We start from the raw sequence: 57,671 nt of genomic DNA, 5'->3' as shown, positions 1-57,671 counted from the left end.
ATTATGTTATTATTGCATATCCTTAAATTTGTTTTTTGCATAATAATACCAGAAAAAAATATTAAAAATATAATCTTTTTTACTTTGCAAAACTGACTCATCGATAAAACGATTATCAGGTTCAGTTTTTTCTAACCATTTTTTTACATTACCAATTCCCCAGCTATATGCTAATAATGTTGCAATAATTGCAAACTCACCAAACCCTTTCGCTGAAAAATAATTGTATAAGTTCATCAAATATAAAGTTCCTATTTCTAAATTAATAAATGGCTCAAATAGATCATCATATGTATATTTCATATTATATTTTTTCTTAATATCCTCTAAAGCTATTTTTGATACTTGCATTAATCCTCTGGCATACCCACTATCTGCTTTTGTGTTTCCAGAACTTTCTGTCATAACTACTGCAAAAATTAGAAATTTATCAAAACTTAATTCATCAGCTACAAATTTACATATTTCAAATATTTTTTCTTTCGAAAGTTTCATACTTTCAACCTCCAAAAAACTTCCCAGCAAGAAATCCTATAATCCCTGTGCTCAACGAACTTCCAATTGCTGCAAGCAACCACTTACCAACTCTTCTTTCTAAAGCTTCATCTACTTTTTTCTTTATTAATCCATTGTGTAATTCTTCGCTCAACTTATCGAATTTTTTTGTCAAATTTTCTATATCTTCTTTTAATTGAAGTAATAAAATATTATGTTCTGTATTTTTAATCCTTAAATCTGAAATTTCTTTTTCATAATCCATTCTTATCACCTCATTACAACTTTAATATTTTTCTTATATCCATTGAAAAGTTTTATTTTTATCAATCCATTAGCTGTAGGTTGTAACATTTTTTGTCGAGCGTATTTCTCATCACTCCACGCTGGTATCGTTATATGGTACGTTTCTTTTTTACTTATAACTTTATTTCTACTATCATATTCATGAATTGCTAATTTCAATATGTCGGGCACATGAGTATGACCTGTTATATAAATATCTACTCCTGATATAAAACTATGAAAATATCTTTGTTGCCTCGAACTACGTTCTGGAAAACGCCCACCTGAAGCTCCATGATGACATGCAATTGAATAATGCGTCCTGTTTTTCATCCCCCTTCCTCTTTTTCCTTTTATAGCAACATCAATAATTAATACGTCATCTGAATATGGAATATTTACTTCCGTACAGATTAAAGATAAAGGATCTATTCCCACACGCCGCCATGTTCTACGTTCATGATTTCCTCCAACAACACCTAAAATTCTATTCTTGTATTTCTTGAATAATTTCCTTATTTTTACTATAGCTTCATGTGGATTTTGTTTTTGAGAATATATGTCACCAAGACTGTTTATTATTGCATTGTCTATTAGATCACCCATGAAAATTAATTTACTATCTCTTTCTTCTTCAATTACTTTTAATACCTGATCAAAAGAACTCATTTCTGATCCTAAATGAATATCTCCAATAGCTAAGATTTCAACAAAATCTTGTTCGAATTCATACTTTGCCACGTCCAAGATCCCACCTCCAAATACAAATAAAAAAGAAGCTCTAAAAAGAGCTCCCATCAGCTTATATTAAATTGTTTCCAGACTCCACCCATATATATGTATAAATTTGTTCCTTCACGTACAATTTGTCCTTCCTGAGGTTCACTAACAGCATTTCTTCCTTTATCCGGTAATACTATTGTTCCATCTTTTACCATTTCCTGTATAGATCTTGAACCTATCATTCCTAAAAGTTCATCTGTTAATTTGAATTTGTATAGATCAAATCCTTTTCGTAAATATATATCCCATTCTAAAGGATAATTTGTTTCATAGGTTCGATCTAAAAACGAAATAAACCCCTCTATTTCATCAAGCTGACCTGAAGGTATATCTAAATCTTTTAATAACATACCATTTGCTAGGAAATTTAATTTATTATTTTTATAAAATAAATACCATTTATTATCCCAAGAATATACAATTTCTGCAATGTAACGACCAACGTCCATTGTAATTTTACTTTCTAATTTTAAATCTGGTGGATAAAATTTGTTTGACCCATAATATATAACTTTTTGCGAATAAACATATTGAATATATTCTAATGCTGGAGTAGAACTATAAATATTAAAACCTAAATCATTTAAAGTTATTTGAACTGTTCCTTTATCAATAGCTATATATGGAGATGGTCTAGATGAAAATAATACATATTCCCCTTCCGTTAAATGTTGTCCAGTATCATCTTTATAATAATTGAAACCTCTGAATGCTCTATCTATACTACCACCATATAAAGAACCTAAAAATACCAAACTTTTTAAATTTATATAGCTATCTAAAAGTCCTCGACCATAATCTGCATATTCCTGTGTTCCCGGTGGAAAAGTTGAATATTCCCATGTCATATTTCCATTATCAAATTTATAAAAATCTGTTCCATTATTAGAATCAATTGTCTGATTAATTTTAGAACAATAAAAAGCCATTTCACCGTCTCCATCAGTAAAAACACCGCTTAATTCACAATCTGTTGTATAATCAATTATTCTTTCTATTTGGTGTGGATTAATAGTATGTTTTGTTAATGTGTTTGTATATGCATTATAGCTATAAGCATTACCAAATATATTAATTCCTAATGTTCCACCATTAATACCAAATACATCAGGCATTTTTGAAAAAGCCTCTGATGGAGTAAAAACAAAAGGCGCACCTATTTCATATTCTAAAACATTTTCATGTTGTAAAATTGTTTTTGTAGCTGCATCAATTAAAAATAAATGTATATACCATGTACTTCCTGGGGTTTCCTCAGATAGAATAATTCCAAAAATTTTTTTATTATCGTATAACTCTAATTGCTCAAATCGTTCAACTTTACATAATGCTTCATTTTTATAAGTTGTATAATCTTTAATTTTCTCCCAAATATTAAATTCATAACTGATAATTGCATCTTTTAAATTTGCATCTAATTGTGCATAAAAATTGGAACTTGAAGGATCATAATTAAATAATTGTGTTGTATCTTGTTCTAAAATATATTTTGCATATCCTTCAAGGAATTCTATTTTCTTTTCTACAACTTTGAAATTTTTTATTCCGCCAATATTATAAGATACAATATCTCCAACATTATATTCGTCAAATATTCTTCCATTTATTATTATTTTTTCTTTTCCGGATAGTAGATAATAATCTACCAATTTTCCAGCCCAAGATTTTTTTTGGATTAAATTATCCGTTATTTTTAGTTTTCTTTTTATAAAAATTGATATATCTTTTTCAGAGGTTATTCTTTCTTCATCATAAATTCTTCCATAAATTTTAAATTTAATTTTTCGTTTTTCACCTGTAGAATTATTTATTTTCAACTTTAATTTATTTCCATATTTAAGTGTTCCATCTGAATTGAAATTTGAATTATATATTGTTGCATCTAAAGTTATGCCAGAAGAATCTCCTTCTATTACTATATCCTCTATTTTATCAAGGTCTTTACAAATAGCTTCTAGATTTGCAAACCATTCTTCATTAGGAAGAGAATTCCCTTCTTCGTCTTTGCCATCGGGTAAACCTTCAGGTGGAACTTCACCTTCATATCCCCACACTGGAATTTTCGCTACCTGTTCTGTATATTTCTTACCTTCAATGATTATGTCATTATATTTTTCTTCTTTGGTTTCTATTTTTATTTTATCTTCCATTAAATCATCTGTTAAGATAAATGTATTTGAATAAGTATTTTGGGCAATCCCAAATTTTATAATCAATTTATCTTCTGAATCAACAAAATAATCAAAAGCAAGTGACTTTTGCAGCCGTTCAAGTATTTTCCCGTAGGTATCTTCTTGTTGAAATTGTATATAAGCAATATCAAAGTCTGTTAAGTTTACATCAAGTTCATAAGTAAAGTCAGCCCAAATTGAAGAAATAGAAGAAAATAACCAATTAAAAATATCTGAAACATTTATATCGTAAAAAGTTTTTAATTCATTTATGGGTTTATCCTTCCAAAAAAACATACCGCTTTTTAAATTATATCTTCTTAATCCTCTATCATAAAAATCTTTTTTGTTTGAAATATATCCTGTATAAATTTTATTGTTTTCATCATTATAAATTTCAACTTTATCTCCTATGCTAAACTCTTCACCGTCTAATGTCGTATCAATTTGTGCTTCTGATATGCTATTAAATGTTGTTTTTATATATCCATTTAGAATAAGCAAATCTTTTTTATTATTGTTAATATATATTTCCATCAAACCACCTCAATCAAGGTCAATGTGGTAGAATAAATATTTCCATTTATAATAGAAATTTTTTTGAAGTTTAAGCTTCCTTTCATTATGGCATTAAATTTTTCTTTGTTATCAAGTTCTACTTCAAATTTTGTTCCATTTCTTTTTAGACTTTCCAAATAGTCTTTTTCTTCTTCTGATAATATATCTAATTTTACGTTTATTTCCCTATAGTCCCCAAAGTGAGTATAATAATTTAAACCGGTGCGGGATGTATTTACCCGCTCAACCGGTACAAGTTTTATATCAAGTTCAGTTTCTTTAAAACTTTTATTTCCAATTTTAAGCATTTGCAAACACTCCTTTTTCCCTGAAGTATTCTAATAGTTTATCTCCGAGCTCTTTGAGTTGTCTGTCATCCTCGCTAATAATGAAGTTTCTTTCAAAAGAAATATGGTTATTTATAGTAACATTTTTTGATCCAGTAGCTGCAAATTCCTGACCCATAGTACTACCAGAATTTTCATATTCGTCTTGAGAAGGATTCATATATTCTCCCATTCTTTGAGTTATTGTTTTTCTTTTTTCCGTTCTTTCACTATCGCTTAAAAATCCACCTACAAAAGGTAGAGAATCTACCCATAATATTACTTGGTCAAATGCCCAAATTACAGCATTGATAGCCCATACAACTGGTAATAAAGCTAGTTTCAATGCTGAAAATATAGGCAATAGCACAACACCTAAAAGCTGCCCTAAAGAACCCAAAATTGAAAAAATAGGTTTAAGTATAGAATTAATTACAGGAGATAAAACTTTAAATATACCTCCAAAAACCTTACCAACAGCTATTCCAATTGATATAACAGAACCAAAAGCTGCAACAAATGAACTACCAACACTTATTAAGATAGATGAAATAGCTTCTCCAGCTGTCATAAAGCCATTCATTACAGCAACAAATGAACTTGATATTACTTCGCCAAGTGCCGGTAAATCTTGTGAAAAACTTGAAAAAACATCTTTAGCTGGTCCCGTAAGATCTTTAGTTGCCTCATTTGCAATAGTTTCTTTTAATTTATTAAAAGCATCATTGCTATTTTCAATATTCTTTTTCATTTCTTCAAATTCATCATTTAATGCATCTTGACTTTCAGCATATTTTTGCAATTGAGTTATAGCTGCATCAAATTCTGGATTTGCTATTTTTAATTTTTCTAACAGTCCATTTAGAAAACTACTAAACGATGTATAATCTTCTTGCATTTGACTTAGAACATCTTCAAAAACTTTCTTAAATGTACTATCTTTTCCATCAGAGTTTGAAATAATTATTGAAGCATCGCCTTTGACATTTTCAGTTGCTGTAGCATATCTTGGCAAACTCATATTATTTATAGCTCTTAATAACGGTAAATATCTTCTTACAGCTTCAGCTCTAATTACTGCTTCTCCTGGAGATATCCATGCAAGTATATTGTCACTTGTATCTGATCCAGGCCCTTTTACAATTCCGTTTCGATCAAGATATGCAATGTTTCCACCTGCAAATCTTGGAATGTGTCCTATCGCCATATATTGTTGTTCTGTTCCAGAAATATGAATTGCTGATGGATCTGCAACAAAAGTTGCCTTTTCTTTTATCGTTGGTGTATATTTAGTTTTAGTTGTATTTTCAGAATTGGATCCAAAAACCCAATTGTAAATCTTTTTTATCCAATCAGGTATTAATGCATTGATATTTATTTTAAATTCAAATATTCCATCTTTCATCCACTCATAAATTGCCTTGAATGTATTCCAAAATGTCCCTAATATTTTTAATTCTATATTCCAATAAGTTTTTAGTATGTCCTTCAACCAGTCTGGGAGCATATTTGCAAAATTACCTAATAAAGTACTTGTTATATTCCAGGTTGTTTCGAATTTTTTTACGAACCATTTTGTAATATCATTAATGAGGTTTGAGGTAATATTCCATGCTGTACTTATTTCTTTTACAAACCACTGAGATAAATTATTCCAAAAATTGCCTATTGTATTTAAGGATATATCCCAAACTGTTTTGAACTTCTCTTTATTAAAATTTTCTTTTATCCAATTCCAGAAATCCCCAGCGATATTTATTGTCCAATCCCAACCTTGTTTTAGTTTTTCTTTTAATTTTTCTATCATATTTCCGAATTTTTCCCCAGAATCTTTTAACCAATTCCAACCATCACCGGTTATTCCTATTATCCAGTCCCATCCACTTTTTAAAAAGTCACCTGTTGCTTGAACCCACTCTTCAATAGTTTTTGAATTTAAATAATCCCAAAATTTACCTGCTGTTTTAACTACCCACTCCCAACCATTTTTTAAATAATCTTTAATTGGATCCATATATTTTCCTAAAGCACTTTGTTCAATCCAATCCCAAAGTTCTCCACCAACATGAACAACCCATTTCCAACCATTTTTCAAAGTTTCACCTAATGTTTCTAATAAACTTCCTAATTTTGTATCTTTTATCCAATCCCAAAATTCACCTGTAACTCCTACAACCCAATCCCAGCCACTTTTTAATGTTTCACCCATTTTATCAAGAACATCAGATAAAGTTTTCCCTTTTATCCAATCCCAGAAATTTCCTGAGGTTATTACAATCCATTCCCAACCTTGTTTTAGAAAGTTTCCAATATCTTCAACTTTTTGTTTTAATGACGTTGTTCTGATCCATTTCCAAGCATCTCCGGATGTTTTTATAACAAAGAAGAGGCCTTCTTTTAATAATTTACTCATTGCATCAAAAAGAGGTTTTAGTTTATTATTCCAAAGGTCTTCTGTAAATGTTCTTATACCCCCCCAATCTTTTTTCCAGGCTACTCTAAGAACATATAATCCAGCAACTATACTTGCAGCAATTAATGTCCATGGTGAAAAGATTGCTGAAAATACGCCTGTAATTATATCTTTTCCAATTGCAAATGAATATACTAATAATTTCCAACTCTTTGTTATTAATGTCATTCCTAATGCAGTGCCTATAAATAATATAAAGCCTTTTCCAAGAAGATTTAGTTGATTCCAAGCTTTATTAGCATAATAGCCTATAGCTCCAATTACACTTCCTGTTTCACCAGCTTTATTTGCAAATTCAAACATTATGTCAGCAAGTTTATTTAAGAATGGTGTAAAATGCGAACCAATCACTTCTCCAACATCACCTATTGATGCTTTTAATTTATCTAATGCGCTACCGGTGGTGTTTTTTAATGTATCTTCTAAAGAACCAAATTGTTCAATTATCAAATCAATTGCTTCACCAGATTTAAGCTGTTCTTGAGTTAGATTTCGAAGTTGAGGAATGTACCTTCCTAAAACTCCAACTTGACCTTCCATTGTCTGGGCAAAGCCTCTCATTAAAGTATTTGCATCTACACCTAGCGCTTTACTCAAAAGTATACTGGCTTTTGTTGCATTTTCTATTTTATCTGAAGTTATACCTACAGATAATCCTACTGAAGCAAGATTTTCTACATACTCATTCCCAACCCCTATATTTTTTTGAAGTTCATTTCCTAAATTTTGAAGAGATCTGAATAATTCTTTGTTTCCATTTGCAAACTGATTCACAGCAAAGTTGAGTTTTAATGTTGCTTTCTCCTGTTCGGCCCATAATCCTATTCCATTTTTTATTGTTGCAATTACTCCCGCACCACCAAAAACAGTTAATAATGTTGTACCTACTTTATTAATTGTTTGTTCGAAAGTTTTTGTGCGTTCTTCCATTTTTCTTAAACCACTTATATAATTATTTGCATTTAAGGATACATTAAAAGCAACTTCACTTAATAAACTCATGCTCTTACATCCTTGTTTGAGTTGTTATTCATCTTTTTTATTTCATTTTCTTCCTTTAAAGCTTTCATTGTATGATAATAAAGATATCTTTGTTTTTCTTTGTAAGATAAATTTTCCCACCACTCGTAATCTTTCCCGAATGATTCACAAATTTGCATTATTTTAAAAGCTAAGGGAGTGTGTTCGACATTTTTCTGAAATTCAGACCATTCGAACCACTCCCTTATTTCACGTTCTTGCTCTAATTTGGCAAGTAATCCAAGTTTTTTATATCCTCTCCTATTTTTTGAAGTTGATAAGTTGAGAAGCCTAGATCTTCTATAAATTCCTTGAATTCTCCTATTTTATCTTTTCCGAATTCTTCTACAACATCAAATACAATCATTAACTGCAAGGCAAAAATGTTTTCCTGATATTTTTCCATTTTAGTTTTGTACTCTTCATCAGTATAATCATACACATTAGCCCATTTCCAATCAGGATCATTTTTTATTTCTTCTATTGAAACATTTGCTTGATCTGGCGTTTGTCCTTTAGAATTTAATAATACTCTTATTACTGGCGGTTTTGGTTGTGGATTTTCTTTCATATATTTTTTTATTAGCGGATGATCACCAATTGGTCTTATTTCTATTTTTATTAATTCTTCTTTTTGTTCTCCGTTTTCGTCAATATAACTTTTTTTAATTATTGAATATCCATGAGATGCAAAAATCCCTTTGCTTTTTTCTTTGTTTTTAGCTAAATCCTTTATTCTTAAAATCTTAATTTCTTTGTTTTTACTCATTATTCTACCTCCTCTATTTTTGTTATTTCAATTAATGCTACTGTAGCTTTCCCTGTTTTAATATCACGCCTTATACAAAAGGCTAATCGTATAAGTCACTAGCCCTAATTTGAATATTTTCTGCTCTATTCAAATAATTTTTCGATTTCTGTTCAATTTCACATGGTGAAATGTATTCTTGTTCTCCGGAATTAAGATTTGTAACTATTAATCTGAATTTTTTATCTCTATATTTTTTAATGAAATTTTCATAATTCTCTATTAAATCTTTATTTAAAGTTACTGTGTAATCTTTGTATTTTACAATTCGTTTTTTAGTATTATCTGGATATTTTGCTTCAACAACTTCTTCATTTTCTGTAATACTTAGTTCTGTAAAATTAGTTATAGTTTCTTGCGTTCCAGAAGGTTCTAAGAGTGTTATTTCAGCAACTCCAAGAACATTATTTTCATGATTATATTCCACTTCTATAATTGCACCAACTTTAGGCGCAGTATTAAATGTGATAGACGTTGTTGTTTTAGTTACATTCGAAACTTCTTTACCACTTACTTTTACAATGTAACTAGTAGAATTTGCAGTTTTGGATAAATTGAAAGTTTTAGTTGCACCATCGCCAATAAATTTATCTTTATCAAATTGAGACAATAAAAAATAATTATGCCCATTTGTAAGGACATTTAGCATATTTGTTTCTTCAACCTCTTCCACGACAGGTGTCACGAGTTGGTAGATTATTTCGTATAGTCCATCTGGAATTGTATTTCCATTTATATCAGTTTCATATATATTTGTTCCACTAATCGTTGCAAAATAAATAAATCCATTATCTTTATTAATCAAAATAGCCGTTCCAGTTCCATTTGTAGAAGGTGCATTAAATGTTGTTGCTTTTGTTACTGTTTCTCTCCTCCACCTTCTCAGCGTCTTCCCGTCTCCGAGGTATTCGTCGAAAACTCCGTTGTATCCGAATAATTCAGTATCTAATTTGATTTTTTCATCAAGTGGGTTTGAAAATTCTAATTCTGAATTAGTATAATCTCCTTCCACAAGCATAATATTGTATATTGTTTGAACTGTCGAAGAAGCAAAACCAAACCATATTATACCACTTTCGTCAGTTGTAAATTTATATTTGTATTTTTGTATTGGAGTGGTTAAATTCAAAGTTGCCGTATTACCATTTCCAGGGTGTTTATAACCAAATCTTATATAAAATATTAATCTTGATATATCGCTTGAAAATATAAATGTATATGTTGTATTTGGTTTTAATTTTTGTTTCCAAAATATGCCTTGATATTGATTATATGAATTTCGTTGCCCGGTAAAAAACAATGTGGTTTCATTTTCAATAATCACTGTATTTATTCCAGCCCACCAATTTAATGTCGATATTCGTTCCATTGTTAAAGCATTAAATAAATTCTTTCCTCGATTAAGTAATTCAATCATAATCACTCACCCCATTTCCAACCGAGGGTTGCAACGCTATTTACGTAAGGTAATAATTCCGCCAACCAATCATTTCCTGTTTGTTCTCTACCATCAATTGCTGCTATATTACTTGATGTTACCAAATCTTCCCATTTTGCTACTGCATTTTGAAAATATGCTTTTATTCCAGAAGGCAATGCTCCCATTTCAGTTAAATCAACAAACATAACCTTGTCAATGTATGCATAACTACCATCTTCATTATAAATAGAAAATATTATTCTATTATAATCATATGGGGGATTATTCCAATCTGAATAATCGAATGAAAAAGAATCATATATTTTATCAAATTTTGTGCTTAAATAATGATGTCTGTAACCTGCATTATTTATCCTAACTGATACTACAGCAGTTAAAGTATCAGAACTTTTTGCTCCATAAAAAGATAAAAAATATTTATGATTTTCTTTTGGATGCCCTTTTAAAAAAAAAGCTATCGTTCCATAATAAAAACTTGTATTTCCATTAGAACATATTTGTTTTTGAGCTTTCCCGCCTAATGGAGAATCAACAATCTCATTGATATTATAGGAAGCATATAAATCAGTCCACCCATCACCTATCCCATTTCCATCTGAATCCACTTCAAAATCCCCATATTTCCCTAGCAAATTGACAATTGTGTATGGCTGAAGTTTTATGTCCTTTATTTCTGTTCTCCCTTTATACGTTCTATCTATATTAGCAATATTATTTACGATTTGAATATTTTTTTCAATCAATTCTTCGACTTTTAAATCGACATATCGTTTGTTCCAGAGTCGCATAAAGACACCTCCTATAAAAAAAAGAAAAGCGGCATTATTCTGCCGCTTCTTCAAGATTTTGTGTTTCTTCAGTTGCTTTTTCAAACGTTTTTTCTATAACCGGTTCGTATTCTCCTGTAATAGCATTTTCAGCAATACATTTTATTTCGATTATTTGATTCTTTTTTACACCATCGTTCGTTACTGTAAAAGTTTCTGCTTGAATTGAAGGTTTAACATCTTTGAATTCAAACAAAAGATTACCTTTTACATCTAGGATTTTTACATTAAATTTTTGATTTAAAATCATTATCTCACCTCACTATTTTAATGCAAGTGTATCATTTGCAGCACTCCAAACTTTTACAGTAAATGAAAACTTACCTCTTCCATCACCTGATTTAAACGATGATGAAATTATTTCAACTTGTGGAAAATCAAGACCAAACTTTTTTGTTCCATCAGAATGTCCAAATAATACAATCATTCCAAGCATATTTATATCAGAAGGAATGCTTATAGTAGTCAATGATTTATCACTTTTTCTTATTGATACTGTTCCTGAATTTGTTGAAACAAGAGAACTTCCAGCTGCATCTTTGAATTCCTGAAACCATTTTTTTAATTCATAATTATTTGAAGAAACTTGATCATCGACTACGTCAACTTCAAAAGTAACTTCTGGTATATCTACTGAATCTTCGCCATATTCAAATCCTTGAATAGCTCCTCTGTCTTTAAATTCCTTTACCTCTGCCTTCACTTGTGGTTCTTTCAACTCTGGTAATTCACCAAAATACTTCACTTCTATAGTTTTAGCTGTTTCGCTTCCATCATAAAACTGTACTTGAATATATCCTGAACCATTAGGTTTTGTTGTATAAGACAATGGCATATTTTTATACCTCCTTTATGTATAATTTATAAAATACACTCAATGACTTCACATAATGATTACTCTTTAATACACCTATATCAACAATTTCAACATTAGTAACTCTTAAATTATCGATTATTTCACCAGTTTGATTTACAAAATCTTTTATTGGTATATATGCATTTCTTAACCTATCAAGAAACTTAGCTACTATTTCATCCACATTATTTTTTGAATAAATATTTATTGTTGCATAATCACTAATAATTGCAAAATTAGGATCATCTAAAGTTTTAGACGAAGTCCTTATTTCTACAAACTCATCTTGAAAACTAACTTGTTGTTCATCTATATACATTTTTAATGTAGGGTCTATGTTATAAAAATAATCTCTCAAAGAATAAATGATGTTTAAATAATAATCACCTTTCATTTAGATCACCTAAATTCTTTTTTAAAGGAATTTATTAACTCTTCTCTAATTATAGATTTAGCTTTTTGACTCCATTCTTGTAATGTATCTCTTATGAATCCTTCAGTTTTCGTTTTTTTAGGTGTGTAAAAATATAAAACCATATTATCTTCTTTTTGTAATATTCCACTTGCGAAAAGGTACTTCAAAGAATTTCTTCTTTTTTCAGGATTTTCGCTCAACGGATGTCCTTTTATTCCGTATTCTAAGTAAATTAAATATTCTGTATCATTACTTATTCTATAACCGTATCCATTATCCACTGGATTAATATCCCATTTTCTTCTTGCCGTTCCAGTATCTATTGGTGTCTTTTTTACCAGATCTCTAAATATACCAAATGCAATTTTTTTAATTATTTTTTTTGCAACATCAGGCGAAATTGCTTCTAATCTTTTCAATGCTTTATTCAACTTATCTAAATTATGCTGAATTTCAACTTCTTTACTCATTTTTTCTCTACTCCCAATATTTTAAGATTTTGCTTGGTATTTAAATATAAAATTTGATATTCTTCTCCATCAATTACTACAATGTCTTCGGTGTTTATATCAATATCTTTTAATATCACCTTTTTACTCTCAATAGTTAATTTGTTATTAGAATGTTCAATCTCATTTTTTGAAAAACTTCCTATGTAAGCATATACATTTTGTTCTGAATAATTTCGAATAATTTTTCTTGTAATAGGATCTTGTGAAACTGATATTTGAGATCTAATTGTTATAGGATATTTGGGTAATCTATCAAAAAAATACATATTAACTATCTTATTATCAAACATAAAATCACATCCTAATAACTTTATACATATCTAAAATTTCAAATACATCATTTGGAATATCAAAATTAATATTCATTCCTTCAAAACTTTGACTTTTAATTCCTTCCGGTTTGTTATATAAATACTCACAATACCTCATAACTGCAAATTTAAGATCATCTGGTATAGAAGAATAACCACCAGTATATTTAACATCAAGATATCCCGTAAATTTAGTGTCCAAATAAATAGTCCCTTTAGATTCAATTCTGAATATATCATAATTTGTATCATATAAATCTTTAGCTTCAATAACATTTTCAAGGGGTGTTTCTTTTACTAAACCAACTCCATCTGAAAAATATACCGTTTCGGTAAATTCACCATATTCGAATTTTCTTTTACAGTATTTTTTTACTTTAACATCTACAGCATTTAAAATTTGATTTAATCTTGTATCCTCATTTGTGTCTTCAATTCTTAGATACGTCTTCAGTTCCGTTAGACTTATCAGCATTGTTTTCACCTTCTATTACTTCAACATATCTTTTACCTAATGCTTTAACTACATTTTCTGGTAAATTTGCAATATCACCTTTTTCAAATCTCTTCCCATGAAAAAAAGCATTTAATACTTTCACCTTAACAATTTTAGTTTTTGCCATTTTTATTTCCTCCTTTCAAAAATAATAAAGGGGCATTATGCCCCCAATTATTAATTATTAAGATGCTGCAGTCTTTAATATTGCAAATGCATTTGGCATTGCTACTCCTAAAGCTACTCTTTCAGTTACTTTTAAAGCTAACATATCCTGTTCAAATAAGTTTGTTGTTCCAATGGAAGCCTGATCAGCCAATTTAACTGAAATCTGTCTTTTATCTCCAAGATAAAGATAATTTATATCTCCAAAAATTACAAATGCTTTATCTACAGCTGTATCTGCCAGTGCTGGCATTGCATCGACAGTAATTACTGGATATCCCCAGATTGTTTTTGATGTTGGATCAAAAATGTAATTTCCGTTTCCATCTTTTAGAGTTTTTATCTTTGTTAATATTGTTCTATGCATTATAAATACACTATTCTTCTCAATTTTTGAAGGTACAGCTCCTATCAAATTCAATAAATCATCTGTTGTAATATCATTAAATGAGGTTTTTGTTGAAGGCATTGTTACCACATTTGTTCCTGTTTCATTTAAAATTCCTGTGAATACCGTTCCATCACCTACAAAACCTTGAACATCTTCCGCTTCAGCTATTGCCTCACCAAAAATCTTAGATAAAATATTTGTTATTTCTACAGCACTATCTTCCAACAATTCAGAAGTTACAGGTACTATTAACCCAGCTTTTTTAGCAGTTAGTGTAAATTTACCAAATGTTGGTTCTCCAGTAGAAATAGATGCACCTTCTCCAACCCATGTAACACTTGGTTTTGATGTAAGTTTTGGAAGACTTAGCGTATCTCTTTTCATTGGTAAAGTTGTAGCATATTTCCTTACATATCCGAAGTCGCCAGCAATATCTAAAACGGTATTTTTAAATTCTTCTGGAACTAAATAACCTCCTGCAGTATCTGTTCCTTCTGACAATGCTTTAGCGGCAATAGGGTCATTAGTAATTATAGCTTTGAAAAATTTCCCTATATCTTTCTTTTCTCCTTCGCTCATATTATCTTCAATATTTTTCATTTTTGATTTAATAAGCAATTTTTCTATTTCTTCTTTTGTGTATTCTTTAACTGAACTTATAACTTCATTTTTAAACTCACCCAACATAGTTTTTAATTCTTCTCTATCCATCTTTTAAACCTCCTCTTTCCATATTTTTATTAAATCTTTCAAAAGTTTTTTTCTTTCATCTTCCTCTTTTTGCTTTTCAATGTAATCTTCTAAATTTTTAATTCTTTCTTCTAATTCAAGAAGTTTATCTTCTTTCTTTTCCTCGTTTGAATCCATTTTTTTCTCACCTTCTTTGTTTTTATTATCTTTATTCATAAGACTTTTATATGTGAGTATTAAAGCTTCTTGATTTGCCGGAACAGTGACCGCACTTATTTCTAAAAGTTCGCTTTTCTTGTAGGTATATCCACCAAACTCATTAGGTTGATATTCCTTTGGAATAAAACCAACAGAAAAGGCATTCAAAATACCTTCTTTATAAAGTTCGAAAACTATATCAGCTAGTTCATACGTACCTTTTTTAGGAAATTGTGCTTTAAAATAAAGCTTTCCATCAACAACTTTCAATTCAGCAACTTTGGCTATAGCAGGTTGTGAATAATTATGCCCCCATGGAATAACAGGATTTTTTAAAAAATTATCGAATTCCCATCCGTTTTGTTCTACTATATCTCCATATCTATCAACTGTTTCTGTACTTGCTACAGCCCAAAATGAACGTTCAATCTCGTTTACCTCTTTTATTTGGATAGGTAGATCTTTCTCTATTTTCACAATGTAATCACCTCCTACAATACTGGTATAACTGTACAACGACAATTAATAATGTTTCCTGGACTTCCTGCAGGGTCCAAAGGATACATTAAATGCTCTCCGCCAACTATAAACGGTTCATTAACGTTAACTATTTGCCCATCTGCATTTTCATGTTCCGTTCGAACCCTTTCATCCCTAGCCGTTAACCACTCTTTTTTTTCTATTCCGTTTTCCAGCAAAGTCAAATGATGTGAGTTATTTACTGCTCCATATATTTCGGTTCTGGCAATAGTTGCTGCCCTCTGACGTTTGGCCAAACTCATTACATCTTCAACTCTTTTAGCTAACTTTTTCTCACCTTCTCCCTTTAAAAATCCTTCAACTAATGTTTGTTTTAACTGTTTATAAGTAGTTTCATTTACTTTTTGAGCGAATTTTTGACTTCTTTTTTCAAGAAGTTCTTCCACAATATCCATATGATCGCTCAAGCTTATAAAAAGATTAAATTGTTCCATATAATTTTCTGATGCAGATACAACAACGTCTTCCATCTTCTTTTCATAAAAATCCATCCATATCCATTGTTCATCATCATATAAAAAACTTAAAATTTCATCTGCATATCTTTCAGCTAATATTTCATTCATATCTTTAAAACTTTTCTTGTTTTTTAATAGCTCTATTATCTTTTTTTCTTGTTTTGAGAACCTATTAATAATCCATCCTTTAAAAAAATTCTCACTTCTCTCTTGTTTCTGAACAAATTTTTCCCAGTATTTATCTCTATCAAAATTCAAATTTTTCTTCTCAGCTGAAAAAATCACAGGGGTTGTTGGTTCATCTCCCCATTTAACAGGTTTTAATCCAAGTTCATTTCTAACTTCGTTTATTGTCATAATATTTCCCCTAGTGTATTGAGTATGTTTATATACTAAAAATTCTTCGTCTTTTGGAATTACACTGTCAAAACCAAATGTTAAATTATCTCCAAAATGAGGTAAATAATATTTATTCAATGCTTCTTTTATAAGAGTTAGCTTAGGTGTAATTGTATTTTTAGCAAAAGTATAATCATTTACATATGCTGTAGCTTTATTAACTTCCTCTGAAATCCCTAATTTCGATAACGGAACACCGAACACGGCAGCAATTTCTGTTCTGGTAAAACGCCTTAATTCTAAAAATTCCATATCTTTATGAGATATCTGAATAGGTTTAAAATCAATACCTTCTTCAAGTAAAACAACTTTATGTGCATTCTTTAATCCTTTATACATTTGATCAATTTGTAGTTTCAATCTTTGAAATTGTTCATCTGATAACCTATGTTCTGATTTAATAACTCCTGAAGGTGCTGCAGCATTATAGAAAAAATTCCTATTCCATTCCGCTGAATAAAGATCAGTATCTCCAGCAATAGCCGCAGCTTTCAAAGGAGATAATCCTCTATATGGATTAGCCGGATTAGGATATTTAAAAAACACAACATCTTCCAGTTCCAATCTAATTTTCTTACTTCCATATTCCCAATATTCAGGAATTCCTGCATCCATCCTCAAAGTCATTTTAGTTGGGTTTAAAATAGAAATTCCTATTATTTTATTTCTAAAATCTTTTATTAATAACCAACACGCCTCACCAATAAGTTCTAAATGTTGCGAAGTTAAAAGAAATAATTCTGTTCTTGTAGTATATGGATTAGGATTATTAAAAAATTTTAAGGCTTCATGATCCTCTATTTCATTTCTTTCTTTGTTTTTAACCTCATATAATCTCCAATTAGCAGCTGCAATTGTCTGAGAAATAACTCTTATAGCAGAATAAATCCAGGATACCTGTTCCATAGCGTGTAAATAATCTTCACCTTTTCTTTCTGGTGGAATATTAGGAATATTAAAATCAGAAATAAACGAAGGTGTTTTAGGTTGTAATTTTTTTTCAGTTTTCTTTTTCTTTTTAAAAAATTTGTCAAAAATCATTGTTTCACCTCACAATGTTCTTATACTTGGGGATTGATTATCTAAAAATTCCATAATGTAAGAAACAGCATCTACTATGTCATCATGTTTTCCATTGGGAAAACTTATTAATTGTTCTTCTAATAAAGGTAGTTGGTTTAAATGTCTTAAAATATATATTTTCCCATTTTCAAAATGTGGTGTGATTTTTAGAGCTCTTGTAACTTTATCCGAGACAGGTTTAAAATCTTTTACAGGAATATATGTTGTGGATTTGAGATACTGAAATAATGCTGCCTGATATTGTACAGTTTCAATCCCTATCTGAATTGGCTTCCATTTGTCATAATAGTATTGGATCATTTCTATCTGTTTTGGGAATTCAATATGATCAGCATAAAGATCTATGATATAAATATTTTTTTCAGAATCTAATCCAAAAGTCAAAATAACAAAAAAATCAGCTGTATCTTTTTTAGATACAGCTAAGTCTATAGTTTGATATATTCGAATATTCTTAGGATAATTATCCGTATATTTAAACCAGTTTCTCTTAAAAATATTTCCTTCAAGAGCAGTTGGTTTTTGTTGATATAACGCTAACCATTCAAATGTTCCAATATCTTTTTTTATTTTCATCAATTCTTTTAAAGAATATCTTTCTGGCCAAAGCGGTTCTCCTTCTTTTCTTCCTATTGCATCATTTTTTTCAGCTACAGCTGGTAATTCTATAATTTCCCATTCATCTTTTTGTTCTTTAAGTAACCTACCAACTAAATCATCTTCATGCCATCTTGTTAAAACTAAAATAATGGAAGCATCAGGATAAGCACGAGTTCTAAATGTCGATCTATACCACTCCCATATTTTATTTCTTATCGTTTCTGAATTAGCCTCTTCTCTGTTTTTTATTGGATCATCTATGATTCCAACATGAAAACCTCTACCTGTTATAGGACCCCCAACACCAGCTGCCATTAATCCACCACGAGTATTTTCAATTCCCCAGTGTTGTACTGCTTGTGTTCTTTTATCTAAACTTACACCGAATAATTTTTCATGTCTTCTCAACGTTTCTCTTGCAATTCTTGAAAAATCATATGCAAGTTCCGCACTATATGCAGTAATGATTATTTCTTTATCTGGATATTTGCCTAAAAACCATGCAGGGAATTTCTTTGATATTAATTCAGATTTCCCATGTCTTGGTGGCATAAACACCATTAATTTTTTTATCTTTCCTTCAGCAACTTCTTCTAATTTTCTAGCCAAAAATTTTAAATGTTTCCCATCTTTCCAATATCCAGAGCCATCGTATCTGAGAAACTCATAAAAGTTATTTTTAAAATACTTACTTAAAATCTTTTCTTTCCTGATGTAATATTTTTTGCGCAATTTTATTCACCGCCTCTGGCGATAACATTTCCGGATCTATTTCTATTAATTCTGTATTATTGTTTTCATTTTTTGTTATTTCTGTAGGTTGCCCTTGCAATAATTGAATCTTATCAATCAATGTGGCCATACCTACTATTAAATCTTTATAACTAGTCCTTTCAGCTTTCTCCTTTAATAAATCTAAACCATAAAAGATTTGATCCCAAGCTTTGTTTATAAATTCTTCTTTTTTAAGTGTGCGTATGTGGGTAATATCTTCTTTGTTTTTTTCTTTCCACCACTTTTGAAGTGTTTTTCTTGATATTTTTAACTTTTTCGATACTTTAGTCCAGTTAGGATTTCCAGTTTGATGATTTATATTATTCTCTAACATTACTAATGCTTTCATTTTATCTTTGTCTGTATATTTAGTCATCTTACCTCACCTCTCTCATCTCCTTTTTGAAGTGTAAAAGCAGGGGCGCCCGTCAAACCCCTGCACTTGAAGCGACCTCCTCTCTATTCTGGAATTATGCCAATCGGTATTATACTGGTTGGCATACTAATTTAAATTAGTATAATTGTAATTAGTAATAAAAAATCCGGCATATAAAATGCCGGAAAAGTGCCGGAAGCTGCCGGATTAATGCCGGAGTGCCGGTATATTTATTTCAAGGAGGGAAGAGCTGGTCAGGATAGCAGGACTCGAACCTGCACCTCCACATCCCAAGTGTGGAATGCTACCATTAACACCATATCCTGATTTGTCACAACATTCTACAAAAATTCTACAGTTGTCACATAGTCACAAATGTTGTCGAACCTGTCGAAATCTGTCGATGTTTGTCGGAATAATAAAAAAAGGAGCCTTAACAGGCTCCTTCTAAGTATAGTATTCCATTCTACTTAATTATACCATATTTTGCGAACCTTGTCAATGATATACTACATATAGTGCAATATTTTCTTAAAAGCTGATGTTTCATACTTTCTTATTTGAGTTTCTGCAACATTTAATCTTTTGGCCAATTGGTATCTACTTTCACCTTTCCAAATACCATTTATTTTTTCTAAATCAATATATCTATAAAAGATCACACTTCTTTCCATTGCGGTTAATACTTCCCAAAACTCATTTACTTTGTCTATTATATATTTTTCCTTTTTATACTTCTCTAAAGCGCCAAGTTCAATTTGTTTAAAAAAATCTCTTACTGGAAAAGAAGTTGCATAAGTTTTTGTAGGGGATAACGCTACTCCTGGAAATCCAACTTCAACACATATTTCAAAATAACTATCTAAATACAAATGTATTTTTCTTTCATAAAAAAGAGTTATTGCTCTTTTGTATCCCATAAGTAGAAATTTGATATCATTAAAAGTAAGCGAGGAATTTTTTAATACATCTTGCATTCTGTTACCCTCCTATGATATAATTTAGAGGGTAGTATTTGGGCATTAGGGGCTTAATTGCCCCAATTTTTTTATATTACTGCTCTATTAGTTTTCTTTTCTGCTTTTTTCAATATTTTAGTCTTAGCTTTAAATTCAATATATACCATTGCATCTTCAACATTAGAAAGTTGTACAACATTTCCACTCTCATCAGTTAAAACTGGGCAAGATGTTTTTAATGCTGAAATTAAATAATAAGCTTCTTCTAAACTTTCAACATAAATTCTCTTAATATGTTTTGAATTAAAGAAATTATAAGCTTTTTTCATTTTTCTTCCTCCCCTCATTTCTGAAATATAACGACTGTTCTTTCTTCACCATCAACAAATGAAAAAGTTGAAACATCAATATTTTTATCATTCTCAAAAACTATCCCTTCAAATGAATCTATAAGAACCTTTAATAAATTGTTTGGATCTGGATGCTTACGATTTTTAAAATGAAAATGAATTTCCATCCGATAAAAATTTTCATCCCTTGGAATTTTTGTCCATTTTTGTTTTTTCATTGCTTGATAAGCTACATAACTTGCATATTCTTTAAACTCTTTTGCTGTTTTAGACATAAACATTCCATAACCTTTTCCACGTTTCTTGTATGCATGATTGACAGAAGGAGGAATCCCTTCTAATTCAATTAGCAAAGTCATTTCTCTATCTCCCCGATAGTTTTTACTTTTCCTCTTCTTAATTTCATATTTTCCGTAAATAACTTTGCTCTTTCTTTGGCCAAATCATTAATTCTTCTTCTTAAAGATTCATTTTCAGCTTCTAAATCAACAATTTTTATTTTTAACCGCATTGCTTCAGAATAAGCATCGGATTCATGTGCTGAAGCTAAAATTGCGGAGATTGAAAATCCAACAAATACACCTACAACAAACACTATAATCGTCATCCTATCTCACCCTTTCCTTATAAATTGAAGAAGCCTCAAATAACAATGAATCAAAATGTTTAGAAGCAAATCGTCTATAAACCTTTTGTTTAGAATATACTCTTAAAATATACTCATCATCTATCTTTCTTAATTCAATTTTGTCAAATCTTTCTGCCAAATTACCTAAAATTTGTTCATATTGTTTATGCAAAGAAGAAGGTTTAACTCCATAAAAGTAAGGTCCCGTATGTTCAAAAGTATTTGACATTCTTCGAGTCCAAAAATCACTTTTTACTCCTCTGTTCATTATTTCACCTCCTAAAACTTAGGCGGAATATCATTTGTGGTATCAGAGTCATCGATCGGGAAAAAGTTCGGAAAGTCATCATTTCCTATATCAATGTCATTAATCTCTGCATTTTCATCGTTTATAATGTTTTCACTTTTCTTATTAGGCAAAAATACAAAGTTAGAAACAATAATTTCTGTTAAGTTATGCCATTCATTCTTTTCATCTTGCCATGAATTTGAACTTAATTTTCCTTCTATGAGCACCAGATCTCCTTTTTTAAGATATTTTTCAAAAACATTAGCCCTTTGGCCAAAAATCTTTAATCTAAAAAAATCTGCTTCATGATCACCATTTTCATTCTTTTTCCCATTATCTACCGCAATAGTAGCAACTGTATAACCTTTCCCATTTGCAGAAATTTTAATTTCCGGATCCTTACTTAACCGTCCTATCAATATTGCCTTATTGTAGGAATATGCCATTATTTCACCCCTTTAAATAATCCAGAACTTCCTCTTTTTCATACAAATCCACACCGTGTAAAAAGCTTTCTAAAAACTTTTCAGTTGTGGAAGTATCTACGTTTAATTTAAATTTCTTAGTTAAGCTTCTTATTAACTTTGCTTCATCCTTACTGCGTTTCAAAATATATTGGAGTTCTGCAGTATAGTATCTGTGCATATATTTATTGCAAATAACCTTACGAGTTATTAACCTTCCTTCATAAGTCTCAAGATAAATTTTTGCATAATCCTTACAGTTTAAACTGATTAAATGACAGCTTTTGCATTTCTTTTCTTTAAGTAAATATTCCTTTAATTCAAGCATGTCAAGATATGTTAATTTTTTCAAAGAACCATTTACAAGGTTATTCACATATCCAAAAATTCGTTTATCTTCAATTTCTTGTTGTAAATATTTTTCAGCTTCTAATCTCGGCAATTGCTGTAAATATTCTTCAAGTCTATTTACCTTTGCAATAATTTCATCAATAAAACTTGCATAAGTTACAGCCATACACTCATCTCCCTAACAGACTTTTAATTTCTTCGTCTATAGTTCCTACATACCCCCTATTTTTATATTTTCCTTCAATTACCTTGGCGAAATTATTCGGTCGCATTAACCATTCAAGATCAGCAATAAATGGATTCCTATTCCCATAATTAGCACGTCCTGTTAAAAAATCACTTTCCTCAACACTCTTAAAATAGTTTTCCCAAAATTTTAAATCAGGATGTTCTTTCCAACGTGCTCTAATATATTTCTTTCTTGTTTCATTCAAAACTCTAACTTTTGGTAGTGAGGGACAATAAGTGTGATAGAGTTCAATAATTTTCTGATAAGGAGTCTGCGGTGGTCCTTCAACTTGTTGAGGGACTATATATTCTCTTTTATTTTCTTTATTCTCTTCTCTATATTCTATATTCTTATAACGTGTCTCAGAAACCGTCTCAGGAAGTGTAACAGAAACCGTCTCAGAAACCGTTACATTTTCCGTCTCATATTGAGACACTTTATTAACCGTCTCACTTTCTATATCAATATGAGACACTTTTTTGAATTCATCGCCAAGGAAATAAGTAGCATACTTTTTCTTACCTTTTCCACTAACAAAATCAATCAACCCATATTGTTTTAATCTGTTTCTTGCTCTATATACTTCAGCTCGTGACATGCCAGCTAATAATTCCAGCTTGGGAGTCCCGATTGAGATCTTGGATTCCAAGAGGTTGTTATTCTCTCCCCTTGTCCTGTTAATTTCGGCCAAAATGGCAAAGAATAAAGCAACCTCAGAATCGCTAAGTTCCCAATTCAGACGGTCTCGCCAAAACCGGCTAAACACTGTGGCAATTTGCATGTATTTCACCTCTTTAGTTCAGATAACAACATTTATTATAAAAAAGGGGCGGGGGAGGCCCCAAAAGTATCAATCAAATACTTTTTTTACCAAATCAGTTTTTTCTAAATTATTTTGAAGATCAAATAATGTTGTAGCAGGTTCAGAATTTTTTTCATTTTCTGATTGTTCTTCCGGAAGAGCTGTAACTACATCATCGTTATTTGTATCTGTATCTTTATTTGTTTCCTCTTTCACAGTTGGTATGTTGTGTATTTCCGGTATAGAAGGTATAGAAGTTTCTTCATTTTCAATATATGCCTCTTCATACATTGCCCCAATGGGATAAAGTCTTCTTAATGCACGTCTTAAAGCTTTTGTTCTGCTACGTTCTTCTGGATCATCCATCTTATTTCCAGTTGCTTTTACTGTTGCATATCCTTTTTGGGTTTTTCCGTCATTTGTTATTACAGTACATATAGTTTTAAATAATCCAGGCTTAATTTCGGAAGTTTCGTAATCAATAGTTTTTATATTACCTTTTGTTTGTGCATAATATAAAAAGCCTTCAGCAGTTATATAAATCTTTTTAGCAATAGGAATTGTATGCAATAAAGGTTTTAACCCATATTCAATTTCATAACGAGCCATTTCTAATAAAATCATTTTTACTTCATTTAAAGAGGTATGTGCATCTTGTTGTTTCATTATTTTTGTAATATTGTCAAAAATACCAAATCTAAAATACTCAAATAATTTTTGAATTACCAAGCCTTCATAAACGTTTAATTCAACCTCACCATATTCAGTCTGTTTTTTCATTTTCTTTTTAGCTTCTTCTAGTGCTTTAAAATCTATTGAATATCCTGTATTTTTACTAAATTCTTCTATTGAATCTATTTCCCATAAATTCTTTTTTTCAATAGTAGCCATTTATTTCACCTCCTCTAAAACAAAATTCTTTCTTTTTGAAATAGTGAAATAGTCTTTTAATACACCTTCTATTATCAAAGGTTCTAGTTTCTTGTTATCAAGGTCAAAATAAGTTAAAGGATCCAAATTATTTTTTTCTGCAAATTCCCATACAAACTTTTTCAACTCTTCTTTTTTTACACCTCTTTTTTTGGTAATTGTTTCGGAGTAAGATATTTTATAAACTTTATTTTCATCAACTTTAATATATCCTTCCGGCTTTGACTTAATATATTCTTTTAAAGCTTTTTCTCTATTTTTAGCTAATTCTTTTAAAACAATAACTTCTTTATAAATTTTTGCCGCTTCTTCGTCAGATAAAATTGTAGGAATGTCTTTAGCTTCAATTTGCTTTACCAATGGACACATACTTACATATGAACAGAAAGCGCAATGTTTTCCGGGTTTAGGTTCGAATTTAGAATCTGTTTCTATTGAATTGATCAACTTGTATAATTTATTAACAGTTATTTCTAAATCTTCAGAAGTTATATCAAAAACTAAAATGTCATTTGAATTAAGCATTATATATCCTACACGGGTAACTGGTCGTTTAAGAGCTATACTTATTGCCCAAGCGTATAAAAAAACTTGAAATTTCGTTGGAGTACTGTGACCAGTTTTCCAATCCCAAACTTCTAAAGTTTTTCCATCTTGGGTAGTAATCAAATCAGCTACACCTCTCAACCATACATCATCTGAAAAGAAATCTGTCATCTCACCTTTTTTAGTTATTCCAAATTTAGTTTCAATACCTAAAATTTTTCCAAGATTTTTACTATGTTTGACAGCTCTTTCAACCATATTTTCAGCATCTTTTATATCGTCAAATGCTATTTCAGATAATATTTCTTTATACTCCTTTCCTCTCAATGCATTTGCTATAGCTTCATGGATTTTAATACCTTTAAATCCCTCATCTCCCATTAATTCTGGAAGCTTATCAATATATTTAAATTGAAATCTTTTTGGACATCTTTCATACTCTGTTAATCTACTCATTGAATAAGGTGCTAATTTATTCATTTCATTCCCTCCTCTTCAAATTTTAAAAAAATATGATATAATAATATTGGCAGAAATATGGAATTTTTCCCTATCTTCCGCGCTCACACTGCCCCAGCGGTGTGGGCGTTTTTTATCGGAAGTTTCATTAACCTTGCTTGTTCTTCTTTGTACCTTCTTATACCTGCTCTAATTAACCACTTATGGTATGGTCCTTTAGTATCATAAATCTGAAGATATCCATTAGACTTCCTGTTCTCAGTCTTAATTTGAATGGATCTGAATTGAACCTTTATAATGATTTCATCTTGTTTGCTATCTATAAACTTTAATATTGCTAAAACTTTTTGTACTACATTAATAATTTGGTACTTGCTATATTTCTCATGATTTTTTGCAATATCATTTAACATTTCAAATGCTTCATCTTCTTTTTCTTCCAAATCATTGTATTTTTGAAGATCAAATAATATAAAATCACTGTTGGCAATACTGTTGCTGTTTTCTTGTATCAGATAAGCAACTGGAACTCTCGGAATTGCTACTTTTCTTAATTTTCCCATTTTTTCCCTCCTTTCTTTTCGAGTATCTCTCAACAATTTCCGGATGTTCTAATAGGTACAAAATACCATTAATTACCGCTGCTTCTTTATCTGTTACTTTGAAATCCATTGAACCACCTCCGTTTTAATTTTGTTTTTTTTAAAAAATGTATTAAAATATTAATGATATGTATAGAGAAAAGGAGAATTTTTATGGAATTTACATTACCTGAAATTATAGCTACAACAGAAAAATTAGATTTATCTTATCGAACTGTCTTTGCATCAGGTTCTGACAGTGGTGTAGTAAATTCATTAATTGCATTATTCCAGTTATTAGATGAAGATAAAATTTTAAGTTATATAACTAAATTAATTACATCAAATGTAAATTTAGATTTATCAAAATGGATTGATGAAGAATTTTCATCAAGAGGTTTTAACTTAGGAAAAAATAAATCTGAACGGTTTTTAGTAACAAAATTTTTGCTCGAAAATTTTATTAAAGATCCTTCATTGCCTATAGGGTTAGGTCATAGCTGGTATCCTAGAAACAATCTTCAAAATTTTCTTAATGATTTTTTTAATACATTTTATAGAGAATTGAAATTTATGCTTATAGACTTGAGAGTTAAAGCAGAACTAAATGAATCAAAAAATATTTCAGAACAAATTATTACAAATATTGTTTTAGGTGGAACTGTTCAAAATGTTCAAGCAAAAAATATTGATAAGTCTGAATTTACTCAAAACGAATAATTGTTTTAGAATTTTTAATTTCTATTTTTTCTACTTTATATCCATGTGATTCAACAAAAACTTTAATAATTTCTTTTGTCTTTTCTATTGGAAATTTATCTGTAGCTTCATCAATAATAGCTGTAAATTTTAAATTCACATTTTTGGGAACAGAATCTTTAAAAACTGTTTCATACAAACTATTAAAAACTTTTTCCAAGGATTCTTCTAAAGATGATTCCGGATCTGACACTTTAAAAGAACGAATTATCATAATAACACCTCCAAAGGAGTGATTTCATGGAACAAAAAATAAATAATTTCGGCAATAATAACAACATTCAAAACATTCAAGCTGAAAAAATAGAGAATTCTAACATAATTCAAAATTCATCAGATACTCTTGAAAATATATTTGAACAACTAAAAAAAGAAATAGCAAATATAAATGATCCAGATTTAAAAGATGATGTTGAAACAAGAATAGAGTTATTAGAAAAACAACTTGAAAAACCAAATAAAAACACATTAGAACGTTTAAAAAAATGGTTTAACGAACATAAAAGTGAGATATTCAATATATCTTCTTTAGCTCTTCAAGCAATTGGAATGTTGCTTAATAATAGTTAATTTTTAATGGGTTGCCTTGCGCAACCTTTTTTTATTCACTTTCCAAAGAGCTTGCATCACACTACCTTCTTTCTGCTACACTTAAATTAAACAAATTTTCAACATTTACTTCTAAAACTTTCGCTATTTTTTGTGCTGTATCAATTTTTGGGATAATAATTCCATTTTCAATTCTCCAAATAGTTGCTTGATTTAAACCTGTCATTTTTGCAAGTTGATTTAAAGTTAGATTCTTTTTAGTTCTTAATTCTTTTAAATTGTTTTTCATTTATTCACCTCCTCGCACATTTACTTTTATGCTCTTGCGTATTCGCACATTATTATTTTACTGCAAATACGCACAAAATTCAATTAACTAAAAGTAACAAAAATATTAAATATTGCATATACGCATAAAATATATGTATTTTTTGGTATAATATAAAATGTAAATGCTGATTAGGAGTGGTTTTATGGCTAAAGAAAATTGGGAAGAAATTGGAAAAAGATTAAAAATGATAAGAAAAAATAAAGGAATTACTATAGAAAAATTAGCTCAAATGGTTGGAGTTAGCCATTCCACCATTTCAAGGATTGAAAGTGGTCAGGAACCGAGAGCTATAAATTTGGCTAAAATAGCGGAAGCTTTAGAAGTTTCTTTAGATTATTTAATGGGATTAAGAACTTTAGAAGATGTAAAAGATGCTGAAAAAGTTACTATAGAGGATATGCAATTTAACTTAAAAAAAATTCCTATATTAGGTGAAATTTCTGCTGGTAATGGAATAGATCCCATTGAGAATATAATTGATGTCATATATATTCCAGAAAAAAGAAACGTTGATTTTGCCTTGATGGTAAGAGGAGATTCAATGCTTCCTAAGTTTAAACCAGGAGATTTAGCTCTTGTAGTTAAAACTCCAGTTCTTGAAAATGGTGAAATAGGTATTATTGCTATAAATTCAGATCAAGCAGTAATAAAAAAATATTATAATTATGGTGATAAAATACAATTAGTTTCTTTAAATCCCGAATATGAACCTATAATAATTTCTGGTGAAGAAATGGATGATATTCATATTTTTGGCAAAGTTGTTGGAAAAATAAGTTGGGAATAAAGCGAGACCTCGAGGGTCTCGCTTTTTTAATTAATCAAACGCTTGATATATTAATTTTAGATTAAGGAGGGGTATTATGACATCATTATTTAATATTATTTGGTTTATTATTTTTGGTTGGGAAACAGCTCTCCTTTGGATTATATTAGGAGCTATATTTAGTATTACCATTATTGGAATTCCTATAGGAAAAGCTTGTTTTAATTTAGCAAAATTAACCGCCTTCCCTTATGGCAAAGAAATTATTCGAGAAACAGAATTAAAAGGAAAAGATAATATATCTACAGTTAGAAGACTTGGAGGGACCATTGCTAATATTTTATGGTTCCCATTTGGTTTATTATTTGCTGCTTTATATGTTATTTTAAGTGTTATTGCCTTTTTCACTATAATTGGTATCCCAATTGGAGTAGTATATATAAAATTAGCAAAATTTTCTTTATTCCCAATTGGAGCTAAAGTTGTAGATTCAAAAGATGTTATAGCTGTTAAGGTTGCTAATAAACTTGAAGAAAGAATAAAATAATTAGAGGTGATTTTATGAAAAAAATTATTTTATTTATATCCTTAATATTTTCATTGATAATAGTATTAAATTCATGTACTCTAATTTCAACTGTAGATGTTTATAAAAGTGCAAATTTTAATAAACAAGTAAAAGAAAAAATAAAAGATATGGAGGATTTAGAATTAAAATCATTCATCGAAAAATCATTATATAATGATAGTTATTATAAAATTTTAGGTGGGATATATGGTGATAGTATTACCGCCTTCATGATCTTAATTGCTCTTGATCCTTCATTCATTTTAGACAATACAGGAGTTGAAAGTTATAGTAAAGCAGAAGAAATTCTATTTCAAACTGTGTGGGGATCTGCAGCAGTTTTAGCAGGATGGTATGATTTAAATTATTTTAAGGAAGTAATGAATAAATTTTCTATTTCCCCAGAAGATTTTATTGAACAAAAAAAAGAAGATTTTAAATTATTAAAAAAGAAAAAAATAGAAGAAGAAAAAAGAATAAATTTAAGATATGGTAAATGGGCACCGTATGTTATAAAAAAAGAAATAGCAATAGGTATGCCTTCTTGGATAGTAAAAGAGATACTTGGAAGGCCATCAGATATAAACAAAACTGTAACCGCAAATATAATTTATGAACAATGGATATATGAAAAATATGATTTTTCATTAAAAACGAATTGGCCATATTTATATTTATATTTCGAAAATGGAGTACTTACTTCATGGCAAACCAACTAAACTCAAGAAGTACGAGAGGAATTGAGGTGATAACCTTTTTGAGGTTAAAATAAAAATTTTAAAGGAGGATTTTTATGGGGAAAAAGAAAAAATATTATGTAGTAAAAAAAGGAAGAAATCCAGGAATATATGAAAGTTGGGAAGAAACAAGAAAACAAGTTGACGGTTTTCCAGGTGCAGAATATAAAGGTTTTTCTTCTCTTGAAGATGCGAAAGAATATTTAGGAATAGAAAGAGGAAAATTAGAAACTGCTACTTTATCCAATAATCCAGATAAGGTCGTTGCATATGTTGATGGAAGCTATGATGCCAAAGAAAAAGTTTATGGGTCTGGAATTTATATTATTCATAATGGTATAAAGAAAGAATTTTACAAATACGGAAATGATCAGAATTTTTTAAGTACAAGAAATATTGCTGGTGAAATAATAGCAACTTTGTTAGCTTTAGAATATGCAAAACAAAATAATGCAAAAGAAATTGATATATATTATGATTATCAAGGAATAAAAAAATGGGCTATAGGAGAATGGAAAACAAAAAGCGATATTGCAAAAGTTTATAAAATAAAATTTGAAGAATATAAAAAAATTATGAATATTAATTTTTATAAAATAGAGTCTCATACAAATAATCCTGGAAATACAAAAGCTGATGAATTAGCAAAAAAAGCGATTAAGGAAAAGCAAAACAATATAGAATTTGATATTTCTTTATATGATCTTGATGAAATAAAAAAATACACTAAAAATGTCAATTTTACATTTAAAAATTTTAAAATTGAGGATTTTGGATTATTAAGGAAAATGTTAAGTGAAAATTTTGAAGTTGAAGATGTAGAAACACAAAATTCTATAGGTAGTTTTAAAGTCAAAAGTAATTTTTTTGAGACTTATTTAAGAATAATTTTATATAAAACAAATATATTAACTATTCAGGGAAAAGCACATGATGTATTTGTTATGATTCAAGAATTTCTTTCGAAATATAAAAATTATATAGAAATTCTTCAACTTAATGAAGAATATTTTAATACAAGTGTCAAAGAGGCTGAAAGTGAGTTTAAATCTATAATTAATAATCTGTCTGATTTTTTAACAATTGAAATTAAAAATTTAATATTTACAGCTTATTTGATTACCAAACAAAACAAAAAGGTTGAATTAAACAATACTTCATTTGATTTTGATTACTCTTTCTATTTAATGCCAATAATGCGAGCCTTAGAAGCTTTTTTGCGTTCTATAATATGTGACGGATATAAAATTAATTGTAAAAAGGATTCATTTCAAGGAGTTTTTGAAAAAAATAATAAAGACTTAAAACATTATTTTACAAATGAAGTTAAAAACAAAATTAACAATTCTGAAATTGAAAATGCTTTAGAAAAATGCTATAATTTCTACTATCAAAGGCATGAATATGCACATGCGAGAAATGATTTTGCTAAGACAAAAATTATTACTGACCCGAATGTAGTTAATGAATTTATAATAAAAGGTATTAAAATAATAAAAAATACATACGATATATACATAAATAATAAAAAAACATAGAGGTGAATGGTATGGAACCGTTCAAAATAAAAAAAATTAAAAATAAAAAGTATGAATATTTGATTTTATCGATTTCGTATATTAATCCTTTTAAAGAACTTGATAAAATCGAAAAAAAATTAAAAATGAAAGACTATAAAGGTTATGTTTTATTTGACCTTTATTTATCCCATGCTAATAATGATTACAGATTTGCAGAAGGATATTTTGATGGTGAAAAATTTGTAAAATCTAAGTTTAAATGGTTATCAGAAATTGATGAAAATATAAAGAAAATATCTTATAAGTTTTTTTATGATCATCCGGATTATATCGATAATAGTTTGTTGTCATCAGTCAATAAACTGTATTTAAAAGAAAAAATGTTTATATAATGGAAATCGTTCCTTCGTGGAACGATTTTTTTATTTCTCAAAATAACAAAAATGTAGTATAATATATGTTGATATTAATCTTAAAAGTTTAATCATATTAATTAAATTATTTTGCATTACTTCAGTAAGAAAATATTAAAATGTATCTGAGGTGATGCAAATGATTATAGTTCGTGTGCTTGTTTCTGAGGAGGATTTGGATCTTTTGAAGGAATTTGGATTTATGTTTTGGGATGAAAGGAAGTTAGATCAGGAGGAGCTTTATGCATTTTATAAATTTCTTCTGTCTTTACAAAAGGTTAGCAAGGAGGGAAGTGAGGAGTTATGAAAAGAGCTGCTGCTTATGCAAGGTTTTCAAGTGAAAATCAGACTGATGATTCCATAGAAGCACAATTAAGAGCAATAACAGAATATGCTGAAAAGAACGGATATGAAATTGTAGAAAAATATATCGATAGAGCAAGATCAGCAAAATCCGATGATAGGCCAGAATTTCAAAGAATGGTAAAAGATGCAAAATCTAAAAAATTTGATGCTGTAATTATTCATAAAATTGATAGATTCGCACGAAATATAAAAGACGCTGCATGGTATAAAGCTGAATTAAATCAATATGGTGTGGATCTTCTTTCTGTATCTGAAGATTTAACAGGTACATCTGGTGATCTTATTTTTAATATTATGGCCAGTGTAGCTGATTGGTATTTAAAAAATCTTAAGAATGAAATAAATACTAAAGTAAGAATTACCGCAGAAAAAGCTTATTTTTTAGGTGGAATTCCACCATATGGATATGATGTAGAAGAAACTTATGAAGAAATAACTTTCGGAGATAGAGTGAAGAAAATACCAAGGAAAAAATATGTTATAAATGAACGCGAAGCGGAAGTTGTAAAATTAATGTTTGAGTTAGCGGCAAAAGGATATTCCAGCATTAAAATAGAAGAGTATTTGAATAAAAATGGTTACACCAATAGAAGAGGGAATAAATGGAGTTATAGTACAATTTATGACATACTAAGAAATCCCAAATATAAGGGGACTTATGTATGGGCACGTGGAAATCACAGGACATCTCATATTAAAAGAGATGATGCTGTAGTAGTAAATAATGCAATACCTGCAATTATTTCTGAAGAACTTTGGAATAAAGCTCATGCTGAAATGAAGAAGAAAAGAAAAATAAGAAAAAGTAAACATAAATATTTGTTAAAAGGACTTATATACTGTGGTGTATGCGGGGCTCACATGACTCCTTACGGTGGAACATATCCAAGATATGTTTGTTCTGAATGGCAAAAAGCTAAAAATAATAGAGAAAAAGGAGATCATTTTACTTCAATTTCAAAACAAAAAGTAGAAAATTTTGTAATAGACTTTCTTTTAAATGATGTTTTTGGTATTTTAAATTCTGAAGAATTATTGGAAAGAATAAAAGCTATGATGCAACTAAAAGAACAAAAACATAAAGACGAAATTCTAGAGGAAAAGAAAAAAATAAATGTTTTAAAAGAAAAGAAAAAACGATTAGAAGAAAGTTTTATTGATGCAGTTGAAAACGGCGTAAATCCGGAAAGTATTAAAAGTAGAATTAAAAAATTAGATGATGAGATAAAATCTTTAAAGTTAAGAATTAAAAGGTATAATGAAGAAGTTATAGAGATAGACGATATAACTATTAAGAACATGGTTGATACAGCTATAAGTATTCTTAATAGTGATGATCAAGTTTTACTGGAAGACTTTTTACATCAAGTAATTGATAGAATTGAGATTCGCCCGTCGGGGCGCTCAAATAAAAACTATGTAGCAATAAAACTCAGAGGTCTAAGTAAGTATATTAGTAAATTACAAAATATTTGACATAATATTTTTAATCCTTCGCTTTGAAAAAACTTACATGAGATTATATAATGGAAGCACTCCGTTGCCTCCAAAAAACTCCCGACTTATGTCGGGAGTTTTTATTTTTGTATTAAAAAAAGTCTTGACATTTGACTTTATTTATGTTAAAATCGTAAAAAATTACAGAGGTGATTTTATGAAAAATTTTTCAACATTTGAATTTTTATATAAAGTAAATATGATGATGATGTGGCATTTGCGGTCTTCTCTAATGAAGATTAATGCCACACTGTTTTCGTGCTGAGTGGTTTTAATTGAGAAGGCCGATTAGAAATAATCGGCCTTCTTTTTTTTAATATTTTTTATGGAGGTGGTTTTTTATGAAAAAAGTGGTATTTATTCTGGTAGGAATTTTATTGGTATTGATGGGATGTAGTGAAAAAGAGAAAGTTTTTAAAATCGGAGCTACAGCTATTCCGCACGCTGAAATTCTAGAATTTGTTAAAAATGATTTTGAAAAGGAAACGGGATATAAATTAGATATTGTTGTTTTTAATGATTATGTACAGCCTAATATCGCGTTAGAAGAAGAACAGATTGATGCTAATTATTTTCAACATATTCCCTATTTAGAAGAATTTTCAAAAAATAAAGGATATACCGATTTAATTGCCGTTGCTAAAATTCATGTTGAACCAATGGGTTTTTATTCTAAAAAACAATTATCAGAATTTAAATCCGGTGATAAGGTTGTTATTCCTAATGATGCAACTAATGAAGGAAGAGCTTTATTATTACTTGCAAAAAATGGTTTAATCACCCTTAAATCAACAAATTCATTGAAAGTAACAATAACGGATATTAAAGATAATAAATATAATTTAAATTTTGTAGAATTGGACGCTGCATATCTTCCAAGAACTTACAAAGAAGATAATACTGTTGTTGGTGCAGTTATTAATACAAATTATGCTATTGAAAATGGTTTAAATCCTTTGCAGGATGCTATTTTTATTGAAGATGCAAATTCACCATATGCAAATATTATTGCAGTAAAAGAAAAAAATAAAAATAATAAACAATTAAAAAAGTTAATTGAATTATTGCAAAGTCAGAAGGTAAAGGAGTTTATATTAGAAAAATATAATGGGGCTGTTGTTCCAGTATTTTAAGGAGTGTGAATGTTTTGCTTGAAGTTAAAAACTTGAATCTTACATATGATGGATTAAATTACATTTTAAAAGATATTAATTTTAATATAAAAAAAGGCGAAATCGTTGGGATAATAGGACTTTCCGGAGCCGGAAAGTCCTCCTTATTGAGAGCTTTAACTCTTTTAAAAAGACCTGAGGGAAAAATTCTATTTAACAATATTGATTTAACCTCATTATCAGGTAGAGATTTAAGAAAAATTCGAAAAAAAATAGGCGTTGCATTTCAACATTATAATTTGTTATCAAGAAAAAATGTTTTTGATAATATTGCTTTGCCTCTTATTCTTAATAAAGAAAGAAATATTGAAAAAAGAGTCATTGATATTATAAAAAAAGTTGGTCTTGATCACCGAATTAAAGCTTTTCCATCACAATTATCAGGTGGAGAAAAACAAAGAGTGTCAATTGCAAGAGCAATTGTCTCAAATCCTGATATTTTGTTCCTTGATGAACCTACATCTGCGCTTGATCCAAAAACTACTGAAAAAATACTTGAATTAATATTAAAAATAAATATAGAAATGGCCATTTCAACTATTATTATCACTCATGAAATGGATGTAATAAAAAGAATTTGCGATAAAATACTATATTTGAAAAACGGAAGAGTTTATTATTATGGAGAAGTTTATAAATTCTTCTCAGAATTTGAAAATGAATTAAATAATGAATTCTATAAGGATGTTAATTTTAATTATAATAAATTAAAAGAAAGAACTGGCAAGATTATAAAAATTATCTTTTATGGAAACAATGTTGAAAAACCTATTCTTTATAACATTGCAAAAAAATATAATATTACTTTTAATATTTTATACGGAAAAATAGAAGAATTTAAAAATGCACCTTTTGGAAAACTTATAATTGAAATTGAGGGAAACGGAGCAAAGGAATTTATATATGATTTACAAAAACACGTTTATTCCCTGGAGGTGTTATAAGATGCATATTTATAATGAATTACTAAAAGCTACGTTAGAAACCCTTTATATGACATTTTTTTCAGGTTTTCTAAGCGTTGTTTTTGGAATTCCAATTGGAATATTATTGTATTTAACTTCTATTAATAATGATACAATTTCAAGAATTATTTATAGAATTCTTGATGGATTTATAAATATTTTTAGATCTATACCTTTTATAATTTTAATTGTGCTTGTTATTCCTTTAACTAAATTAATAGCCGGAACAATTATAGGTCCAAAATCAGCAGTTGTTTCACTAACTATAGCTGCTATTCCTTTTATGGCCAGATTAAGTGAAAATACATTTAATTCTCTTCCTAAAGAAATGCTTGATACCGCACATACTCTTGGAATGAATAATACAGAATTTATATTAAAAATGTTGTTGCCTGAAACTTTACCAAAAATAGTTTCTGATATAACTTTATTATTAATTAATCTTATAACCTATACCGCAATTGCCGGTGCTGTTGGTGCTGGAGGTCTTGGTGCTATGGCTATAAATTACGGCTATCAACGATTTAGATTTGATGTTTTAATTTATGATATTATTATTTTAATATCTATTACACAATTAATACAGGCTATAGGAAAAAATATTGAAAAAAAATTGTTATTATAAAAAATTCCCTGGGCTAAATACCAGGGAATTTTTTTATTTGTTATATGTTTTTTCTTTTATCTTTATTATTTTTATTGCATTATTCTTTATTATTACTTTCTTATCTTTTATTTCAAACACTCCTGAAGTATTTAAATTTATATTATACATAATTTTTGAAGTAATTCCTTTATAATACAATCCTCCTGTTTTTAGATCTATACTATACATTTTCCCGCCAAATGTTGTAATTTCTATAATATTATTTTTTACTTTTATACTTGCTGGACTTCTTTCCATATCTCTAATTATATTTCTTAATCCAACAGTTAAAATTTCTCCGTATGAGGTTATTATGTAAACTGTGTAATTATATTCATATAAAAATATGGGCTTTCCATGATATTGAATACCATGTTTTTTATCAAGCATCCCATATGGCGATATAAAATCCACATTTTCAACATCAAGAATTTTATCCCCATTTTTCGGTATCCATATGCTTCTTTTTTCTCCAAGTATTGATATACCAGATTCCAATTCAAAAATTGCATAAATATTTTCCATTTTAATTTCTTTTTCTACAACCTCTTTTATAAGAGAAAGAGTATAATTATTTTCACTTTCTGTCGTATCAAAATTTACTTTTTCGTATGGAGTTATTAATTCATATTTCGCAGGTGGGATTTCCATATTTTCATCCAACTGAATAGGTATGTTATTTAAAGTAGCTGGACCCGTATATCCAACAATTTTTAAATTTACCCATTTATCAGGAACTCTTTTTATACTTTCCCCTATCGGCATAGATACAGGTACATTAAAAATATTACCATTTTTGTATATGTTTATATATACTTCATTTTCCCAATTTATAAATGTTGATTTTACCCTATCTCCATCGTTCAATACTATTTCACAATCATTAGCCATAACATATATTCTTCTTGGATAATAATCTTTTAATATTTTTCTTATTAATATTTTATAATTATCAAACTTATCGATATATTCATTTCCTTTAAAATCGATTTTTATTTCTGGAAGATTGACAACAACGTCCATTCTTTCAGATAGAGTAGACGGTGGCGTTTCAATATCAGCATATTTATATATTTCATAATATATTTTAGAAAATAAAGAAGTAGGGCCTTTATAAATAAGCCCTATTTTTTCTTTAGCAAATATATTTGAGGATATTATTAAAATAATACTGAATAAAAGTATAATCCTTGTGGTGGTGCTGAAGCCGGTGCCTTTGACCTGCTTTTGGCCTCTAATATCTCTTTTATATATTCTGGTTCCCAATTTTCTGTCCCTACCTTTACAAGTGCTCCTACTATATTCCTGACCATTCTTCTTAAGAACGAATGGCCTTCTACCCTTATTAATATAATATTATTTCTCATTTTTAAAATTCTTATTCTATATATTGTTCTTACTGGATTTCTATCATCGTTTCCAGTTTTAAATGTCGTAAAATCATGTTCTCCTTCAAGATATTTTGCAGCTTTTCTCATTTTTTCAATATTTAAATCATATGGAAACCACCAAACTCTATCTCTTAAAAAGATGTTTGGTTCATCATTTTGATATATAAAATAATGATATATTCTTTTTGTTGCTTCATGCCTTGGAGAAAATTTATCTCTTACTTTAAGAACTTTTCTAACATATATATCTTCTGGTAGATTTGCATTTAAAGCATCTTTTATATTTTCAAGTGTCATTCTTTCATTTGGAACATCAAAAGCTATAACCTGTCCATATCCATGAACACCTGTATCTGTTCTTCCTGCTCCCCATGAAATTACTTTTTGTTTAAATATTCTTTTTAAAACTTTTTCAAATTCTCCTTGAACTGTTCTTACTTTTGGTTGTCCTTGAAATCCATTGAATTTTGTTCCGTCATACGCTACTATTGCTGCTACTCTCATTTATTTACCTCCATTATTTAAATACTCCCTTTTCTTTCAAAACACCTGTTTCCAATATTTTATAAGCAATCTCCTTTTCTTCTTTTTCAAGTAATTCTAGATTTTTTGAAAACATATTTTCATAAACACGAATTAAATAAAGGTTTGCAAATTTTGAAATGTGCATTCCAAGCGTATCAATATGTTCATCAGGAACATTTTTTAATTGATTGTCAAGCCACTGTTCATAATTTTCACGAATATTCCCAAGGTTTATTAATCTATTTAATTCATGAATTATATTATATAATCCTACAAATTCAGAAATTACTTCAATATAATCACCGTATAGTTCCCTTATTTCATCAGGTATAAAATCAACAAAGGTTACTTTTAAGTAATTATTAATTCTCTTATCTATTTTCAGGAATCTTTTCATTCCAACAAGATTCCCTACTTTTTCTTTTATTACAAAGTAGCCGAGTATTCCATCGTTTTTTTGTTTTATATTTTCAATATCCTCTTCACCATATAGTTCTATTTTTAATGTTTTTAAATCAATAAATTCACATTTTTTTGGAACATAAAAATCTCCATTATTACACACTAATAAAAGATTAGGTTCCATAATTTCACCTCAAATAATTATTCCATTATTAAATTCACTACATCTTTTGCCATTTTTATCAAACTTTCTACTTCGTTTAAATTTTCTCCCTTTGCCATCAAATAAAACTTGATTTTAGGTTCTGTACCTGAAGGTCTACCTATAATCTTTATTTTATTATCATAATTCAATTCTACAACATTTGATTTAGGTAAATTATTTATCCCTTTTTTATAATCTATAGTTTCTATTAAGTTATATTCTCCTATTTTTACTGGTGGTTCATTTCTTAATTTTTCCATAGTATCGTTTATCTTTTGCATTCCTTTTATTCCTTCTAAGGTATATGAAACATTTTCTTCAAGATAATAGCCATATCTTTCATACAATTCATTTAAATATTTTTTTAAAGATTTATTTTCTTTTTGTAAATGAGAAAATAAAACAGAAACTAATCCAGCTGCAATCACAGCATCTTTATCTCGTGCATGATCATTTGCAAGATAACCATAACTTTCTTCAAATCCAAAAATAAACTTTTTTTGACCATTTTCAGTATAATATTCTATTTTTTCACCAATGAATTTAAATCCTGTTAAAGTTTCTTCCAATGAAACATTAAACTCTTTTATAATGGGTTTTATCATGTCTGTTGTAACTATTGTTTTTACTATTAATCCATTATCTGGTAACATATTTAATGCCTGCAATCTTGTCAAAATAAAGTGGGCAAGCATAACTCCTATTTGATTACCTGTAAAAGTTATATATTCTCCATTCTCTTTAGCGTATATTCCCAATCTATCTGAATCAGGATCTGTTGCCATTATAAGATCAGCATCATTTTGTTTAGCCGCTTCTATAGCTAATTTAAATGCATCTTTTTCTTCTGGATTAGGGACTTTCACAGTGGAAAAATTTGAATCAGGAACTGCCTGTTTTTCAACTATAATTGTTTCAAATCCTAATCTTCCCAATAATTCTTTTACTGGTTTTAAACCTGTTCCATGTAAAGGTGTATATACTATCTTTAAATTATTTTCAAGTGAAGGTTCAAGAGATCTTAAAAAGCTTTCAAGCGTATCTATGTAATCATCAAATAATTCATCAGATACCCAATTTATTATTCCTTCTTCCAGACCATCTTCAAATTTCATAGTTTTTATGCCTTCAAAATAGTCCAATTTTTTTATTTCTTCAATTACTTTTTCTGCTATATGAGGTACTGCCTGAGTACCATCTGAGGTGTATATTTTATAACCATTATATTGCGGTGGATTATGACTTGCTGTAATTACTATTCCACCTGTAGCTTTTAATTGTCTCACTGCAAATGAAAGAATAGGCGTAGCTGTAACTTCTTTAAATATATAAACATTTATATTATTTGCAGCAAGAACAGAAGCTGCTGCTTTAGCAAATTCAAATGAAAATTTTCTTGTATCATATGCAATTACTACTGATGGAAATCTGCATATGCTTTTCAAATAATTTGCAAATCCCTGTGTTGCTTTGGATATAGTATGAATATTTATTCTATTTGTACCAGCTCCTATCTTCCCTCTTAATCCTCCTGTTCCAAACTCAAGATCCTTAAAGAATCTATCTATTATTTCATCTTCATTATCCTTAATTTCTTCAAGTTCTTTTTTTAGCATTTTATCGCTTTTTTCAAGCCATATATTTAATTTTTTATATGAAATTTCTTTTAAATCCATTATCTTCTCCTCCTTTTACTGCTAGCTTTCCACATATATTATACCATAATATAAACAAATAAAAAAAGGGCATTACGCCCTTATATTAATCTTTGGTCAGGAAAATATGAGATTTCAAATTTATCGTTAATCCCAATTACATCTATCCTTGTTTCTTCAAAGTTTGGTTTAAACTTATTAATATATATATTTGCTACTCTAATTATTTTGTTTATTTTAGAAATATTAACCCTATAGGCAGGATTTCCATAATAATCCTTCCCGCCTTTTACTTCAACAAAAACCAATGTATTTCCATCTTTTGCAATTATATCTATTTCGCCTATACGGGTAGTAAAATTTCTTTTTAAAATCTTAAAACCTTTCTTTTTAAGAAACTTTACAGCAATATCTTCATATATTTTTCCTTTGTTGTTCATGATTAATTCTGAATTCCAGGCACCTTCAAGAGATTATCCTTTTTATTTGGATATTCTTTTATTATATTTTCTATATATTCAGAAACTTTTTCTTTATCTTCATGAAATACATTTTTTAATATATTTTCAACAGGTGAAAACATGGGTTCAATATTTTCTGTAATTACTTCATCTATTTGATTCATATAATTTAATATTTCCTCTAAATCTTTTTTTATTATCTCTTTTTCTTCTTCACTTAATTTTATCATTGATAATTTTTCTAATTTGGTAATTAATTCATCATTTACTTCTATTTTCATTCTCTCACCTCATATTAATATAAATTCTATATATATTACTGAAATTATTAAATTAACAGACACTATTAAAGCTGCATATTTAAAGAAATTTATAAAACTAATCTCTTCATTTTTAAATTGTTTTAGCATTGCAAGAGCTATAATATTTGCCGATGCACCTATAGGTGTAAAATTTCCACCTAAACATGCTCCAAGAGATAATGCATACCACAATGGGTTTAAATTCCCAAATGTTTCCGGATTAATATTTTGAAGATTTTTTATTACAGGGATCATTGTCGCCGTAAATGGAATATTATCTACAACACCTGATACTGTACCTGAAACACCTATAAGCATCATCGCAAAGCTTCTCATAGAATCTCCTGCAATTTTTGCAAGAAAATAAGTAAAGTCTTTTAAAATTCCTGTTTCTACAAGACCTCCCGTAATTATAAATAGTCCAAAAAAGAACAAAATTGTTCCCCATTCTACTTCTTTCAATATTTCTTCAACTTCATCTTTATCCAGTATCAAAAGTGCTAAGAAACCTATGAATAAAGCAATTGTCGAACTTTCCATTTCAAGTTGATGCTGAAAAATAAACATTAAAAGCGTTAATATAAGTAAAAACCATGATATTATAAAATCCTTTTTATTTCCTATTGCAGAATGTGGATCAAATGATTTTACTTTTTCCTGATCAATTTTAAAATTCAATGTTTTTTTAAACATTATCATTGTTATTATTTGCATTGTAAATAGGTTTATAAAAGATATTGGACCATTTGTTAGAAAAAATTCTGTGAAATTTAATCCGGCTGCACTTGCAATCATAATATTCGGTGGATCACCAATAATGGTTGCAGTACCTCCAATATTAGATGCCATTATTTCACCAAATATAAAAGGTAACGGATCTACATCTAATGAATCTGTAATTGCTAAGGTAATCGGTATAAATACCAATACAGTAGTAACGTTATCAATAATAGCAGACATCAATGCAACCATAAACGTTAAACCAAAATAGAGCAAAAATCCATTTTTCTTAAATATTTTCAGGGTTACTATTCCAAGATATTCAAATAATCCCTTCTTTCTTATAACCGAAACAAAGATCATCATACCCATTAAAAGATATATAGTATTTACATCAACATAATTTTTTATTGCTTCGATATGATTATCAAATATTCCAAATATCATCATGATAGTGGCGCCAAGAATCGCCACTATCGTTCTATTTACTTTTTCGGTAATAAGTAATGTATATGAAAAAAGAAATATAATGAGGGCTATAATTCTATCCATTTAAGAACACCAGCTTACTTTATATAATTTTGAATGTTATTCATCACTTCGTTAATTTTAACGGCATTTTTACCTCCAGCTTGTGCAAAGTCTGGTCTTCCACCACCGCCACCACCAAGTTCTTTCGCTATTTTTCTTGCGATATTTCCTGCATGATATTTTCCAACTATATCTTTTGTTACTTTAACAACAAAATTTACTTTTTCACCATTTTTGTTGAATAATATTATTATTCCGCTTCCAACTTTATTTACAGCAATATCAGTAACATTTCTCAAAACATCATTGTCAACCTTTTCAAATACTTTCATGTAGATCTTTGTATCTTCAAATTCTTTTACATTAAATGCATCTATAGATTGTGAAGTCATTTTTTCTTGAAGCCTTTTGATTTCTTTTTCCTGTTCCCTGATTTTTTCAAGAAGTCCCAATATTCTTGGAACCACAATTTCCTGCGCAGCTTCCAGATGTTCTGAAATTACATTTATTTTATCTTCTAGATCATTTAAATATTCAAGTGATTTCATTCCGGTAATAGCTTCTATTCTTCTTACACCTGCAGAAACTGCTGTTTCTGTTGTTATTTTAAATAATCCTATTTCTCCTGTGGAAGAAACATGTGTTCCACCACATAATTCAGAACTAAAGTCTGAAATCTTTACAACTCTTACTTTATCACCATATTTTTCTTCAAATAATGCCATTGCATTTTCGCTTTTGGCTTCATCAAGACTTTTTATTTCTGTAATAACCTTTATATTTTCAAGTATTTTTTCATTTACAAGCTTTTCTACTGCTTTTATTTCTTCTGGTTTCATTGCTTCGTAATGTGAAAAGTCAAATCTAAGTTTTTCGTCTGTTACCAACGAACCAGCCTGTTTTACATGTGTTCCTAATACTTCTCTTAATGCTTTATGTAATAAATGTGTAGCTGTATGGTTTCTTTTTATATTTTGTCGTCTTTCTTTATTAATTATCAATTTAGCTTTTTCATTGCGTTTAATAATCCCTAATTTTACAACACCAAAGTGTCCTATTACTTCATTATTTATTATTTTAGTATCTTTTACTTCAAATTCAAATCCAGCTCCTTTTATTATTCCTGTATCTCCAATTTGTCCGCCTTTTTCAGCATAAAATGGTGTTTTATTTGTAATTACTACTACTTCTTCACCTTCACCAGCACTATCGATTATTTCTTCTTCTTTTATAATATATAATATTTCTCCTTCATCTTCTATTTTTTCATAACCTGTAAAATCTGTAGTTTTTATTTCATCACCAACAAATTTATATGCCGGATTCATTTTCGCATATTCCTTTTCACCAGCGGCTTCTCTTGCACGTTTTTTCTGAAGCTCCATTTGCTTATTAAATCCTTCTTCATCAATTCCAAAACCATTTTCTTCGGCTATTTCTTTCGTTATATCAAGCGGGAAACCATATGTATCATATAATTCAAATGCAAACTCACCATCTATTATTTTATTTTCAGTATTTTTCATGTAATTTATTAATTTTTCTGTTCCTTTATCCAATGTTTCAAGGAATCTTTTTTCTTCAGTTTCAACTATTTTCTTTATGAAATCTTTTTTCTCTATAATCTCTGGATATATATCGCCATACTTTTCAAATACAGCATCTATTATTTTATTAATAAATGGTTCTTTCTTCCCAAGTAATGCGCCATGTCTTAAGGCTCTTCTTAATATTCTTCTTAATACATAACCTCTACCTTCATTTGAAGGTAGTATTCCTTCTGATACAAGGAATGTAACAGCTCTCGAATGATCAGCAATTACTTTTATTGAAACGTCTGTTTTTTCATTTTCTTTAAATTTTACATTAAATACAGATTCTATTTTATTAATAATAGGCATAAATAAATCTGTTTCAAAATTCTGATATACCCCTTGTACAGCTGCAACAACCCTTTCAAGACCTGCACCGGTATCAATATTTTTTCTTGGTAATGGTTCAAGATTTCCCTTTTCATCCTGGTAATATTCTGTAAATACAAGATTCCATATTTCAACATATCTTCCACAATCATCATATGGAGTGCAATTATCAGGATTTGGACAAAGTTCAACCATTCCTGTATCAAAATATATTTCGGAGGATGGACCACATGGACCGGTTGGGCCAACAGGACCCCACCAATTATCCTCTTTACCCATTTTTAATATTTTGTTTTCTGGTACACCTATTATATCTTTCCAGATATTATAAGCTTCTTCATCGTCTTTATAAACAGAAACCCATAATTTTTCTTCTGGAAGTTTTAATACTTTTGTTAAAAATTCCCATGCATATTTAATTGCACCTTCTTTAAAATAATCTCCAAAAGAAAAATTACCAAGCATTTCAAAAAATGTTTGATGTCTTGCGGTTCTTCCAACGTTTTCAATATCATTGGTTCTAATACATTTTTGACACGTAGCTATCCTCGTATAAGTTGGTTCCACTTTTCCCCAAAATATTGGTTTAAATGGTACCATACCTGCAACTGTAAACAATAATTGCGGATCTGAAGGAATTAATGGAAAACTTTTCATTACTTTATGACCATTTTTTTCGAAATATTCCAAAAATGATTTTCTAATCTCTTCTGATGTCATATATTTATACCTCCATTATACTCTTAATATTTTCATTAAAAAATAAAACGTAGGTGCAAGGTATAATACTCCATCTATTCTATCATACATTCCACCATGTCCAGGTAAAATTTCTCCTGAATCTTTTAAATTATATGTTCTTTTTAGAGCTGATTCTGTCAAATCACCAACAGTATCAACTATACCTATAGCAATTGCAAATATTATCGCTCTTAACGGGTCTATCATATTTAAATCAAAAATTTCTCTAATATATTCAAATATTATTATATATACGTACGTAAAAATTATTCCTCCAATGAATCCTTCTATACTTTTTTTAGGTGAATATACAGGTGCTAATTTATGTTTTCCTATATTTAACCCAACAAAATATGCTCCTATGTCATATACCCAAACAGAGGTTAGGGCTAATAATCCTGTAGTAAAACCGTAATTTAAAATAATATGATAAAAATACGATAAAAATAATGATATTGCTATTAATGCATATGTATAGCTGGTTATTACATTTTTATATTTAATATTATCTTTTAAAATAAATAAACTAATTAATGCAACTATTACTATTGACATTACGTATATTGTAATTGGATCAAAAAATATCAATCCTGCATAATATGTTCTTAATGTAAATCCGTATACCGCACTTGTAAAAGCTGCCATTAAAGATAAAAAGATCTTAATTTTATGATCAATATTATCCAGAGTCATTTCAAAATATTCCATAGCTGTTAATAATACTATGGTTGTTACTAAACCAATTGTTGTTGGAAAAGTAAATACAGAAAAAACTACTACCGGACCAAGTATGAAGCCAGATAGAGTTCTGATAAATAAATTTTTCTTATTTACTGCCAATATTGCCACTTCCCTCATCTGATGAAATACCACCAAATCTTCTATCCCTATTAGAATAATCTATTAATGCCTTTTCTAAATCATTTTTGGTAAAATCCGGCCAGAGAATATCTGTAAAATATAGTTCTGAATACGCTAATTGCCATAATAAAAAATTACTTATTCTTATTTCACCAGATGTTCTTATTATTAATTCAGGATCAGGAACATCAGGAAAATATAAGTTAGTTGAAATATCATCTATTGATATTTCTTTTTTTCCTGAAGATATTAATTTGTTGACAGAATCAACTATTTCCTGTCTTCCACCATAATTAACTGCAAGAATTACCTGAATTTTTGTATTGTTTTTGCTTTTTTCTTCTATTTTTTTACAGACTTTATATACATTTTCAGGTAATTCTTCAATTCTTCCGAGAAATCTCACTCTAACATTTTCCCTAACTATTTTATTTAATCGAGATTCTAAATATCTAACCATTAAAGAAAAAAGATATTTTACTTCTTCAGGAGGTCTTTTCCAATTTTCAGTGGAAAATGAGTATAAGGTTAAATATTTAATGCCAAAATCAGAAGCCCATTGTATTACATCTTCTGCAACTTTAGCACCTTTTTCATGCCCCATTGTTCTTTTTAACCCGCGTTGTTTAGCCCATCTTCCATTACCATCCATAATAATCCCCACATGAGTGGGGATTTTTCTTATTGCTGTCAAGAGTCCATTATCTCCTTTTCTTTTTTATGGAATACTTCATCTATTTTTCCTTCATGTTCTTTTAATATTTTTTGTATTTCATCTTCTAATTTCCTTGCATCATCTTCTGGAATTTCTCCATTTTTCTGTTTTTCTTTTACTATTTTCATATCTTCTCTTCTTATATTCCTTAATGCGATTTTAAATTCTTCTGCCAATTCTTTAGCATGTTTTACCCATTTTTTTCTATCTTCTACAGTTGGATTTGGAAATTTAACTCTTACGACATTTCCATCTGTAGATGCCATCATACCTAAATTTGCTGCATTTATGGCTTTTTCAATTTTTGCACACAAACTCTTATCCCATGGAGTAATTACAACTGTTCTATCTTCCCCAACTGTTAATGTCGCAGTTTGATTTATTGGCGTAGGAGTTCCATAATAGTCAACCATTATTTCTTCAAACATAGCAGGAGAAGGTCTTCCTGTTCTTAATTTTTTATATTCATCTTCAAGATGTTTTACTGTTTTATCCATTTTGTTTTTAGCTTCTTTTAAAATAGGATCTTTTAATGACACTACATCCACCTCCAATTAATTTTTTATTTTCTTATTTTATTATATCATTTTTTATAATGAATATAAAGGTATTTATCAGCTATTATTTTTGATTCATATGGTTTACCAATTGTTTCGATAAATTTATCTAATTTCATTATATTTATTATGTTTAAAACACGCGGATCTCGATCTAATAGATTTTTATCAAGATTGAATACAAGTATCAAATTTTCTTTAAATTTTTCTTTTAAATATTTTATATCTTCAAATATATTTCTTGAATATTCCGGATTTAAATATATAATACTATCATATATCTCTTTTATCTTTCTATCTTCTATATATTCATTGTTTTCTATTGTTATTCTTTCACCAACAAATATTTTTTCTTTTGTATTTATTTCAAGAGTTTTTCCTTTGATAGCTCTGGAAATATTATATTTTAATTCATTAGAATTGAGCGGATTCTGAAAAATTGTATCAAAATAATTTGTAAATTTCTTTAAGAATTTGTCAAGCGCATAAATAGAATTGTATTCTGGTTGAGGAGAAACATAAAAAATACCTTTATTTTCTGATTCATACCAACATCTAACCGGATTAACCACAGGTAATAATGACATTATTTCACCAAGATTTACTACATCAATAATTTTATCTTCTGTTTCTTCTATATTTTTCTCATAATAGAAACCTGTATAATTATAATGACCTCCTTTTAAATCAGCAATTATAGGATTTAATTCCAATGCACTAAGTAGATATTTTTTTGCATTTTTAAATTTTTTATTTTTTCTATAATAATGATATAGTCTTAATCCTATAAAAGCTTTAAATTTTTTATTATCTTTTATAGAATCAAAAATTTGTAATAGTATTTTTTCGTAGGCTTCATCAAATTCTTTATTATAACTAATTTTTAGTGCATAATTAAATTTTAAAGGTATAAACACTTTTCCAAGATAATAATCATATATGGATAATTCATTTTTATTGAAACTTTTTAATTCAAATATCATTTCTATTTTTTGATTCATTTCATCTCTTAAATCTATATATGCTGGAATTATTTCTTCTGGATTCATTTGAGTTAATATATCTTCTATTAAAACCTGCACAAATTTTGCCAATGATTTTTCAAATTCTACAGCTTTTTTGTATTTATTTTTCGCTTCATTAAACCTTCCCATCTTTACAAGAGCATCACCAATTAATAATTCTATCACACCTTTTTCTTTGTCAGATGCTTCACGTCTCAATCTTCTAATTTTTAAAAATGTTTTTAATACTTTTTCATAATCCCTTAGTTCAAATAAATTGTCTCCATATGAAAGGAGTAACCCTACTATATTTTTTTCATTTTCAAAATTTTCAACTAAAAATATCAAAAATTCATATGGATCATTTTTTAGATTATCAAAAAATGTTTTTATTCTTTTTATCCATTTAATATGATTTTCAGGATAGTATTGAATGTTATTGGTAATTCCCTCTATTAATTTTTCAAGTATATATAATATTATTTCCTTTTCTTTCATAGTTTTTGCAGATATGAAGGTGTCAAACGTAATTTCCAATAACGTCAAAATTTTGTTTGTATTTTTTTGATAATCTATTTCTTCTATAATTTTTTCTATTTTATTAAAATCACTTTCTTTTATTTTAGATAAAGCTAAGTATATAATCCCTTCGTTTTTCTTAAATAATGACTGCATTGACCAGGTTATTTCACTTTTTCTATTTTCAAAAATATTTAAGTATTTTATAAATTCTAAAGAAACTTGCTTTAAATTTTTCCAATCCCTTTTATTATAATAAACATTCATCAGACCATAATAACAATCCAGATTCCATTTGGTTCCAATATTAAACCATTTTATCGCATCTTCCCAATACCCTTTATTCATTAATTCTACTCCCCATAGAAACATAAACTCTACTTCCATGGGAATTGGTTTATAATTTCCTTTTCTTAATTTTTCAGATAGCATTTCTGCCACTTTTTTTCCTATTTTCATTTTTTCAATATATTTATTGGCAATGGAAAGTGTTTTCATGTATTGTATTAAGTAGTATATATCATCTGGATTTTCTTTAAGATATTTTTCAATTAGAGCTAAAGTTCTTTCTGTTTTTTGTTTTCTTCTTAATCTAGTCCATATATAACCATAATGATATAATGGGAAATCGACTTTTACCTGTTTTCCTTTATAAATTGGTTGATTATGTACTATATTTTCATATTTCACTTTTCCATTTCTGAAAAATCTTGCTGTACTTGCTATTTCCGTAGTTTTTTTATCAAAATCCATATAATTAATTGTAGGTATATATACAGCTACAATATCTTTTTCTAAGTTTTCCAAAAAACTTCTTATGTTATTTTTTAACTTTTCAGAAGCTTCTTCATCTGCATCTACTATAAACACCCATTCTGATGTAGCATATTTCAAAGTTTCATTTCTTGCATCAGAAAAATTACCATTCCATGGAAAGAAATATATTTTATCTGTGTATTTTTTTGCTATTTCAACTGTATTATCTGTTGAGCCAGTATCTACAAATATTATCTCATCACAAAAATCTTTTATACTTTCAAGACATCTGGTGATATTTTGTTCTTCGTTTTTTGCCATTATACATGCACTTATTAATCCTTTTTTCATATAATCCCCCCATAATTTTAAAAGAGTTTTATAATGTTATTTTTTTTAGCTTCGCTATTTTCATTTCCTTTATATATAATATCAATTTTTATTAAATGTTTTGATTCATTTGAAAGCAATAATTCCAATTTTGTTGCTTTTAATTTTAAAATTTGATATTCCAATAAATTGTTTTCGTTAAACTCTATTTTTATATAATCTTCCGATTCTGTTATTTCAGCATGTTTTAAAGCAAAATACATGGAAAGATCCATTTTTTCCTTTGAATTTAATAATATATTTAACACTTTATTTATTTTTGAATCTTCTGTAATTACATCTCTTGTTTCATCGTGATCCAAAATTTCAACTTTTTCATCTTTAACTTCTGTTTTCATATTTAATTCATATCCAATATTTAAAATATGTATATCAAATAAGATTTTTTTATTCTCTGAATATTTTAATTCTTTTAATAAATCTGAAAGTTTTCTGGTTAGTTTTATATAGATATTTAATCTCTTTTTATCTTCAATCTTTTCATCTAAAATATATTCAAGTACTTCTTCAAGAAATACCTCTATTTCTTTTCCTTCTTCAAATATCTCTCGAGATATTTGAAGTAATAATTCAGAATCACCTTTTAATATTGCATTTATGAATTTATCCAAAATACTTTTATCAAATAATCCTAAAACATCTATCACAATCTGCTCAGTTATTACTTCTTCAGATGAAAATTTTAATACTTGTTCAAGCAGTGATAAAGAATCCCTAACTCCACCCTTTGCTTTTTTAGCTATAATCCCTGCCGCTTCTTCTGTAATTTTTTTATTTTCTTTTTCTGCTATTGAAATTATATGTTTTTTTAAATCTTTTTCTGTGATATTTTTAAACTGCAATACTTGAGCTCTCGAAACAATAGTTTCAGGAACTTTTTCAAGATTTGTTGTAGCTAAAATAAATATTACATGTTCCGGTGGTTCTTCTAAAGTTTTCAATAACGCATTAAAAGCTTCTTTAGTAAGCATATGAAATTCATCTATAATATATACTTTATATTTTCCATGGACAGGCCTAAAATTAGCTGAATCTCTTATTTTTCTAATTTCATCTATCCCTCTATTTGAAGCCGCATCAAGCTCTATAACATCCATAAATCTTCCTTCATTTATGGCTATACAATTATCACATTTATTACACGGATTATCATCAACCGGATTTGAACAATTTAAAATTTTACTAAGAATACGTGCTGTAGTTGTTTTTCCAGTTCCCCTTGGACCAGAGAATATATATGCATGTGAAAATTCATTATTACGCACTGTATTTTTGAAATATTTTTTTATATGTTCCTGACCTATTAGCTCATCAAAGGTTAAAGGTCTATATTTCCTATACAAGGTTATCATAAATAAAAATACCTCCCAAAAACGTATTATTATAAAATTCTATCTCTTCAATTATACCATATCACTATAAAAATAAAAAGGGGGAAAATCCCCCTTTTTATGCCATTACAGTTTCTTTTAAAGCTTCTACTATTTCACAATCAAATTTTTTTGGACAATCTTTTTCTAAGATTTTTAATACCTTTTCTTTAGGCCATGGTTCTTTATATATTCTTTTTGCTGTTAATGCGTCATATATATCAACTACAGCTAATATTTTACCAAATAACGAAATTTCATTACCTTTCTTACCAGTTGGATAACCACTTCCATCATTTTTTTCATGATGTTCCAGTGCTCCTAAAGGTATATTTTTAGATAAAAAGTCTATATCAGATAATAGATTGGCACCTATTATTGTGTGAGATTTTATAATTTCATACTCTTCATCTGTTAATTTAGATGGTTTATTTAAAATATTATCCGGAATTCCAATTTTTCCAACATCATGTAATAATCCAGCAATTTCAAGCTCTTCAATAAATGAGTCATTATATCCAAGCTTTTTAGCTATTTCAACTGCCAAAACAGAAACATTTTTTGAATGTGTATGGGTATAATTATCCCTCAAATCAATTGCAGTTGCAACAGCCTGAATTAATCCTTTTATTGTGCTACTTAAATCATCATATACTTTTGAGTTTTTTAACTTATTTGATATTAATGATGAAAATATTTCCATAATTTCTTTATCTTGATCTGTATATTTCCCTTTTTTCTTATTTACAGCTTCTAAAACTCCTATTACTTCGTTTTCAAAAAATAATGGTGTTGCAATTAAGTTTCTTGTATGATATTTTGATTTTTCATCTGTTTTTTTAAAATGTTTTTTGCTTTTGGTTGTGTCATTAATTATAATTGTTTCTTTCTTTAAAAAACATTCTCCGGCTATTGAATCATCTATTGGAACGTCAATGGTTTCAATTTTACCACTTGCGCCACCAGAAGTTACATAGAAATTTAAGACATCTTTTTCTTCATTATACAATAATATAGCTGCTCCATCTGAGTTTAAGAGATTCCTTATAGTTTCTTCTATTGATTTTAATATGCTTTCTAATTTAAAGTTTTCAGTAATTAGATTAACAGATTCCAAAATATTTTTATTATGACATTTTGTACTAAATATTTCTTCAGCTTTATCTTGAGAAATATTATAAAACATATTTTTCAAAGTTAAAATTTTTTCTAAATCTTTTATTTCTATTTCTGTATATATTTTTATATTATCATCTATGGTTATAGCTTTTTCATTTTTTTCTCCATATACTTCTTGTTTTATTTGTAGTCCTACAATTTTCATTTCTTTCATTAAACAGTTGATCATACAATCACCTTAGAATTCAATCGTTTCAAAGTTAATTGTATATTCAAATTCATCTTTTTCTACATCATAACTTATTGAATAAATAATTCCTGAATTTTCTAATACTGGATAATATATGAATCCTTGAACCCATGTATTTTTATTGAGGAATATACTATCAACTGTATCATCTTCAAGGAATTTCCACTGGATATAACTAAATCCTGCCGTTAATTCGGGAAGTCCTCCTAATGCCGGGATTTTAACAGTCATATTCCCTTTTAACAATCCATCTCTTGCATTGCTAAACGGCCTATTATAATCAAGGGTAATATTTAAATATGGAGCTATTGTTAAATATGATTTTCCTATTAAACCCATAGATTTTTCCTGATTTAAGTCCATATATTTCCCATTTGCAACATTATATTCGTAATATGGTCCGACATATTCCATATTAAAACCATCTGATAAGTAATCAAATCCAAACATAAACTGGAAATATGGAGGAAAATCTATCATAGGACCTATAAGCAATCCATAAGTTAGTGTATCATCACCTGAATAAACAACATCAGTTTCTACACCAAATTTTATAAAGAATATCTTTTTATATAATGTTGCTAATATAGCTTGTTTTAATTCATTGTCTTTAAGATCTTCTTCTGACATATTATAAATACCTGTTATTTCTGTATTAAATAATCCCAAATCCATATCAACATAGCCAAACATAAGATTTGATGTTTTTTGATAATTAAATGGCATTAATGATGTAACTTCATAAGGAATATGCATTCCTAACTTTAATCCTCCAAATCTTAATTCAGTATCAAAAACTCTTGAATAAGGTATTGAATAATTATTCATAAATAACCCTAATCCCTTTGTATATGAAGGACTTACACCGTATCTTATATAAAACATTGGGAAATCAAGTTTTAAATAATTAATTGATATTGCACTCCATAAATCCTGGGAAGTTGCTTCTTTTGAAGGTATTCCATAATATAATGGACCGTCTATGCTTTCCTGGTATGCATTGAAACCTATTCCTATTCCAAATGGACCTATATCAAAATTAGGTGCAAATGAATATACTAAATATGTACTATTACCCTTTGTTTGTTTCCCGAAGGATATGTTTCCTAAATTTGCTTTTGTTTTTACAGGTGCGGCAGCAGGTTCTTCTGCAACAGGTGTTTCCCTTTTTTCTTCAGCAACTTTTTCTTCTTTTTTCTCTTCAACTTTGGTTTCAGGTTTCTGTTCTTCCTGCTTTTTTTCAGGCATTAAATTTTTCTCATAATCTTCTATAGGCATGTCTAATTTTTCAAGTTGTGGATTTGGATTTTGTGGAGAATAATTAAACATATTTCCAGCTTTTACAGGGAATAGTTTATTATTTACCATTGTGTAAACTGTACCTTCAAATGTTCTTATATTTGTATTGTTACCCTTTTTTTCAAAACCAAATTCTGTACCTCTTACACCAGCAACTACTGAACCAGAACCCACTAAATATTTGGAACCTGGAGCTAAAATTTCGTTTATTTTATTTACTGTTGCACCTTTTTTAAGTTCATATTCAATATCAATATCTCCACTTTCTGAAGCTCTTAACTTTTTTATGTATAACTGTGTTTCAGGTGAAACTTTTATTTCTATATTTAATTCAGGTTCTTTTAGATGTATATATCCATCTTTTAAAGTTAATAATTCCGAATTTTCTTTTATAACCGTATCACTGTTTATAGAATCCCAAACATCTGAATCTGCTTCTTTATAAAGAACATTACCTTCTTTTTCAAGAATTATAAGCGATGTTTCTGGCATTTCTATTTTTTCTTCTAAAATGTCAAATTCTATCTTTTTCTCAAGTGTTTTATCTTCATTATAAAATACTAATTCTGCTTTTCCAGGCATTAATGGAGCTAAAAACACAAGATTTGCTGTTCCATCCACTAAATCAAAACCATCAAAAAGAATAAAAGGATCATCAAAACCACCATTGGTTACATCTACATATAAATGAGTTACTGCTGAATCATTTACACTTACTGTAATGTTAACACTTTCACCAACATAAATAGTTTGTGTTTCTGTTGTTACAGTAATTTCAGAAAAGAATGTAATTGACAACAACATAAACAAAAGAAATACTCCCCACTTTTTAAACATAACATCACCTCCATATGGATAAATAAGTTATAATTATACTTAAAGCTAAAGGTCCACTCTCTGATTTTATATTTTCTGTATTATTTCTTAAAAATATTACTATGGAAAACGTTATAAATATAATTGAAGCTATTAAGAAGTACATATCCCCATAATATTTTATAAAGGGTAACGAAAACCGAAAAAAGTATCCAAGATAATCTCTTGTATAAGGTTTTGAAAATCCATCAATCATATAGAACAATAAACTAACAAAATATGCATTAAATAATCCTACAGCTATGAGTTTTACATATTGTTGAGAGATGAGAAAATGATCAGTTTCGTAAAAAAAACTCGCCATTAATAAGGAAGAAAAATGCATAACTTGATCTATAATATAATATGTATGGGTATTAAATACTTTTTTAGTTCTATTTTTAAATTTTATTGTATCAATAGCAAAATGAATTATTGTCAAGGTTATAATTACTATCAAATTATTTATTTTCAATGAACTTGGATACATTAGAATAATCATTGATAAGAATATTATACAAACATGAAGTATTAAAACTTTAAGTTTAGAATTTTTATATTTTGCAATATATCCATTTTGAAAAACATAATCGCCTACAAGATGCGTCAGCAAAAAATAGAAAAATATCTCTTTATTCATATGATTCCACCTCTTTTAATAGCTCGACCAATTGTGAATTAAAAAATACGCCACTATAATCTTCAATTAATTCAATAGCTTTGGATTTCGGAATTTTAGTTCTATACGGTCTATCCTCTAACATCGAATAATACGCATCTAAAAGTCCTATTATCTGTGCTAGAATAGGTATTTCATCTCCTTTTAACCCATACGGATACCCTTCTCCATTCCATTTTTCATGATGATATAAAACTATTTCTTTTACTCCATCAGGAATTGTTGGAATTTTAGAAACTAATTCGTACCCATATATTACATGTTTTCTTATTTCTTCTTTTTCAGAATTGGTTAATTCTTCTTTTTTTAACAATATTTTTTCAGGAATACCTATTTTTCCTATATCAAAAATCATACTACCAAATTTTAAATCTTTGAGTTCTTTGGTGGTTAAATTCAATTTTTCGCCAATTTTTATTGCAGCTTTATAAACACTTTCACAATGTTTTTCTGCACCAGGCACTCTTGCCTCTAAAATCCTCGTTAAAACCTTTAAAGATTTATCCAATATTTTTTCAAATCTGGTTTCTAAATATGAGGTTTCTATGGTTTTTGATATATATTCATTTATATTCTTTACAACAATGTAATCGATAATATCATAAGATTTTTCTCTGGATTTTATCAATTCAAATAACAAAAAGTTCTTCCCATCGACTTTAAATGGAATATTCATTATATTATTATTTATTATGATTCCATCTTCTTTAAATTCTTCAATATATTTTATATTTAATGCTCTTTTTAATTCATCTACATTATTATTATCTTTGAATAAATAAATCTCGGTTTTTTTTAACTGGAATATATTTTCAAATATTCTTTTTAATTCCTCTATAGTATCTTTTAAATCTATCTCGGTTTTTACATATTTTAAGATTTCAAATATTATTTCTTCACTATCTTTAGAAGGTATTCCTGTATATTCCCTTAACAATTTATCAAAACTAATTAAAAAAGTATCTTTTAAATTATCTATATTATCATAAAATTCTATTAAGATATCACTTCCATAATGAACTTCAAAAATCTTTTTTGCATTTTTATTATTTAAATTTTCAAATATATCATTGTCTATTTTTATTTTATAATTAATATTTCTTGTTTTCAAAAAATTAATATTCTCAAGAATCAGATTCTTTATTGACGTCATCTAAATCTCCTTCCTTAATCTTGTATAATTTTAAAGGTTTTTCCTTACCTTTTACTTTAAAATCTCCAATGTATTCAAATTTATATTTTTTAGATCGCTTTACTATTTCTTCTGTTACTATTAACCATTCATTTAAATCTCTTGTTAAATGTTCTATACGCGAGGTTGTATTTACAGTATCTCCAATACATGTATAATCCATCCTGAAATCCGCTCCTATATTTCCGATAACTACTTCACCATAATGCATACCAATACCTGCATTTACTTCAAAATCAAATCCCATATTTTTTAATTCTTTATTTATATCTTTTAATTTTCTTCTCATATCTATTGCACAGGCTATAGCCCTATCAACTTCATCGCCAAATTCAATAGGAGCACCAAAAATTGCCATAATTAAATCACCAATGAATTTATCAATTGTTCCATAATATTTATTTCTTATGATATCTGCCATTTGTGATAAATAAAAATTGAGAAACTTAACAACTTCTTCTGGAGAAAGCTTTTCTGATTTTTCAGTAAATCCTACTATATCAGACATTATTAAAACTACATTCTTTTTCTCTCCACCAAGCTCCGTTTTTCCCTGTTCTAATAATTTCTGTGCAACAAAATCTGGTACATATTTAAAGAAGAATGATTTTATTTTTTTCTTTTCTCTTGATTCTTTTAAGAATGATTGTGCATTATCTACAACCGCTATAATCAAACTCGACATTACTGGATAAAATGTATCAACCCATATATGCTGTTTAAATAAGTAATACGAGATAAATATATAAGCAATTGGAATCATAAAGGATAATAACTTGGTGTATATCTTATTAAAAGATAATAATATTAGGGTTACTAATAAAATAGAAGTCAAAATAATCAAAGTATAAAAATAATTAACTCTTGTCATTCTTTCATTGTTTATCAAATTTTGAACAGCAGTCGCATGTAAATATACACC

64 protein-coding genes and 1 tRNA gene (1 of these 65 only partly in view) are annotated in these 57,671 nt (G+C 28.4%); 12 read left to right on the top strand and 53 right to left on the bottom strand.

Going from position 1 to position 57,671, the window contains the following annotated elements; genetic code table 11:
• Positions 1-9 precede the first annotated feature (9 nt).
• From LN42_RS00640 to LN42_RS00480, 33 genes are all read right to left on the bottom strand, one after another.
• Positions 10-495: a transglycosylase SLT domain-containing protein gene (locus LN42_RS00640; RefSeq protein ID WP_075780091.1), complete on the bottom strand. Its 486-nt coding sequence runs from the start codon at positions 493-495 to the stop codon at positions 10-12.
• Between the two features lie 4 nt (positions 496-499).
• A complete protein-coding gene (locus LN42_RS00635) occupies positions 500-760 on the bottom strand; it encodes a hypothetical protein (RefSeq protein ID WP_075780090.1) in 261 nt (86 codons plus the stop codon).
• 5 nt (positions 761-765) lie between these two features.
• Positions 766-1,521: a metallophosphoesterase gene (locus tag LN42_RS00630; protein ID WP_232223940.1), complete on the bottom strand. Its 756-nt coding sequence runs from the start codon at positions 1,519-1,521 to the stop codon at positions 766-768.
• Between the two features lie 56 nt (positions 1,522-1,577).
• A complete protein-coding gene (locus LN42_RS00625) occupies positions 1,578-4,271 on the bottom strand; it encodes a hypothetical protein (protein WP_075780088.1) in 2,694 nt (897 codons plus the stop codon).
• Positions 4,271-4,600, bottom strand: a complete 330-nt coding sequence (locus LN42_RS00620) for a hypothetical protein (protein ID WP_075780087.1) — start codon at positions 4,598-4,600, stop codon at positions 4,271-4,273. The genes LN42_RS00625 and LN42_RS00620 overlap by 1 nt, the downstream gene beginning before the upstream one ends.
• Positions 4,593-8,093, bottom strand: a complete 3,501-nt coding sequence (locus tag LN42_RS00615) for a hypothetical protein (protein ID WP_075780086.1) — start codon at positions 8,091-8,093, stop codon at positions 4,593-4,595. The genes LN42_RS00620 and LN42_RS00615 overlap by 8 nt, the downstream gene beginning before the upstream one ends.
• 241 nt (positions 8,094-8,334) lie before the next feature.
• Entirely contained in the window at positions 8,335-8,880 is a 546-nt protein-coding gene (locus tag LN42_RS00610) for a hypothetical protein (RefSeq protein ID WP_075780085.1), read from the bottom strand.
• Between the two features lie 82 nt (positions 8,881-8,962).
• The gene (locus LN42_RS00605; RefSeq protein ID WP_075780084.1) at positions 8,963-10,336 is read right to left on the bottom strand and encodes a hypothetical protein; all 1,374 of its coding nucleotides are present in this window, start codon (positions 10,334-10,336) and stop codon (positions 8,963-8,965) included.
• Positions 10,337-10,338: 2 nt separating this feature from the next.
• Positions 10,339-11,148 (bottom strand): hypothetical protein, encoded by an 810-nt coding sequence (locus LN42_RS00600; protein ID WP_075780083.1) that lies wholly within the window; start codon positions 11,146-11,148, stop codon positions 10,339-10,341.
• Between the two features lie 34 nt (positions 11,149-11,182).
• Positions 11,183-11,437 carry a hypothetical protein gene (locus tag LN42_RS00595; protein WP_075780082.1) on the bottom strand — a complete coding sequence of 85 codons (255 nt, stop codon included), beginning with the start codon at positions 11,435-11,437 and terminating at the stop codon, positions 11,183-11,185.
• 12 nt (positions 11,438-11,449) lie between these two features.
• Positions 11,450-12,022: a hypothetical protein gene (locus tag LN42_RS00590; protein ID WP_075780081.1), complete on the bottom strand. Its 573-nt coding sequence runs from the start codon at positions 12,020-12,022 to the stop codon at positions 11,450-11,452.
• Between the two features lie 4 nt (positions 12,023-12,026).
• Positions 12,027-12,437 (bottom strand): hypothetical protein, encoded by a 411-nt coding sequence (locus tag LN42_RS00585; protein ID WP_075780080.1) that lies wholly within the window; start codon positions 12,435-12,437, stop codon positions 12,027-12,029.
• Between the two features lie 5 nt (positions 12,438-12,442).
• A complete protein-coding gene (locus LN42_RS00580; RefSeq protein ID WP_075780079.1) occupies positions 12,443-12,928 on the bottom strand; it encodes an HK97 gp10 family phage protein in 486 nt (161 codons plus the stop codon).
• A complete protein-coding gene (locus LN42_RS00575) occupies positions 12,925-13,260 on the bottom strand; it encodes a hypothetical protein (protein ID WP_075780078.1) in 336 nt (111 codons plus the stop codon). The genes LN42_RS00580 and LN42_RS00575 overlap by 4 nt, the downstream gene beginning before the upstream one ends.
• A 4-nt stretch (positions 13,261-13,264) precedes the next feature.
• Positions 13,265-13,756, bottom strand: coding sequence for a head-tail connector protein (locus LN42_RS00570; protein ID WP_075780077.1), 492 nt, complete (start codon positions 13,754-13,756; stop codon positions 13,265-13,267).
• A complete protein-coding gene (locus LN42_RS00565; RefSeq protein ID WP_075780076.1) occupies positions 13,713-13,904 on the bottom strand; it encodes a hypothetical protein in 192 nt (63 codons plus the stop codon). The genes LN42_RS00570 and LN42_RS00565 overlap by 44 nt, the downstream gene beginning before the upstream one ends.
• 57 nt (positions 13,905-13,961) lie before the next feature.
• Entirely contained in the window at positions 13,962-15,044 is a 1,083-nt protein-coding gene (locus LN42_RS00560; protein ID WP_075780075.1) for a phage major capsid protein, read from the bottom strand.
• A 3-nt stretch (positions 15,045-15,047) separates the two neighbouring features.
• Complete coding sequence (locus LN42_RS00555; protein WP_075780074.1) at positions 15,048-15,698, bottom strand: HK97 family phage prohead protease; 651 nt, start codon at positions 15,696-15,698, stop codon at positions 15,048-15,050.
• Positions 15,699-15,712: 14 nt separating this feature from the next.
• Positions 15,713-17,659 (bottom strand): phage portal protein, encoded by a 1,947-nt coding sequence (locus LN42_RS00550; RefSeq protein ID WP_075780073.1) that lies wholly within the window; start codon positions 17,657-17,659, stop codon positions 15,713-15,715.
• Positions 17,660-17,668: 9 nt separating this feature from the next.
• Entirely contained in the window at positions 17,669-19,033 is a 1,365-nt protein-coding gene (gene terL / locus LN42_RS00545; RefSeq protein ID WP_075780072.1) for a phage terminase large subunit, read from the bottom strand.
• Positions 18,990-19,451 carry a hypothetical protein gene (locus tag LN42_RS00540; RefSeq protein WP_075780071.1) on the bottom strand — a complete coding sequence of 154 codons (462 nt, stop codon included), beginning with the start codon at positions 19,449-19,451 and terminating at the stop codon, positions 18,990-18,992. Before LN42_RS00540 ends, terL begins: the two co-directional genes overlap by 44 nt.
• Before the next feature lie 251 nt (positions 19,452-19,702).
• Positions 19,703-19,777, bottom strand: a tRNA-Pro gene (locus tag LN42_RS00535).
• A 183-nt stretch (positions 19,778-19,960) separates the two neighbouring features.
• Positions 19,961-20,428: a hypothetical protein gene (locus LN42_RS00530; RefSeq protein ID WP_075780070.1), complete on the bottom strand. Its 468-nt coding sequence runs from the start codon at positions 20,426-20,428 to the stop codon at positions 19,961-19,963.
• A 71-nt stretch (positions 20,429-20,499) separates the two neighbouring features.
• Positions 20,500-20,739, bottom strand: coding sequence for a hypothetical protein (locus tag LN42_RS00525; protein ID WP_075780069.1), 240 nt, complete (start codon positions 20,737-20,739; stop codon positions 20,500-20,502).
• Positions 20,740-20,753: 14 nt separating this feature from the next.
• The gene (locus tag LN42_RS00520) at positions 20,754-21,119 is read right to left on the bottom strand and encodes a RusA family crossover junction endodeoxyribonuclease (RefSeq protein ID WP_075780068.1); all 366 of its coding nucleotides are present in this window, start codon (positions 21,117-21,119) and stop codon (positions 20,754-20,756) included.
• Positions 21,116-21,367 carry a hypothetical protein gene (locus LN42_RS00515; protein ID WP_075780067.1) on the bottom strand — a complete coding sequence of 84 codons (252 nt, stop codon included), beginning with the start codon at positions 21,365-21,367 and terminating at the stop codon, positions 21,116-21,118. Before LN42_RS00515 ends, LN42_RS00520 begins: the two co-directional genes overlap by 4 nt.
• Before the next feature lies 1 nt (position 21,368).
• The gene (locus LN42_RS00510) at positions 21,369-21,656 is read right to left on the bottom strand and encodes a hypothetical protein (protein WP_075780066.1); all 288 of its coding nucleotides are present in this window, start codon (positions 21,654-21,656) and stop codon (positions 21,369-21,371) included.
• 11 nt (positions 21,657-21,667) lie between these two features.
• A complete protein-coding gene (locus LN42_RS00505) occupies positions 21,668-22,123 on the bottom strand; it encodes a single-stranded DNA-binding protein (RefSeq protein WP_075780065.1) in 456 nt (151 codons plus the stop codon).
• A 4-nt stretch (positions 22,124-22,127) separates the two neighbouring features.
• Positions 22,128-22,658, bottom strand: a complete 531-nt coding sequence (locus LN42_RS00500; protein WP_075780064.1) for a hypothetical protein — start codon at positions 22,656-22,658, stop codon at positions 22,128-22,130.
• 4 nt (positions 22,659-22,662) lie between these two features.
• Entirely contained in the window at positions 22,663-23,502 is an 840-nt protein-coding gene (locus tag LN42_RS00495; protein ID WP_075780063.1) for a hypothetical protein, read from the bottom strand.
• A gap of 69 nt (positions 23,503-23,571) precedes the next feature.
• The gene (locus LN42_RS00490) at positions 23,572-24,414 is read right to left on the bottom strand and encodes a hypothetical protein (RefSeq protein ID WP_075780062.1); all 843 of its coding nucleotides are present in this window, start codon (positions 24,412-24,414) and stop codon (positions 23,572-23,574) included.
• Entirely contained in the window at positions 24,415-25,479 is a 1,065-nt protein-coding gene (locus tag LN42_RS00485) for a PD-(D/E)XK nuclease family protein (protein ID WP_075780061.1), read from the bottom strand.
• Between the two features lie 83 nt (positions 25,480-25,562).
• Complete coding sequence (locus LN42_RS00480) at positions 25,563-26,021, bottom strand: hypothetical protein (protein ID WP_075780060.1); 459 nt, start codon at positions 26,019-26,021, stop codon at positions 25,563-25,565.
• A gap of 192 nt (positions 26,022-26,213) precedes the next feature.
• Between LN42_RS00480 and LN42_RS00475 the strand changes: the two genes are divergently transcribed.
• Entirely contained in the window at positions 26,214-26,759 is a 546-nt protein-coding gene (locus LN42_RS00475; protein ID WP_075780059.1) for a hypothetical protein, read from the top strand.
• Here LN42_RS00475 and LN42_RS00470 read toward each other — a convergent pair.
• Positions 26,743-27,012: a hypothetical protein gene (locus tag LN42_RS00470; protein ID WP_075780058.1), complete on the bottom strand. Its 270-nt coding sequence runs from the start codon at positions 27,010-27,012 to the stop codon at positions 26,743-26,745. The two genes, LN42_RS00475 and LN42_RS00470, sit on opposite strands and share 17 nt — an antisense overlap.
• A 26-nt stretch (positions 27,013-27,038) precedes the next feature.
• Here LN42_RS00470 and LN42_RS00465 point away from each other — a divergent pair, with 26 nt between their 5' ends.
• The gene (locus tag LN42_RS00465; RefSeq protein WP_075780057.1) at positions 27,039-27,368 is read left to right on the top strand and encodes a hypothetical protein; all 330 of its coding nucleotides are present in this window, start codon (positions 27,039-27,041) and stop codon (positions 27,366-27,368) included.
• Positions 27,369-27,429: 61 nt separating this feature from the next.
• On the opposite strand, the gene LN42_RS00460 is transcribed toward LN42_RS00465, so the two are convergent.
• The gene (locus LN42_RS00460; protein WP_075780056.1) at positions 27,430-27,636 is read right to left on the bottom strand and encodes a helix-turn-helix transcriptional regulator; all 207 of its coding nucleotides are present in this window, start codon (positions 27,634-27,636) and stop codon (positions 27,430-27,432) included.
• Between the two features lie 184 nt (positions 27,637-27,820).
• Here LN42_RS00460 and LN42_RS00455 point away from each other — a divergent pair, with 184 nt between their 5' ends.
• From LN42_RS00455 to LN42_RS00415, 10 genes are all read left to right on the top strand, one after another.
• A complete protein-coding gene (locus LN42_RS00455; RefSeq protein ID WP_075780055.1) occupies positions 27,821-28,465 on the top strand; it encodes a LexA family transcriptional regulator in 645 nt (214 codons plus the stop codon).
• Positions 28,466-28,541: 76 nt separating this feature from the next.
• Positions 28,542-28,991 carry a YccF domain-containing protein gene (locus LN42_RS00450; RefSeq protein ID WP_075780054.1) on the top strand — a complete coding sequence of 150 codons (450 nt, stop codon included), beginning with the start codon at positions 28,542-28,544 and terminating at the stop codon, positions 28,989-28,991.
• 14 nt (positions 28,992-29,005) lie between these two features.
• Entirely contained in the window at positions 29,006-29,731 is a 726-nt protein-coding gene (locus LN42_RS00445; protein WP_075780053.1) for a hypothetical protein, read from the top strand.
• Between the two features lie 74 nt (positions 29,732-29,805).
• The gene (locus tag LN42_RS00440; RefSeq protein ID WP_075780052.1) at positions 29,806-31,287 is read left to right on the top strand and encodes a viroplasmin family protein; all 1,482 of its coding nucleotides are present in this window, start codon (positions 29,806-29,808) and stop codon (positions 31,285-31,287) included.
• 11 nt (positions 31,288-31,298) lie between these two features.
• On the top strand, positions 31,299-31,661 hold the full coding sequence (locus tag LN42_RS00435) for a type II toxin-antitoxin system RnlB family antitoxin (protein ID WP_075780051.1): 363 nt from the start codon (positions 31,299-31,301) through the stop codon (positions 31,659-31,661).
• 160 nt (positions 31,662-31,821) lie between these two features.
• Positions 31,822-31,989, top strand: a complete 168-nt coding sequence (locus LN42_RS10895) for a hypothetical protein (RefSeq protein ID WP_156865346.1) — start codon at positions 31,822-31,824, stop codon at positions 31,987-31,989.
• Entirely contained in the window at positions 31,986-33,524 is a 1,539-nt protein-coding gene (locus LN42_RS00430; protein WP_075780050.1) for a recombinase family protein, read from the top strand. Before LN42_RS10895 ends, LN42_RS00430 begins: the two co-directional genes overlap by 4 nt.
• Before the next feature lie 362 nt (positions 33,525-33,886).
• Complete coding sequence (locus LN42_RS00425; protein WP_014295615.1) at positions 33,887-34,678, top strand: MetQ/NlpA family ABC transporter substrate-binding protein; 792 nt, start codon at positions 33,887-33,889, stop codon at positions 34,676-34,678.
• Positions 34,679-34,683: 5 nt separating this feature from the next.
• Complete coding sequence (locus LN42_RS00420; protein WP_232223905.1) at positions 34,684-35,661, top strand: methionine ABC transporter ATP-binding protein; 978 nt, start codon at positions 34,684-34,686, stop codon at positions 35,659-35,661.
• A 1-nt stretch (position 35,662) separates the two neighbouring features.
• A complete protein-coding gene (locus LN42_RS00415; protein WP_014295613.1) occupies positions 35,663-36,307 on the top strand; it encodes a methionine ABC transporter permease in 645 nt (214 codons plus the stop codon).
• 33 nt (positions 36,308-36,340) lie between these two features.
• Here LN42_RS00415 and LN42_RS00410 read toward each other — a convergent pair whose 3' ends face one another.
• From LN42_RS00410 to LN42_RS00325, 18 genes are all read right to left on the bottom strand, one after another.
• Positions 36,341-37,594 (bottom strand): hypothetical protein, encoded by a 1,254-nt coding sequence (locus LN42_RS00410; protein ID WP_075780048.1) that lies wholly within the window; start codon positions 37,592-37,594, stop codon positions 36,341-36,343.
• Positions 37,489-38,223 carry a tRNA pseudouridine(38-40) synthase TruA gene (truA, locus tag LN42_RS00405; protein ID WP_014295611.1) on the bottom strand — a complete coding sequence of 245 codons (735 nt, stop codon included), beginning with the start codon at positions 38,221-38,223 and terminating at the stop codon, positions 37,489-37,491. The genes LN42_RS00410 and truA overlap by 106 nt, the downstream gene beginning before the upstream one ends.
• Positions 38,224-38,236: 13 nt before the next feature.
• Positions 38,237-38,830, bottom strand: a complete 594-nt coding sequence (locus tag LN42_RS00400; protein WP_075780047.1) for a hypothetical protein — start codon at positions 38,828-38,830, stop codon at positions 38,237-38,239.
• Between the two features lie 17 nt (positions 38,831-38,847).
• Positions 38,848-40,527, bottom strand: coding sequence for a phospho-sugar mutase (locus LN42_RS00395; protein ID WP_075780046.1), 1,680 nt, complete (start codon positions 40,525-40,527; stop codon positions 38,848-38,850).
• An 80-nt stretch (positions 40,528-40,607) separates the two neighbouring features.
• Positions 40,608-40,946 carry a YraN family protein gene (locus tag LN42_RS00390; RefSeq protein ID WP_014295608.1) on the bottom strand — a complete coding sequence of 113 codons (339 nt, stop codon included), beginning with the start codon at positions 40,944-40,946 and terminating at the stop codon, positions 40,608-40,610.
• A gap of 2 nt (positions 40,947-40,948) precedes the next feature.
• Complete coding sequence (gatC, locus tag LN42_RS00385) at positions 40,949-41,248, bottom strand: Asp-tRNA(Asn)/Glu-tRNA(Gln) amidotransferase subunit GatC (protein WP_014295607.1); 300 nt, start codon at positions 41,246-41,248, stop codon at positions 40,949-40,951.
• A gap of 9 nt (positions 41,249-41,257) precedes the next feature.
• Positions 41,258-42,541, bottom strand: coding sequence for an SLC13 family permease (locus tag LN42_RS00380; RefSeq protein WP_075780045.1), 1,284 nt, complete (start codon positions 42,539-42,541; stop codon positions 41,258-41,260).
• Positions 42,542-42,555: 14 nt separating this feature from the next.
• Positions 42,556-45,162 (bottom strand): alanine--tRNA ligase, encoded by a 2,607-nt coding sequence (alaS, locus tag LN42_RS00375; protein ID WP_075780044.1) that lies wholly within the window; start codon positions 45,160-45,162, stop codon positions 42,556-42,558.
• Between the two features lie 15 nt (positions 45,163-45,177).
• Positions 45,178-46,023 (bottom strand): phosphatidate cytidylyltransferase, encoded by an 846-nt coding sequence (locus LN42_RS00370; RefSeq protein ID WP_175417947.1) that lies wholly within the window; start codon positions 46,021-46,023, stop codon positions 45,178-45,180.
• Positions 46,010-46,738: an isoprenyl transferase gene (locus tag LN42_RS00365; RefSeq protein WP_075780042.1), complete on the bottom strand. Its 729-nt coding sequence runs from the start codon at positions 46,736-46,738 to the stop codon at positions 46,010-46,012. The genes LN42_RS00370 and LN42_RS00365 overlap by 14 nt, the downstream gene beginning before the upstream one ends.
• Positions 46,735-47,256 (bottom strand): ribosome recycling factor, encoded by a 522-nt coding sequence (frr, locus tag LN42_RS00360; protein ID WP_050899172.1) that lies wholly within the window; start codon positions 47,254-47,256, stop codon positions 46,735-46,737. The genes LN42_RS00365 and frr overlap by 4 nt, the downstream gene beginning before the upstream one ends.
• Positions 47,257-47,342: 86 nt before the next feature.
• The gene (locus LN42_RS00355; RefSeq protein WP_075780041.1) at positions 47,343-49,946 is read right to left on the bottom strand and encodes a glycosyltransferase; all 2,604 of its coding nucleotides are present in this window, start codon (positions 49,944-49,946) and stop codon (positions 47,343-47,345) included.
• A gap of 17 nt (positions 49,947-49,963) precedes the next feature.
• On the bottom strand, positions 49,964-51,337 hold the full coding sequence (gene dnaX / locus LN42_RS00350; RefSeq protein ID WP_014295600.1) for a DNA polymerase III subunit gamma/tau: 1,374 nt from the start codon (positions 51,335-51,337) through the stop codon (positions 49,964-49,966).
• A 97-nt stretch (positions 51,338-51,434) separates the two neighbouring features.
• On the bottom strand, positions 51,435-52,703 hold the full coding sequence (locus LN42_RS00345) for an HD-GYP domain-containing protein (RefSeq protein WP_014295599.1): 1,269 nt from the start codon (positions 52,701-52,703) through the stop codon (positions 51,435-51,437).
• A 9-nt stretch (positions 52,704-52,712) separates the two neighbouring features.
• Positions 52,713-54,860: a FecR domain-containing protein gene (locus LN42_RS00340; RefSeq protein WP_075780040.1), complete on the bottom strand. Its 2,148-nt coding sequence runs from the start codon at positions 54,858-54,860 to the stop codon at positions 52,713-52,715.
• A 4-nt stretch (positions 54,861-54,864) separates the two neighbouring features.
• The gene (locus LN42_RS00335) at positions 54,865-55,518 is read right to left on the bottom strand and encodes a DUF3307 domain-containing protein (RefSeq protein ID WP_014295597.1); all 654 of its coding nucleotides are present in this window, start codon (positions 55,516-55,518) and stop codon (positions 54,865-54,867) included.
• A complete protein-coding gene (locus LN42_RS00330) occupies positions 55,511-56,710 on the bottom strand; it encodes an HD-GYP domain-containing protein (protein ID WP_014295596.1) in 1,200 nt (399 codons plus the stop codon). The genes LN42_RS00335 and LN42_RS00330 overlap by 8 nt, the downstream gene beginning before the upstream one ends.
• On the bottom strand, positions 56,682-57,671 hold the end of the coding sequence (locus tag LN42_RS00325; protein ID WP_014295595.1) for a CHASE2 domain-containing protein. It continues 1,020 nt past the right edge of the window; only the last 990 of its 2,010 coding nucleotides appear in the window; its start codon lies off the right edge, out of view; its stop codon occupies positions 56,682-56,684. The genes LN42_RS00330 and LN42_RS00325 overlap by 29 nt, the downstream gene beginning before the upstream one ends.

The organism is Marinitoga sp. 1137 (assembly GCF_001941525.1).
Classification (GTDB): Bacteria; Thermotogota; Thermotogae; order Petrotogales; family Petrotogaceae; genus Marinitoga; species Marinitoga piezophila.
The sequence above is the reverse complement of the archived record's forward strand: the minus strand, read 5'-3'. Positions and strand labels throughout refer to the sequence as shown.

What these genes read in the sequence shown, in the direction of transcription:
- LN42_RS00560 (WP_075780075.1), bottom strand. Translation starts at nt 15,044, where the DNA reads ATGGATAGAGAAGAATTAAAAACTATGTTGGGTGAGTTTAAAAATGAA.
- LN42_RS00395 (WP_075780046.1), bottom strand. Translation starts at nt 40,527, where the DNA reads ATGGATTTAAAAGAAATTTCATATAAAAAATTAAATATATGGCTTGAA.
- LN42_RS00510 (WP_075780066.1), bottom strand. Translation starts at nt 21,656, where the DNA reads ATGAACAGAGGAGTAAAAAGTGATTTTTGGACTCGAAGAATGTCAAAT.
- LN42_RS00525 (WP_075780069.1), bottom strand. Translation starts at nt 20,739, where the DNA reads ATGAAAAAAGCTTATAATTTCTTTAATTCAAAACATATTAAGAGAATT.
- LN42_RS00415 (WP_014295613.1), top strand. Translation starts at nt 35,663, where the DNA reads ATGCATATTTATAATGAATTACTAAAAGCTACGTTAGAAACCCTTTAT.
- LN42_RS00380 (WP_075780045.1), bottom strand. Translation starts at nt 42,541, where the DNA reads ATGGATAGAATTATAGCCCTCATTATATTTCTTTTTTCATATACATTA.
- LN42_RS00450 (WP_075780054.1), top strand. Translation starts at nt 28,542, where the DNA reads ATGACATCATTATTTAATATTATTTGGTTTATTATTTTTGGTTGGGAA.
- LN42_RS00580 (WP_075780079.1), bottom strand. Translation starts at nt 12,928, where the DNA reads ATGAGTAAAGAAGTTGAAATTCAGCATAATTTAGATAAGTTGAATAAA.
- LN42_RS00640 (WP_075780091.1), bottom strand. Translation starts at nt 495, where the DNA reads ATGAAACTTTCGAAAGAAAAAATATTTGAAATATGTAAATTTGTAGCT.
- LN42_RS00530 (WP_075780070.1), bottom strand. Translation starts at nt 20,428, where the DNA reads ATGCAAGATGTATTAAAAAATTCCTCGCTTACTTTTAATGATATCAAA.
- LN42_RS00610 (WP_075780085.1), bottom strand. Translation starts at nt 8,880, where the DNA reads ATGAGTAAAAACAAAGAAATTAAGATTTTAAGAATAAAGGATTTAGCT.
- LN42_RS00625 (WP_075780088.1), bottom strand. Translation starts at nt 4,271, where the DNA reads ATGGAAATATATATTAACAATAATAAAAAAGATTTGCTTATTCTAAAT.
- LN42_RS00485 (WP_075780061.1), bottom strand. Translation starts at nt 25,479, where the DNA reads ATGAATAAATTAGCACCTTATTCAATGAGTAGATTAACAGAGTATGAA.
- LN42_RS00340 (WP_075780040.1), bottom strand. Translation starts at nt 54,860, where the DNA reads ATGTTTAAAAAGTGGGGAGTATTTCTTTTGTTTATGTTGTTGTCAATT.
- LN42_RS00425 (WP_014295615.1), top strand. Translation starts at nt 33,887, where the DNA reads ATGAAAAAAGTGGTATTTATTCTGGTAGGAATTTTATTGGTATTGATG.
- gatC (WP_014295607.1), bottom strand. Translation starts at nt 41,248, where the DNA reads ATGAAAATAGAAGTAAATGATGAATTAATTACCAAATTAGAAAAATTA.
- LN42_RS00575 (WP_075780078.1), bottom strand. Translation starts at nt 13,260, where the DNA reads ATGTTTGATAATAAGATAGTTAATATGTATTTTTTTGATAGATTACCC.
- LN42_RS00495 (WP_075780063.1), bottom strand. Translation starts at nt 23,502, where the DNA reads ATGCAAATTGCCACAGTGTTTAGCCGGTTTTGGCGAGACCGTCTGAAT.
- LN42_RS00460 (WP_075780056.1), bottom strand. Translation starts at nt 27,636, where the DNA reads ATGAAAAACAATTTAAAAGAATTAAGAACTAAAAAGAATCTAACTTTA.
- LN42_RS00595 (WP_075780082.1), bottom strand. Translation starts at nt 11,437, where the DNA reads ATGATTTTAAATCAAAAATTTAATGTAAAAATCCTAGATGTAAAAGGT.
- LN42_RS10895 (WP_156865346.1), top strand. Translation starts at nt 31,822, where the DNA reads ATGATTATAGTTCGTGTGCTTGTTTCTGAGGAGGATTTGGATCTTTTG.
- LN42_RS00565 (WP_075780076.1), bottom strand. Translation starts at nt 13,904, where the DNA reads ATGGCAAAAACTAAAATTGTTAAGGTGAAAGTATTAAATGCTTTTTTT.
- LN42_RS00435 (WP_075780051.1), top strand. Translation starts at nt 31,299, where the DNA reads ATGGAACCGTTCAAAATAAAAAAAATTAAAAATAAAAAGTATGAATAT.
- LN42_RS00345 (WP_014295599.1), bottom strand. Translation starts at nt 52,703, where the DNA reads ATGATCAACTGTTTAATGAAAGAAATGAAAATTGTAGGACTACAAATA.
- LN42_RS00600 (WP_075780083.1), bottom strand. Translation starts at nt 11,148, where the DNA reads ATGCGACTCTGGAACAAACGATATGTCGATTTAAAAGTCGAAGAATTG.
- LN42_RS00500 (WP_075780064.1), bottom strand. Translation starts at nt 22,658, where the DNA reads ATGGCTGTAACTTATGCAAGTTTTATTGATGAAATTATTGCAAAGGTA.
- LN42_RS00590 (WP_075780081.1), bottom strand. Translation starts at nt 12,022, where the DNA reads ATGCCATTGTCTTATACAACAAAACCTAATGGTTCAGGATATATTCAA.
- LN42_RS00620 (WP_075780087.1), bottom strand. Translation starts at nt 4,600, where the DNA reads ATGCTTAAAATTGGAAATAAAAGTTTTAAAGAAACTGAACTTGATATA.
- LN42_RS00480 (WP_075780060.1), bottom strand. Translation starts at nt 26,021, where the DNA reads ATGGGAAAATTAAGAAAAGTAGCAATTCCGAGAGTTCCAGTTGCTTAT.
- LN42_RS00335 (WP_014295597.1), bottom strand. Translation starts at nt 55,518, where the DNA reads ATGAATAAAGAGATATTTTTCTATTTTTTGCTGACGCATCTTGTAGGC.
- LN42_RS00390 (WP_014295608.1), bottom strand. Translation starts at nt 40,946, where the DNA reads ATGAACAACAAAGGAAAAATATATGAAGATATTGCTGTAAAGTTTCTT.
- LN42_RS00520 (WP_075780068.1), bottom strand. Translation starts at nt 21,119, where the DNA reads ATGACTTTGCTAATTGAATTAGAAGGGATTCCTCCTTCTGTCAATCAT.
- LN42_RS00540 (WP_075780071.1), bottom strand. Translation starts at nt 19,451, where the DNA reads ATGACTAAATATACAGACAAAGATAAAATGAAAGCATTAGTAATGTTA.
- LN42_RS00490 (WP_075780062.1), bottom strand. Translation starts at nt 24,414, where the DNA reads ATGGCTACTATTGAAAAAAAGAATTTATGGGAAATAGATTCAATAGAA.
- LN42_RS00475 (WP_075780059.1), top strand. Translation starts at nt 26,214, where the DNA reads ATGGAATTTACATTACCTGAAATTATAGCTACAACAGAAAAATTAGAT.
- LN42_RS00400 (WP_075780047.1), bottom strand. Translation starts at nt 38,830, where the DNA reads ATGGAACCTAATCTTTTATTAGTGTGTAATAATGGAGATTTTTATGTT.
- truA (WP_014295611.1), bottom strand. Translation starts at nt 38,223, where the DNA reads ATGAGAGTAGCAGCAATAGTAGCGTATGACGGAACAAAATTCAATGGA.
- LN42_RS00430 (WP_075780050.1), top strand. Translation starts at nt 31,986, where the DNA reads ATGAAAAGAGCTGCTGCTTATGCAAGGTTTTCAAGTGAAAATCAGACT.
- LN42_RS00440 (WP_075780052.1), top strand. Translation starts at nt 29,806, where the DNA reads ATGGGGAAAAAGAAAAAATATTATGTAGTAAAAAAAGGAAGAAATCCA.
- dnaX (WP_014295600.1), bottom strand. Translation starts at nt 51,337, where the DNA reads ATGATAACCTTGTATAGGAAATATAGACCTTTAACCTTTGATGAGCTA.
- LN42_RS00465 (WP_075780057.1), top strand. Translation starts at nt 27,039, where the DNA reads ATGGAACAAAAAATAAATAATTTCGGCAATAATAACAACATTCAAAAC.
- LN42_RS00585 (WP_075780080.1), bottom strand. Translation starts at nt 12,437, where the DNA reads ATGAAAGGTGATTATTATTTAAACATCATTTATTCTTTGAGAGATTAT.
- LN42_RS00615 (WP_075780086.1), bottom strand. Translation starts at nt 8,093, where the DNA reads ATGAGTTTATTAAGTGAAGTTGCTTTTAATGTATCCTTAAATGCAAAT.
- LN42_RS00330 (WP_014295596.1), bottom strand. Translation starts at nt 56,710, where the DNA reads ATGACGTCAATAAAGAATCTGATTCTTGAGAATATTAATTTTTTGAAA.
- LN42_RS00445 (WP_075780053.1), top strand. Translation starts at nt 29,006, where the DNA reads ATGAAAAAAATTATTTTATTTATATCCTTAATATTTTCATTGATAATA.
- LN42_RS00455 (WP_075780055.1), top strand. Translation starts at nt 27,821, where the DNA reads ATGGCTAAAGAAAATTGGGAAGAAATTGGAAAAAGATTAAAAATGATA.
- LN42_RS00470 (WP_075780058.1), bottom strand. Translation starts at nt 27,012, where the DNA reads ATGATAATTCGTTCTTTTAAAGTGTCAGATCCGGAATCATCTTTAGAA.
- alaS (WP_075780044.1), bottom strand. Translation starts at nt 45,162, where the DNA reads ATGACATCAGAAGAGATTAGAAAATCATTTTTGGAATATTTCGAAAAA.
- LN42_RS00635 (WP_075780090.1), bottom strand. Translation starts at nt 760, where the DNA reads ATGGATTATGAAAAAGAAATTTCAGATTTAAGGATTAAAAATACAGAA.
- LN42_RS00605 (WP_075780084.1), bottom strand. Translation starts at nt 10,336, where the DNA reads ATGATTGAATTACTTAATCGAGGAAAGAATTTATTTAATGCTTTAACA.
- LN42_RS00505 (WP_075780065.1), bottom strand. Translation starts at nt 22,123, where the DNA reads ATGGCATATTCCTACAATAAGGCAATATTGATAGGACGGTTAAGTAAG.
- LN42_RS00355 (WP_075780041.1), bottom strand. Translation starts at nt 49,946, where the DNA reads ATGAAAAAAGGATTAATAAGTGCATGTATAATGGCAAAAAACGAAGAA.
- LN42_RS00570 (WP_075780077.1), bottom strand. Translation starts at nt 13,756, where the DNA reads ATGCTGATAAGTCTAACGGAACTGAAGACGTATCTAAGAATTGAAGAC.
- frr (WP_050899172.1), bottom strand. Translation starts at nt 47,256, where the DNA reads ATGGATAAAACAGTAAAACATCTTGAAGATGAATATAAAAAATTAAGA.
- LN42_RS00515 (WP_075780067.1), bottom strand. Translation starts at nt 21,367, where the DNA reads ATGACGATTATAGTGTTTGTTGTAGGTGTATTTGTTGGATTTTCAATC.
- LN42_RS00550 (WP_075780073.1), bottom strand. Translation starts at nt 17,659, where the DNA reads ATGATTTTTGACAAATTTTTTAAAAAGAAAAAGAAAACTGAAAAAAAA.